Here is a 56,573-nt window from a genome sequence, read left to right on the forward strand (position 1 = left end):
ATCCCCCCAACGGCCGCTTTCTCTTCAACCGGAGAGAATCACGACTGGTCAGCACAGCACAGCCTTTTTCCGCGGCCTGCTAGAGTGAGGGGGACGCGGGGCGGGGATTCTCGAAAGGGCACGGCAGGCATAGCGCATCCGCCCGACGCGCTGTTGAGCGCGCTTCGGCCGATCTGCTAGAGACTCGAGGACCATGAAGAAAGCAGCGCCGAAGCGGCGCGGCGGGTCGCCGCGCATCACCCATCCCGACCAGTTCGATCTGCTCGACGTGCCCGAGCCGACGGCGGTCATGATCACCTATTCGGGGCGCACCGTCGATCTGGAGAACCCGGACTTCGGCCCCTTCGACATCGAGGACATCGCCCGCCCGCTGGCCTACCAGTGCCGGTTCGTCGGCAACACCCAGCGCTTCTTCAGCGTGGCCCAGCATTGCGTGCTGGCCAGCCGGCTGGCGCCGGACGGCTACGCCTACGACGCGCTGATGCATGACAGCGAAGAGGCCTTCACCGGCGACTGGCCGACGCCGTGGAAGGTGCGGATCGGCCGCGACGCCATCCGGCAGGCGGTGGAGCCGATCAAGAGCGCACTCGCCCTGCGCTTCGGCTTCCGCCACCCGGAGCCGAAAGCGGTCAAGCTGGCCGACCAGCGGGCGCTGGCGACCGAGCTGCGCGACCTCTGCGCGCCGCACCGCGTCAACTGGCGCGACCTGCCGGACCCCGACGAGGCCGCCATCGTGCCGCTCGGCCCGGAAGAGGCGCTGGCCGACTTCCTGGACCATTACCGGCGGCTGAAGCCGGCCTGAAAGCGTCCGGGCGGTTTCCGGCAAAAGGTCTCAGGCGTGGCCGCCCTGCTCGGCCCGGCGGCCACGGCCGCGCCTGGACGCCGACGCCCCGCTGGACGCCGTGCCGCCGGCAGATGCACCGGCGTCGGCCTGCTGCTCGGCGCAGCGCTCGGCCAGCTCGCGGATGGCGGCCCGGATCTGCGGATCGCGGATGCTCTGGAAATAGCGCGCCAGCATCAGCGCCTCGCGCGATTGCAGGGTGTTCTCCTGCTCCTCGCCGCCGCCGGTGGCATGCACCTCGCCGCCCTCCGCCGCCGCCTGTCGGTTCTCCAGCCCTTCGAAGAAGACGGAGACGGGGACACGGAAGAACTGCCCCAGCTTGAACAGTCGGCTGGAGGACACGCGGTTGAAACCGCGCTCGTACTTCTGCAATTGCTGGAAGGTCAGCCCCAGCGCCGAGGCGACGTCGCTCTGGCTGAGCCCTGCGAGCATGCGCAGTTCCCGCAGGCGCTGGCCGACGAACACATCGACCTCGTTCAGGCCTTCCTTCTTTTCGCGGCCACGCCGTTTCATAGCTCTTCCCCTTCGATCCTGTACTGGTCCCGGCAGCCGATTATTCCCGCTGCCGGCCGTGAGGCCGGTCAGCACCCGCCGGCCGCAAGGCCAGTCGGCACCTGCCGGCCCGAAGGCCGGTCAGCACCCGCCGCAAAGCACCGCCTCCGGCGGCCGAGCCTGGAAACACCTCGCCGGGAAGACGAATCGGCCGATTTCGGGCATGGAATGCAACTCAGCTATGATCGGGTTCTGCCGATGTCAACCTTGGCTGGACCAGATACCTCTTTTGGGCAGGCGTCTGTTCGCGAGAATCGCCCTGTTGGTCATAGGACCGCACTCTTATCGCGCATTGCGCGGTATGATTTTACCGAAAGTCGCGCAATCGGTGTCATGCCGCCCACGCCGCGGTTCGGCTGCGGCATTGTGACCCAGAGTTGCAGAAGACGCTGTGGCGGCGCGGTCGCAGGGCTGCAACATTTGCGGGGCACTAGGCATATTTTGCCGGGCGCCCGGCAAAAACTGCCGCCGATTAACCCTCTCTTCATCAAGACGCCGCAGCATGCCCCAACGTAGGCAAGCCCGGCGCGGAACTTGCACAAACCGTCTCGCAATCGCGAACGGAGACTGTGTGGAGACCATGCCGGAAAGACTTCCGATCGGGGACCGCGCGTGAACAACCTGCTGCAGACCTTGCGCAATCTCGGGCCCGCCCGCCTCGCGGCGATCGGCGGCGTCGGGCTCTTGCTGATCGGATTCTTCGTCTATCTGACCACCCGGCTCTCCACACCGGAGATGGAACTTCTCTATTCCGAACTCCAGCAGACGGAAGCGGCGGCCATCGCCAAGAAGCTGGACGAGGCGAAGGTCCCCTACACCGTCGACAAGTCCGGCACCAAGATCATGGTCCCGGCCGATCAGGTCGGGCCGATGCGCATGCGCATGGCGGCCCAGGGCCTGCCGTCCGGCGGTTCGGTCGGCTACGAGCTGTTCGACAAGGGCGAAGGCTTCGGCGCCACCAGCTTCATGCAGAACATCAACCACCTGCGCGCGCTGGAAGGCGAGATGGCGCGCACGGTGCAGACGCTGAACGGCGTGCAGCAGGCCCGCGTCCATCTGGTGCTGCCCAAGCGCGAGCTGTTCGCCCGCCAGCAGAACCCGGCGACCGCCAGCGTCTTCCTGAAGCTGCGCCCCGGCACCCAGCTGAGTCGTGAGAACATCCAGGCGATCCAGCAGCTGATTGCCGCCTCGGTGCCGAACCTCGACCCCGGCCGCATCTCCATCGTCGACGACAAGGGCAAGCTGCTGGCCCGCGGCACCGGCAACGACAGCGCCGAGGCGATGGCGGCCAACGCGGACGAGAAGAAGCAGGCCTATGAGGGCCGGCTGGCCCGCACCGTCGAGGATCTGCTGGGCCGCACGCTGGGCTACGGCAAGGTCCGGGCGGAGGTGTCCGCCGACCTCGACTTCGACCGCATCACCACCCAGTCGGAAATCTTCGATCCGGAAAGCCAGGTCGTCCGCTCCACCCAGACGGTGGCCGAGTCGAGCGAAAGCAGCGACCGCGACCCGCTGGCCCCGGTGACGGTGGACCAGAACCTGCCGACGGCGCAGGCGAGCAGCAGCGCCAGCCCGCTGTCCTCGAACAAGTCGAACCGCAACGAAGAGACGATCAACTACGAGATCACCAAGACCACCAAGTCGCATGTCCGCGAGGCCGGCCAGGTCCGCCGCCTGTCGGTGGCCGTGCTGGTGGACGGCACCTACCAGCTCTCCAAGGACGCGCCGCCGGCCTACCAGCCGCGCAGCGAGCAGGAGATCGAGAGCATCAAGGCGCTGGTGCGGTCCGCCGTCGGGCTGGACGCCGTGCGCGGCGACTCGCTGGAGGTGATCAACATGCGCTTCTGGTCGCCCGAGGACGACATCCAGAAGCCCGAAGAGCTGTTCATGGGCATGACCAAGGACGACCTGTTCCGCATCGCGGAGATGGTGGTCCTGGGCATCGTCGCCGTCCTCATCATCCTGCTGGTCATCCGCCCGCTGATCTCCCGCGCCTTCGAGAAGGCGGAGATGCAGGAGGAGGACGAGATGGACCGCCTGCTGACCGATCAGGCCGGCATGCCGGCCGCGCTCGCCGCCCCCACCGGCGCGCTGGCCCAGGATCTGGCGCTGGAGGCGGCGCAGGCCGACGAGGAGCTGGAGCAGATGATCGACATCAACCGGGTGGAGGGCCGCGTCCGCGCGTCCTCCCTGCGCAAGGTCGGCGAGATCGTCGACAAGCATCCGGAAGAAGCGGTCTCCATCCTGCGCAACTGGCTGTATCAGGAGAGCTGAGCGATGCCGGCCTCCAAACCCACACTGGCTGAAACCCAATTGTCCGAAGGGGGATCGCGGCGATGAGCGTGCGCAAATTCCTCTTCGACGAGTCCTTCGACGTGGACGCCGTCCCCCGCATGACCCATGTGGAGGATGACGACCTGCTGCCCGAGGACGAGCTGTCGGCCATGCCGGAGCCCGAGCCGGAACCGGAGCTGCCGCCGGCCCCGACTTTCGGCGAGGCGGAGCTGGCCGCCGCCCGCGCCCAGGGCTATGACGAGGGCATGGCCGCCGGCAAGTCCGAAGGGACCGCGGCGGGCTATGGCAAGGGCTTCACCGACGGCATGGCCGCCGGCCAGAACACCGGGTACGAGCGCGGCAAGACGGAGATCGAGGCGACGGTGAACGCCCGCATCGCCAACGCGCTCTCCCAGATCGCCGACGGGGTGGCCCATCTGCTGGCGGCGCACGAGGCGGGCAACGCCGCGCGCAGCGAACAGCCGGTCCATCTGGCGCTCGCCATCGTCCGCAAGCTGTTGCCCGAATGGGCGCGGCGCGGCGGCATGGTCGAGGTGGAGGGAATGGTCCGCGCCTGCCTGACCGACCTGATCGACGAGCCGCGGCTGGTCATCCGGGTGGCGGAGGACACGATGGGGCTGGTGCGCGACCATCTCGACGAGACGGTGGGATCGCGCGGCTTCGGGGCGAAGCTGATGGTGATCGGCGATCCGTCGGTCGCTCCCGGCGGCTGCCGCATCGAATGGGCCGAAGGCGGCGTGGAGCGGGACACCGCCCAGCTGCTGGACGAAATCGAACGCCGCGCGGCGCACATGCTGGAGGCTCCGGCCCCCGTCTAAGGGGTGACCGGAATGAAGGAGGTCCGAGACCGACATGCCGAGCGACAATTTCTCGCTGAACGATCTGCACGGCGGCGATGGCGACGACTACGCCAGCCCTGGAATCACCAAGGACCTGGAGGCGGTGTACGACATCCCCGTCCAGATCTCCGCAGTGCTGGGCAAGTCGACCATGCAGGTGGCGCAGCTGCTGAAGCTGGGCCGCGGCGCCGTGGTGGAGCTGGACCGCAAGGTCGGCGAGGCCATCGACATCTACGTCAACAACCGTCTGGTCGCCCGCGGCGAGGTGGTGGTGGTGGAAGACCGGCTGGGCGTGACCATGACGGAAATCATCAAGTCGGACCGCGGCTGATGGCGGTGTCGTCCGACACCGGCGGCGCCCGTGCCAAGGCGGCCCAAGGCGGCGGCACCCGTGCCGCGGCGCAGGGCGAGCCGGCGGCGGCAGGCAATCCCACCGGCGCGACAGCGCCGGGGCGGAGCGTGCGGCTGCGCGGCGGGCTGGACGTGGCGACGCTGGTCGGGCTGGCGGCGGCGGCCGGGGTGATCCTGATCGCCATCACCACCGGCGGGTCGGCGCGCGCCTTCCTCGACCCGCCGTCGCTGCTGATCGTGCTGGGCGGGACGCTGGCGGTCACCACCGCCTCCTTCTCGCTGGGCGACGTGGCGGTGGCGTGGAAGAACGCTGCGGCGGTGCTGGTCCACCAGACGCTTGACCCCAAGGGCGTGGCGCGACAGGTCCTGCTGCTGGCCGAGGCCGCCCGCCGGGCCGGGCCGGAAACCCTGCGCAACGTCCTGCCGGAACTGCGCGCCGAACCCTTCCTGCACCGCAGCGTCACCCTGATCACCGAGGGGCTGCCGCCCGACGCCATCGAGCGGATGCTGACCGGCGAGGTCGAGGCGACCGTCGGCGGCCACGGCAAGAGCGCCGGCGTGCTGCGCCGCGCCTCGGAAGTGGCGCCGGCCATGGGGCTGATCGGCACGCTGGTCGGGCTGGTGCAGATGCTGGGCAGCCTGAGCGACCCGTCGGCCATCGGGCCGGCGATGGCGCTGGCTCTGCTGACGACCTTCTACGGGGCCGTGCTCGGCAACGTCGTCCTGTCCCCGCTCGCCGCCAAGGTGGAGCGGGCGGCGGAGGAGGACGCGCTGGTCAAGACCCTCTATACAATCGGCGCCGTGTCCATCGCGCGCCAGGAGAATCCGCGGCGTCTGGAGATGCTCCTGAACGCCGTCCTGCCGCCTGGAAAGCGGATCCAGTATTTCGACCGGGAAGCCCCGAGAGTGGGAGCGTAAGGCTATGCGTCTGCTGATCGTTGGAACGTTGGAAGGCTACATCACCGCCGCCGGCAAGATCGCCATGAAGCGGGGGGCCAAGGTGTCGCACACCGACAGCATCGAAGGGGCGCTGACCGCCTTGCGTGCCGCCGCCGGTGCCGATCTGGTGATGATCGACGTCAAGCTGGACATCGCGACCTTCATCGACAGCCTGAAGTCGGAGCGCATCACCATACCGGTGGTCGCCTGCGGCATCGGCACCGATGCGGCCGCCGCCGTGCGCGCCATCCGCGCCGGCGCCAAGGAGTATCTGCCGCTGCCGCCCAATGCCGAGCTGATCGCCGCGGTGCTGGAGGCGGTGGCCGAGGAAAGCCACTCCATCGTGTGCAGCGACCCGGCGATGCTGGCGACGCTGCGCCTTGCCGAGCAGGTGGCGCCCAGCGACGCCTCGGTGATGATCACCGGCGAGAGCGGCACCGGCAAGGAGCTGATGGCCCGCTTCATCCACCGCAAGAGCCGGCGCTCCGGCGAGCCGTTCGTCGCGGTGAACTGCGCCGCCATCCCGGAGAATTTGCTGGAATCGGAGCTGTTCGGCCACGAGAAGGGCGCCTTCACCGGCGCCGTCGCCCGGCGGCTCGGCAAGTTCGAGGAAGCGAACAACGGCACCCTGCTGCTGGACGAGCTGTCGGAGATGCACCCCAGGCTCCAGGCCAAGCTGCTGCGCGCCATCCAGGAGAAGGAGATCGACCGCATCGGCTCCAGCCAGCCGGTGAGGGTCAATGTCCGCCTGATCGCCACCTCCAACCGCAACCTGGAGGCGGAGGTCCGCTCCGGCAACTTCCGCGAGGATCTGTATTTCCGCCTGAACGTGTTCAGCGTGGCGATCCCCAGCTTGCGCGAGCGCCCGGCCGACATCCCGATGATCGCCGAGCATTTCCTGAAAAAATATGCGGAGGCCAACGGTCTGGGCGACAAGCGCCTGACCGAGGACGCCATGCTGATGCTGAAGACGCATCACTGGCGCGGCAACGTGCGCGAGCTGGAAAACACCATGCACCGCGCCGTCCTGCTGTCGCGCGGCGAAGAGGTCGGGCCGGAAGCGATCATGCTGACCAGCAAGATGCTGGCCCCGGAAGGCAGCGCCCAGGCCTCCATCCCGTCGGATTCGCCGGTCGCCAACCCGTTCGCCGGTCCCGGCGGCACGGTTCCGGCCGCCGCCAGCCAGCCGGCCGTGCCGCCGCAGGGTGCCGTTCCAAACAGCAGCTATGGGGCGACCGGCTACGGCCCGCCCAAGGGCGGCAAGCCCGGCCCCTACGGCATGGCCGCCAACAGCAGCGCCGCGGCTGCCGCCAACGCGGGCACCAGCGGCGCCGGTCTGGCCGCGCTGATCGGCCGCACGGTGGCCGACGTCGAGCGCGACCTGATCCTGGAGACGCTGACCCACTGCCTGGGCAACCGCACCCACGCCGCCAACATCCTGGGCATCTCGATCCGCACGCTGCGCAACAAACTGAAGCAGTATGGCGACGAGGGCCGCAGCGTGCCGACCCCGGGCAACGACGAACGGGCGACGGCCTGATCCCCCGTCCGGGACCGGGACCTTGAGCGGCGGGAGCATCCATGGCGCTGACGGAGCATAATGGCGGCGGCGGGGGCGGCGGTCCCGGCAACATGGCCGCCTTCGGCGAGATGTGGGCGGTCACCAAGGCGTCGCTGAAGCGCGGCGACGTGGCGATGGCCATCGGCATCCTGATCGTCGTGGTCGGGCTGATCATGCCGCTGCCCGCCGTCATGCTCGACATGATGCTGGGGCTGAACGTCACCATCTCCATCCTGATCCTGATGGTGGTGCTGTTCATCGAGAAGCCGCTCCAGCTGTCGTCCTACCCGACGATCCTGCTGATCACCACGCTGCTGCGCCTGTCGCTGAACATGGCCTCGACGCGCCTGATCCTGACGCAGGGGCATGAGGGGACGTCGGCCGCCGGCCATGTGATCGAGGCCTTCGCCAGCCTCGTCATGGGCGGCGATTTCGTCATCGGCGTGATCATCTACGCCATCCTGACCATCGTGAACTTCAAGGTCATCACCGCCGGTTCGGGCCGCATCGCCGAAGTGGCGGCGCGCTTCACCCTCGACGCCATGCCCGGCAAGCAGATGGCCATCGACGCCGACCTGTCGGCCGGCATGATCGAGGAAAGCACGGCCCGCGCCCGCCGCAAGGAGCTGGAGGACGAAAGCGCCTTCTTCGGCTCGATGGACGGTGCGTCGAAGTTCGTGAAGGGCGACGCGGTCGCCGGCCTGATGATCATGTTCATCAACATCATCGGCGGCGTGACCATCGCGGTGCTGCGCCACGACATGCCGGTGATGACGGCGCTGGACACCTTCACCAAGCTGACCATCGGCGACGGCCTGGTGTCGCAGATCCCGGCGCTGGTGATCTCGATCTCCGCCGGCTTCCTGGTGTCGAAGGCCGGCATGGGCGGCTCCACCGACAAGGCGGTGGTGGGCCAGCTGACCGGGCACAGCCAGGCGCTGGCGCTGTCGGCCGGCGCCGTCGGCGTGCTGGCCCTGCTGCCGGGCATGCCGATCCTGACGCTGGCCCCGGTCATCGGCATCGTGGGCTTCGCCGCCTGGTACATGCCGCGCCTGCGCGCCAAGAAGGAGGCGGAAGAGGCCGCGGCGGCGGAGGAAGCGGCGGCGGCCGGGGCGGGCCCCGGCGGCATGCCGGGGGCCGGGCCGGCGCCGGACGAACCGATCGCCACCGCGCTCGCCATCGACCTGATCCGGCTGGAGCTGGGCTACGGCCTGCTGTCGCTGATCAACCAGCCCCAGGCGGGCAGCCACCGGCTGACCGACCAGATCAAGGGGCTGCGCCGGCAGATCGCCGGCGAGGTCGGCTTCGTCATGCCGGCGGTGCGCATCCAGGACAACCTCCAGCTTCCGCCCAACACCTACATCATCCGCATCAAGGAGATCGAGGCCGGGCGCGGCGACATCCGGCCCAACATGCTGTTGGTGATGGACCCGCGCGGCGACGCCATGAGCCTGCCCGGCGAGCAGACGGTGGAGCCGACCTTCGGCCTGCCCGCCATCTGGATCGAGCCGGGATACCGCGAGGAGGCTCTGTTCAAGGGCTACACCGTGGTCGATCCGTCGACCGTGGTCACCACCCACCTGACCGAGCTGATCAAGGACAACATGCCGGAGCTGCTGTCCTTCACCGAGACGCAGAAGCTGCTGGACGAGACCGACAAGGAACACCAGAAGCTGATCGCCGACGTGGTGCCCGGACAGATCACTGTGGGCGGCCTGCAACGGGTGTTGCAGAATCTCCTTGCCGAACGGGTTTCGATCCGGGATCTTCCCACGATATTGGAAGGGGTATCCGAAGCGACCAGCCAGACCCGCAGCATCACCCAGATCACCGAGCATGTGCGGTCCCGCCTTGCCCGGCAGATCTGCGACGCGAACACCAACGAGATGGGCTTCATCCCGCTCGTCACCCTGTCGCCCGAATGGGAGCAGGGCTTCGCGGAATCGCTGGTGGGCGACGGCGACGACCGGCAGCTGACGATGGCCCCGTCCCGCCTGCAGCAGTTCATCACCTCCGTCCGCCAAACCTTCGAGCGACATGCCATGATGGGCGAGAGCCCCGTTCTATTGACCAGCCCGCTGATCCGTCCGTTCGTCCGCTCGATCGTCGAGCGGTTCCGGCCGGCGACCGTGGTCATGTCGCAGAACGAGATCCACCCGAAGGCCCGCATCAAGACGCTGGGGCAGATCTGATGGTGCGCGGCGTTCCCATCCCCTTAGCTGACGGAAGGCGCTGCCGATGCGGCTAAAGTCCTTCCACGCCAAGACCATGTCCGACGCCATGCGGATGGTGCGCCAGTCGCTGGGCGACGACGCCATCATCGTCGCCACGCGCGAGGAGGAAGGCGGCGGCGTGCGCGTGACGGCGGCGGTGGAAGAGGACGACCTGCCGCCGGCCCCGGCATCCGGTTCCGCGCGCGGCGGCCGCGGCAGGGCGCCGGCCAGGCCGGTCGAACCCGAGATCGACGTGGGCGAGGTGGTGGCCGACGCCCTGCAACGCCACGGCGTGCCGGCGTCGCTGGCCGAACAGCTGATCGACGCGGCCTCCGGGCTGGACACCGAGGATCCGCGGCTGGCCCTGGGCTCGGCGCTCGATTCCTATTTCACCTTCAACCCGCTGCCCGACGGCCGGTCGCCGGTGAAGCCGCTGGCGCTGGTCGGCCCGCCGGGGTCCGGCAAGACGCTGGTCGCGGCCAAGCTGGCGGCGCGGGCCGTCTTCCGGAAATGCTCGGTCGGCGTCATCACCACCGACACGGTGCGGGCCGGCGGCGTCGACCAGCTGGCCGCCTTCACCCGGCTGATGAAGCTGAAGCTGGCGACGGTGGAGGATCCCGACGCGCTGGCCGGCGCCTTCGAGGTGCATCGCCGGACCGATCTGGTCCTGGTCGATACCGCCGGGCGCAACCCGTTCGATGCCGAGGACATGCAGGATCTGCGCGCCATGCTGTCCGCCGGCGAGGTGGAGCCGATCCTGGTCCTGCCCGCCGGGCTCGACGCGCTGGAGGCCGCCGACATGGCGATGGCCTTCAAGGCGGTCGGCGTGCGGCGCATGCTGGTCACCCGGCTGGACATTGCGCGCCGGCTGGGCAGCGTCCTTGCCATCGCCGCGCGGGCCCGGCTGTCCTTCTGCGACGCCAGCATCTCGTCCAAGGTGGCGGAGGGGCTGACCGCGCTGAACCCGCTGGCGCTCGCCCGCATGATGATCCCGGCCGAGGAGAAGGCGCCCGCCGTCAAGGAATCGGCGCCGCGCCGCTCCGCCCGGAGCACAGGCTGGGACGAGGACGACGACGAGGGCCATCAGGACCACGAGCCGGACCGCACCCCCGAGCGCAAGCCGAGCTTCGGGCGGGGGTATGAGGCTGAGGATCTGGAGGATGGGGAACCGGAGATCGAGCCGGCACCGCCGCCGCCACCACCGCGCAGGGCCGCCGCGGCGGCCAAGCCAACGAAACCCGCAACCGCAAAACCCGCAACCAAGGCTAAAGCCGCCAGTTCCCCCTCGTCGAGGACCCTGCCATGACCGATCCGGTGTTCCCGGCCGCCCTAAAGAACGTTCGCCCGCTGCGCGGCGCCAACGTCATCGCCGTGGCCAGTGGAAAGGGCGGCGTCGGCAAGACGTGGTTCTCGATCACGCTCAGCCACGCCCTGACCAAGGCGGGCATGAACACCCTGCTGTTCGACGGCGATCTCGGGCTCGCCAACGTCGACATCCAGCTGGGATTCTCGCCCAAGAACGATCTGGGCGCCGTCATCAACGGCGAGGTGACGCTGGCCAAAGCGGCGCAGCGCTTCACCGACACCGGCTTCGACATCATCGCCGGCCGTTCGGGCTCGGGCACGCTGGCGCAGCTGCCGAGCCAGCGCCTGTCGTCCTTGCGCAACGACCTGCTGGAGCTGGCGCGGAGCTATGACCGGGTGGTGATGGACATGGGCGCCGGCGTCGACCGCACGGTGCGCACCCTGTCGGGTCCGGCCGGCATCACGCTGGTGGTGACGACGGACGAGCCGACCTCGCTGACCGACGCCTATGCCTTCATCAAGCTGACCCATGCCACCAACCCGTCGGCCGACCTGCGGATCGTGGTGAACATGGCGCAGAGCGTGAAGGACGGCGAGCGGACCTACGGCACCATCCTGAAGGCCTGCCAGAACTTCCTGAAATACAAGCCGGCGCTGGCGGGCATCATCCGCCGCGACCTGAAGGTGCGCGACGCCATCCGCAACCAGACCCCGCTGCTGACCCGCTCGCCCGCCAGCGACGCGGCCCGCGACGTCGAGGCCATCGTGCAGCGGCTGCTCGCCAGCGCCCGGTAACCGGCCGGGACGGGCGGGCATGGGCGGGGCGATCCCACCGTCGGTCACGCCGGCCGCCGCCACCGCCGCGGCAGCCCCCGCCGCGCCCGCCCCCGTCACGGCCGAGGCCACGGTCGTCCAGCTTCCCGAACGGCTGCCGGAGGTCACCCGCCCGGTGGTGCTGACCGGCACCGTCGCCGGCCAGACGCCGGAGGGGTTGACCCGCGTGCGCACCGCGGCGGGCGAACTGCTGCTCGACAGCGCGGTGGAGCTGCCGCCGGACAAGCCGGTCACCGTGCAGCTGACCCCCGGCAGCGCGGCCCCGACGGGCGCCCCGGCCACGGCGCTGCCGGGCAAGCCGACGGCGCTGATCCTGCTGCAATCGCTGGCGAGCCCGGCCACGCCGCAAAACGCCGGGCAGGCTGGCGGAGCGGCACCGACCCCGGCGGCGGGCAGCGGCGCCACGCCCGCCGTGCTGCTGCCCACCCCGACGCCGACCATCGTCCCGACCACCCTGCCGCCGCTGCTGCCGGGCACCGTCGTGCCGGCGCTGGTGCTGGCCGGCGGGTCGGGCGCCAAGCTGCCGACCGCCGCCGCGCCCCCGGCGCAGCCGGCACCCACGGCACCGGCCCCCGCCGCCCCAGCCGGGACCGCGAAGCCGGAGGCTCCGGCCGCCGGGACGCCCGCCGCGGCGACGGCCGGACCCTCCACGCCCGCCCCGACCATGGGCGGCGGCAGCGCCACCTTCGGCACGCCGGTCCAGTTGGGCGGCAACGCGGCCCATCCCGGCGCCGAGACGCCGACGGCACCCACTCCGCCCGGCTCCAACGCATCGGGCTCGACCCCACCGGGGGAAGCCGGCGGCAATCCCGAACCGCCCGACCTGCCGCGCGGCGCCACGGTGGCGCTGAAGATCCTGACGATCACCCCGCCGCCGCAACAGCCCCAACAGCCGGGTAATCCGGGGGCCGGCAATCCGGAGGCCAACGGGCGCAATCAGCAGGCGGGCAGCCAATCCGGCCAGCAGGCAGGCGGGCAGGCCGCCGCTCTGCCGACGCCGCAGGCCGACGAGCCGGCCCTGCCGCCCGACACCCCCATCCTGCGCGGCACGGTGGCCGGCAGCACGCCGCAGGGCCAGCCGATCCTGGCGACCAAACAGGGCATGCTGGCGCTGAACGTTCCGGCCAGCCTGCCGCAGGGGGCCACGGTGACGGCGGCGCTGGCCGACCTCGCCCGCGCCACCCAGGCAGCGGCCCCCACCCTGCCCGGCCCGCCGGGACCGCTAGACGGGCGCGACTGGCCGGCGATGCGGCAGCTGATGGCGACGCTGGCGGCGGCCGATCCGGCGGCGGCCAAGGGGATGCTGGCGACGATGCCGCAGCCGAACCGCAAGCTGACCGCGGCGCTGGGCTTCTTCCTGTCGGCGATGCGCGGCGGCGACGCGCAGGGCTGGCTGGGCGACGATGCCGCCTCCGCCCTCGACAAGGCGGGGCGGCGCGACCTGCTGGAGCGGCTGGAGAAGGATTTCGACGGGCTGCGCCGCGAGGCGGCGGAACCGCTGCCGGGCGACTGGCGCAGCTACACCATCCCGCTGATGGACGCGAACGGGCCGAAGCCGATCAGGCTGCATGTCCACCCGTTGCAGGAGGACGAGGAAAGCGGCGGCGGCGAGCGGTCGAAGCCCGGCAGCCGCTTCGTCATCGACCTCGACCTCAGCCGGTTCGGGCCGATGCAGCTGGACGGTCTGGTGCGGCCCAACCATTTCGACCTGATCCTGCGCAGCCATGCCGCCCTGCCTCCGGAGCTGCGGGTGGAGCTGATCCAGATTTTCGCCGACAGCGTGCGCGCCGTCGGCTACACCGGCGGCCTGTCCTTCCAGTCGGGCGCGCGTAGCTGGGTGAAGCTGACCCGCGCCGGCCAAGCCGGGCTGGGGGTGTCGGCATGAGGCGGGAGCGGCTGTCCACCCGCCCTTCCCCCGACGCCCGCCACGATTTCCTGGTGGAGCTGCGCGGCGAACCGCTGCCGGGGGTGCGGCTGACCCTGCGGCTGGTGCCCGACCTGCTGGTGCCCGATCCGGCGTCGGTCGTGGCCTATCTGGCGGAGTTCGCCGGCTTTGGCGACGGGCTGGAGGCGCTGGCCGTCGCCATTCTGGACGACATCAACAACGAGCTGGTGCCGCGCTGGGTCGAGGTGACGGTGGAGGGCGACGCCCCCCTGCCCCACCGCGTGGTGATCGAGGACCGGCAGCCGACCTGGGACAACCCGTCGCTGCTGGGGCGGCTGCGCCGGCTCTGACAAGGGGGGCATACTATCGAGCGTAAAGCCTGACACATCAGGCTTTACGCTCCCCCTCAATCGGCGGGCGCGACCATCCGGCCGCTTGCCTTCGCAGGCATGGGCCTGCGGGGCCGCGGTCGCGGCCCTTACCGCCGAGCATAAGTCAGGACTTATGCTCGGCGGTATCAGTCGTCCTCATAGAGCCCCTGCGCCGCGGTGCGGTGGCAGGCCTCGCAGTTGCTTTTGGCGGCGACCGTCCTGCGGCTCCAGATCGACGGGTCGAAATCGTGCTTGCGCAGCCACCAGCGCTGTTCGGTGATGCGGATCAGACGGCCGTCGCCGCTTCCGGCAGTCTGCGTCAGATAGCTGCGGATGGCCGCGGCGGTGTCGGCCGGCAGGCTGGCATTCTCGCCGAAATGGTTTTGAAGGCCGTCCATGATGCGGTTCCAGGACGCCGCCGGCAGCAGGCCGGGCTGAAAGGCCATGTGGCACTCGCCGCATTCCTTCCGGGTGGCGGCATCGGTGACGGGGGGCACCCGCTCGAACTCGCCGGCCGTTGCCGGTCCGGCGGTCAGGGCCAGCAGGGTGAGGGCGGCGAAGGCGGCGAGCTTGCGGGATTTTGGGTCGGAACGCATCGGCTGCTCCCTATCGGTTCGACAGAAAGGTAATGAAGTCGCCCTTCTCCCGCGCGGTGCAGGCGCGGCCGAGGACGTTGATGCAGTCGCGCCCGAACCGCTTCTCGACCTCGGCGGGGTCGGTGAAGCGCTTGGGATTGGCGGACACCGCCATCGGCAGGATGTCGCGGCCGGTCTTGTAATGGCGGCCGGTCCCGGCGGGGTCGCGGGTGTGGCAACTGGCACAGGCGGGGGTGTCGGCCACCGTGCCGCCGGCATGCGGGCCGAGATACAGCGCCTGCCCGCGCTCCGCCGAGAAGCCGGTGAAGTCGGGCGCCTTGGCCTGGGCGGCGTAGCCGTCGAGGATGCGGGCACGTTCCGGATTTTGGGCCGGATTTTGGGCCGGATCGCCCGACGCCGCCAGCGCGACGCCGGTGCCGAACGCCACAGTGGCGGCGAGAAGAAGGATCGTCTTCATGGGATCATCCGGTTGGTCGGGGTTGAACGCCACGCCGTCCAGCGCGATGCAAGGCCGGGCGGCAACCGCTTCAGGCCATGCAGCGCGAACACCAGGGCGATGTGCGCCAGGATCAGCGGGAGGGAGGCCTCGCCGATCTCCTTGTGCAGATGCTCGACCGTGACGAAGAAATCGGCGACGGCACCGCTCGCCGCCGCCAGCCCGACCCCGGCCAGAAGGGCGGCGGCCATCCAGGCGGTCAGCGGGCTGCGTTCCGTCCGGGCCTTCGCGTCACCGGCGAACAGCCGCCCGAGCCATGCCGTCACCGCCCTGGCGGAAGGCCGGGGCAGGCGCAGCGGGCTTCCCGCCGGAGCCAGCAGGCCGGCCCCGACGCGCAGGAGGATGGCGGCGAGGACGGCATAGCCGGCGAAGACATGCATGCCGTAGCTGTCCTCGTCGCCGGTCAGGTAGGCGACGATGAAGGCGCCCGAGACGGTGGCGTGGAAGGCCAGCAGCGCGGTCATCTCGGCGGCACTTGGCTTGCGGGCGGACATGGCGGTCTCCGTTCTCGTATGAGGTCAGTCGCCGTTGCCGGTGGTCAGCAGGGCGACGATGCCCGCGGCGCCGTCCGCCCTGGCCTGATAAGCGGCGGCGAGAGCGCCGATGACCAGGGCGGTGAGCAGGGTGTGGAGGATCATCCTCTTCAGCATGGCGACCCCCGCTCAGTCGTCGTCGCGGTCGCCGTGCCGGCGCTGTCCATGGCCCTTCTCATCGCCGTGGCGGCGGCCTTCCTGCATCCGCAGGGCGTCGCGGCCGAAGGCGGTGCCGTCCTGGCGGATGATCTGACCGGCCTGGATCGCGCCCTGGCTGACGCCGCCAACCACGGTGATCTGGTCGCCGGACTGGATGCCGTCGGGAAGGAAGCCGCGGCTGGCGACATCGATGCGGTCGCGGCCGTCGGTCAGGACGAACCAGTTCGCCGCGACCTTCTCGACCGTGCCGGCGACGGTGCCGCCGCCGGCCTTCGTCACCTCGGCGATGGATTGCGGGCTGGCGGGCTGGACCGCGGCGGCGCGGCGGTGGTCGTCGTCGGCACGGGCGGCACTGGCGCCAAGCGTGGCGGCGAGGAGGGTGGTGAGGAGGGCGGTTTTCAGCATGGCATCACCTGGGGTGTGGGAGGAGCGCCGAAGCGCCCGATGGACCACACCCTGCGCCACCCGGCCTGACCCGAGCCTGAACGGGCCGTTCATCCGCCGTTCAGGCTGGAGACGGCAGAAAGCGCGCATTCAGCGCCGGTTCAGGGATGCGACGATATGCTGGTTCGAACGCGCGTCCCCGATGCGCGATGCTGTCCCCGGCAGAGAGGTCGATCATGAGGACCGGTCCCGCATTGCTCCTTGTTGCCCTGCTCCTTGCGGCAGGACCGGCGGCACAGGCCGGCGACGACCATGAACGCGCCCGCGCCGCCCTGCGCGAGGGCCGCATCCTGCCGCTGGAGCGCATTGTCGAAAGCGCCAGACAGCGGTTCGGCGGCGAGGTGCTCGACGTCGATCTTGAGGACGAGGAGGACGGCTTCCAGTACGAGCTGAAGCTGATCGCGCCGGACGGCCGGATCATGAAGCTCGACTATGACGCCGCCACCGGGGAGCTGCTGCGAAGCAGGGGCCGCCACCAGTCCCACGGCGGGAGGAGATAACAGCATGCGCGTGCTGGTCGTCGAGGACACCGCCGAACTGGCCCGGCAGCTGAAACAGCGGCTGGAAGGCGAAGGCTATGCGGTGGACACCGCCGCCGATGGCGAGGAGGGCCGCTTCCTGGGCGAGACCGAGCCCTATGACGCGGCGATCCTCGATCTTGGCCTGCCGAAGATCGACGGGCTGACGGTGCTGCGCTCGTGGCGGCGGGCGGGGGTGGCCGTGCCGGTGCTGATCCTGACCGCGCGCGATGCCTGGAACGAGAAGGTGCAGGGCATCGATGCCGGCGCCGACGATTACCTGGCGAAGCCCTTCAGCATGGAGGAGCTGCTGGCCCGCATCCGCGCGCTGATCCGCCGCGCCAAGGGCCATGCCAGCGCCGAGATCGCCTGCGGCCCCGTGGTGCTCGACACCCGGACCGGGCGGGTCACGGTGGATGGCCAGCCGGTCGAGCTGACCGCCTTCGAATACCGGGTGCTGTCCTACCTGATGCACCGCAAGGGGCAGACGGTGTCGCGCACCGAGCTGACCGAACATGTCTACGCCCAGGATTTCGACCGAGATTCCAACACCATCGAGGTCTTCGTCGGCCGCCTGCGCCGCAAGCTGGGGGTGGACGTGATCCGGACGGTGCGCGGGCTGGGCTATCGCGCGGACGAGCCCTGAGGGAAAGGCTGGGGAGCAGGTCATGGGATGGATGGAGTCGCTGCGCTTCCGCCTGCTGGCCGGTGCCGCCGTGTGGGTGGCGCTGGCGCTGATGCTGGCGGGATGGATCATCGCCGACCTGTTCCAGACCCATGTCCGCCAGCGCTTCGATGCCGAACTGGCCAACCATCTGGAACAGCTGGCCGCGGTGCTGGAGATCGATGCCGACGGCAAGCCGGCGCTGCGCCAGCCGCTCAGCGATCCGCGCTTCCGCCGGCCGCTGTCGGGGCTCTACTGGCAGGTGGGGGAGAGTGAAGCGGCGCCGCTGCGCTCGCGCTCGCTGTGGGACAGCGTCTTGGACCTGCCCGATGACCGGGTGGAGAGCGGCGGGCTGCACCGGCACGACGCCGCCGGTCCGGCCAACCAGTCGCTGATCGTGCTGGAGCGCTTCGTCCTGCTGCCCGAGCGGACGGAGCCGGTCCGCATCGCCGTCGCCGCCGACCGGGCCGAGCTTGCCGGCGTCACCCGCGCCTTCAACGCCACGCTGGCCCTGTCGCTGGCGGTGCTGGCCGCCGCCCTGATCGCCGCGGCGCTGATCCAGGTGCAGATCGGGCTGCGCCCGCTGTCCCGCCTGCGCGGCGAGCTGACCGAGGTGCGCGGAGGCCGCAAGAAGCGCTTCGACGGGACGATGCCGACGGAAATCCGGCCGCTGGTGGAGGATCTGAACGCGCTGCTGGCCCACGCCGAGGAGGTCGTCGGCCGCGGGCGCCTGCAGGCCGGCAATCTGGCCCATGCGCTGAAGACCAACCTCGCCGTGCTGGCGAACGAGGCCGGCGCGCTGGACGAGCGCAACGCGCGCGCGGTGGGGCCGGCGATGGTCCGGCAGGTGGAGCTGATGCGCCGCCACCTCGACCATCATATGGCCCGCGCCCGCGCCGCCGCCGCCCGCGGCGTGCCGGGCGCCGGCACGCCGGTGGCGGACTGCGTCGCGGCGCTGGCGCGGGTGATGCGCAAGCTGCATGCGGCGTCGGCCCCGGAGATCCGCATCGATGTCCCCGCCGGCCTGCTGTTCGCCGGCGAGCGCGAGGATCTGGACGAGATGCTGGGCAACCTGCTGGACAATGCCTGCAAATGGGCGCGCGGCCGGATCGAGGTGACCTGCCGGGCCGAGACCGGCGACATGCTGAGCGTCACGCTCGACGACGACGGCCCCGGCCTGCCCGGCGACAGCAGCGACGCGGCGCTGGAGCCGGGGGTGCGGCTGGACGAAAGCATGCCGGGAACGGGGCTCGGCCTTGCGGTGGTGCGGGATGTGGCCCGGCTCTATGGCGGCGACGTCAGGCTGGACGCCTCGCCGCTGGGCGGGCTGAGGGCAGTGTTGCGTCTGCCGGCGGCTGCGGGATGAGAAGGGGCCGCGGCTGTTGTGATAGGGTGCGGGCACAAAAAATCGCTTTTGAAAGCGGACAGGCCAGATGACCGATGATCTTCGCGCGGTTCGTGACGCTGTGGCGGCGGACGGCTTCTCCTTCGTCGCGGCGGACGCCATGCAGGGAGTGCTCGACGCCGCCGGGCTGCGGGATTGGGAGGGGTTCAGCGCCAGCTGGAACGACCTTGGGCTCGACACCTACATGGCGGACGGCGGGCGCTACCGGCGCCGGCGCCACGCCGCCTTCGCGGTGTCGTCCGGGGACATCCGGCGCAAGCCGCACCAGCCCCATTACCAGAGCCGCGACTACAACCCGCTGAATGGCGGCCTGGAACGCTGGTTCGAGCCGATCACCGAGGCGGTCGCAACCCACCCTGCCCTGGACGCGATCCTGAAGACCTGCTTCGCGCTGTTCGACCCGCTCACCCCCGCCGGCACCAAGCCGGAGGTCTGGCACACCGAGGTCCATCAGTTCCGCATCGAAGCCCGTGCCGGCGAAGCCGGGCGGCCCACCCCGGAAGGCATGCACCGCGACGGCGTGGACTGGGTGCTGGTGATGCTGGTCCGGCGCGAGAACGTCTCCAGCGGCACGACCAGCATCCATGACCTTGCCGGCCGGCCACTCGGCAGCTTCACCCTGCGCCATCCGCTGGAATCGGCGGTGGTGGACGACGCCCAGGTGTTCCACGGCGTGACGCCGGTCGAGCCGACCGATCCGGCGCGCCCGGCTTTCCGGGACGTGCTGGTGGTGACGATGCGGCACGCCTGATGCCGCACACCCGATTGGCCGCGCCGTCACGGCCTTAACCGGAATCCTGCGGCATACTGTCCACAACCGCGTCGGGCACCGGATCCGGTTTGCTTCCAGCGCTAATATATTAGTATAATAATCCCATGAGTTATCCGGTGAGGCCGAGCCATGACCGCGGATCCCTTGGAGACGGCGCTGCTCCTGCGCGTGGTGGTGATCCTGGGGCTGCTGCTTCTCGGTTTCTGCTAACCTCTTCCACAGGGATGCCTGACCATGGCGACCGACCTCAAGCGAGAGACTTACTCCGCCACCATCGACGGCAAGCCGGTGGACCTGTTCACCCTGCGCAACGGGCGCGGCATGGTGGTGCGCATCACCAATTACGGCGCCAAGATCGAGCAGATCCTGGTCCCCGACCGCGACGGCGTGCCGGGCGACGTGGTCCAGGGCTATGACGGGATCGAGGGCGCGATGGGCGGGCAGGCGTCGATGGGCTCCTTCATCGGACGCTATTGCGGGCGCATCCCCGACGGGCGCTTCACCCTGGACGGCGTCGCCCATCAGGCGGCGGTCAACAGCCCGCCCAACACCCTGCATGGCGGCCAGCGCGGCTCGCGCTTCCGCGTCTTCGACGCCCGGCAGCTCGACGAGGCCAGCCTGGAGCTGAGCTATGTCTTCGCGGATGGCGAGGAGGGCTTTCCCGGCACCCTGCCGCTGCGGCTGGTCTATACGGTCGGCGACGACAACGCCCTGACCATCGCCTGGACCGCGGTGGCGACCGACAAGACCACCATCGCCAACTTCACAGACCACACCTTCTTCAACCTGTCGGGCGATCTGGGATCGTCGATCCTCGACCATGTCGCCACCATCCAGGCCGGCCGCTATCTGGCGCTCGGCGATACCGGGGTGCCGACCGGCGAGATGGTGGAGGTCGCCGGCACGCCGCACGACTTCCGCACCCCGGCGGCGCTGGGCGCCCGCATCGACGCCGACGACCGCATGCTGGCGCTCGGCAAGGGCTACGACCTGCATTACGTGACCGACAGGCCGGCGAACGGCGCGGCGCCTGTCCTTCAAGCGCGCTTCCTGCACCCGGCCAGCGGCCGGACGCTGGAGGTGCTGTCCACCGAACCCGGCCTGCAACTCTACACCGGCAATTTCCTGGAGGGCAAAACCCCGCGGGACGTCGGCAAGGGCGGCACGCTCTACACCAAACACAGCGCCTTCTGCGCCGAACCGTCGAAATTCCCCAACGCCGTCAACCTCCCCTCCCTTTGGCCTTCCTTCCCCTCGACCGTGCTGCGTCCCGGCCAATGGACCGCCGGGTCCATCGTCTACCGGTTCGGGGTCGCCTGAGGCGGCGCCGCGCCGCCCGCCCCCAAAGCCCTTCACGGCAAGCGCCCCGCACGGCCGCCCCTTTTCTCCCTCGGAGTCCGTTACGCCATGAGCACCGCCAAGCCGATCCGCCGTTACCGGCAGACGAAAGTCGTCGCCACGCTGGGTCCGTCCTCCTCCTCGCCCGAGATGATCCGCCGCCTGTTCGAGGCCGGCGTCGATGTCTTCCGCCTGAATTTCAGCCATGGCAGCCACCAGGACCATGGTGAGCGCGTCCGCGCCATCCGCGCGCTGGAGGAGGAGACCAGCCGTCCCATCGCCATCATGGCCGACCTCCAGGGGCCGAAGCTGCGGCTGGGCCGCTTCGCCGACGGGCCGGTGACGCTGACCGCCGGCCAGCCCTTCTGCCTCGACCTGCTGGCCGAGCCAGGTGACGCCCGCCGCGTCGGCATGCCCCATCCGGAGATCTTCGCCGCGCTGGTGCCGGATGCCGAGCTGCTGCTCGACGACGGCAAGGTGCGGCTGCGGGTGACCGCCTGCGGCGCCGATTTCGCCGAGACGGTGGTGGTGTCGGGCACGAAGCTGTCGGACCGCAAGGGCGTCAACGTGCCGGGCGTGGTGCTGCCGCTGTCGCCGCTGACGCCCAAGGACCGCGCCGACCTGGACTTCGCCCTCGACCAGGGGGTGGATTGGGTGGCGCTGAGCTTCGTGCAGCGGCCGGAGGATGTGGCGGAGGCGCGCAAGCTGATCGCCGGCCGGGCCGCGCTGCTGTCGAAGCTGGAGAAGCCGCAGGCGATCCAGCATCTCGACCGCATCGTCGAGATGTCGGACGGCGTCATGGTGGCGCGCGGCGACCTAGGCGTGGAGATGCCGCCGGAAGACGTGCCGTCGATCCAGAAGCGGATCATCCGTGCCGCCCGTTCGGCCGGTAAGCCGGTGATCGTCGCCACGCAGATGCTGGAATCGATGATCTCCGCTCCCGCCCCGACCCGCGCCGAGGCGTCCGACGTCGCCACCGCGGTGTTCGACGGCGCCGATGCCGTCATGCTGTCGGCCGAAACCGCGTCCGGCGACTATCCGGTCGAAGCGGTGTCGATCATGGACCGCATCGCCCGGCGGGTGGAGGACGACCCGCTCTACCGCGGCCTGATGGATGCCCAGCATGCCGACCCGGAACAGACGGAAGCGGACGCCATCACCGCCGCCGCCCGTCAGGTCGCCCACACGGTGAAGGCGGCGGCCATCGCCACCTACACCACCAGCGGCTCCACCACCCTGCGGGCGGCGCGCGAGCGGCCGGAGGTGCCGATCCTCTGCCTGACCGAGAGCGCCGCCATCGCCCGCCGGATGGTGCTGGCCTATGGCGTCCACGCCGTGCTGACGGAGGATGTCCAGAGCTTCTCCGACATGGTGCACAAGGCGGCGCGGCTGGCCTATGTGCATGGGCTGGCCGAGGAGGGGCAGCGGCTGGTCATCACCGCTGGCGTGCCGTTCGGCATGCCGGGATCGACCAATATCCTACGAATCGCCTGGGTCGAGGCGCCGAGCCGCCCGGAGCGTGAACGCGAAGCCCGTGCCCGCCAGCCGATGGCCTTCGCCGACGCCTGACCGCATCTTACCTTCCGCCAAACGCCAAGCTTCCGTTTCGTATAAACGGAGGCTTGGCAGAGTACCAAATGCACAGTGTTTCGGCCTGACGCTCTATCGACTCCTATGCTCTTGACACCGGTCAAATAAAGATAGCTTTTTAGCTAACTGCCGGGCATTGACCGGCGCCGCTCGATTCCCGACTGTCGGAGTCGGGGTTTCCCGCTTCTTGAAGCCCAACCGGTGGGATGGGTTATAACGAAGATCGGCGGCGCGAGGGTCGGCGGCGGTCGGGTGTTTTCAGGAGTGTGGTGGATGTCGATCCAACTGGCCGGACTGTGCTTCACGACGGCGTCCGGCCTGCCGTTCTCCCACGACCATTGGCTGGTGGCCCTGTCCTATGCCGTCGCCGCCTTCGCCTCCTACTCCGCGCTGGACATGGCGGAGCGGATGCACCGGACGGACGGCGCCGCCCGCATGATGTGGCAGGGCTGCGCCGCGGCGGCGCTGGGCGGCGGCATCTGGGCCATGCATTTCATCGGCATGCTGGCGCTGACCATCGATACGCCGATCGCCTACGACCCGGTGAAGACCCTGCTGTCGCTGGTGACCTCGGTCGCCTTCGTCGCCGTCGGCTTCCGCATCATCCAGCGCCGCCGCTCCCCCGCCACCATCGCCCTGGCCGGCGTCATCGTCGGGCTTGGCGTGGCGACGATGCATTATCTCGGCATGGCGGCGATGGTGCTGCCGGCCCGCATCGCCTACGAGCCCACCCTGTGGAGCCTGTCGGTCGCCATCGCTGCCGCCGCGGCCGCCGCGGGGCTGTGGCTGGCGACCCGCATCCACCGCCTGCTGGAACGCACGCTGGCCGCCCTGGTGATGGCGGTGGCCGTCTGCGGCATGCATTACACCGGCATGGCCGCCCTGGTGGTGCAGGTCGATCCCACGCTGATGGCGGCGGACGGCAACCTGGGGGACGGGGTGTCGAGCGGCCCCCTGGCCGCGGTGGTGGCGGTGGCGGCCTTTGGCCTGCTGCTGCTGGCGCTGGTCTCGGCCATGGCCGACCGCAAGGTCTCCGCCGCGTCGGCGCGCGAGGCTGCCGCCCTGCGCATCGCCAACCTGGAGCTGGAGGCGGCCCGCCTGCAATTGGAGGCGAACCAGCGCGAGATCATCCGCCGCCTGTGCAGCGCCGGTGAATTCCGCGACAACGAGACCGGCCAGCATGTCGCGCGCATGGCACAGATCTCCCATCAGCTGGCACTCGCCGCCGGCTGCACCGCCAACTATGCCGCGCAGGTGCTGGAGGCGGCCCCCCTGCACGACATCGGCAAGATCGGCGTCCCCGACCAGGTGCTGCTGAAGGCCGGCCGGCTTGAGCCTGAGGAATGGGTGATCATGCGCCGGCACGCCAGCATCGGGCAGCGGCTGCTGGCCGGCAGCGGGCTGCCCCTGCTCGACCTCGCCGCCGAGATCGCCGGGACGCATCACGAGAAATGGGACGGCACCGGCTATCCCGCCGGCCTGCGCGGCACCGAGATCCCGCTGTCCGGCCGCATCGTCGCCATCGCCGACGTGTTCGACGCCCTGCTGTCCGCCCGCCCCTACAAGGAGGCCTGGCCGCTGGAGAAAGTCGTCAGCTTCATGCGGGAGCAGGCCGGCCACCACTTCGATCCCGAACTGGTGACGGTGTTCCTCGACAAGCTCGACCTCATGGTGGCGATCCGCGGGCGCTTCGTCGACGAGGAGCACAGCGCGCCGCTGCTGGCGGAAGCCGGCGCGGCCGAATAAGGCGCCGTCGCGGTATCGGCCGGGGACACAATGCCGTCGGCTTCCTGCTGCCGTCACCGATCGGCAATGTGCCGGGCAGCGTCGGGCTGGTGGCGCTCATCAACCACGCCCAGGTGCCCACGTCCAGTTGCGGGAGTACCGGTGAGGGAAGAAGATGAGGCACAAACGAAAAGGGCCTAGCCGCTGGCGCGACTAAGCCCTTGAATTCATGGCGGACCCGACGAGATTCGAACTCATGACCTCTGCCTTCGGAGGGCAGCGCTCTATCCAGCTGAGCTACGGGTCCATCGCTGGTGGAGGCGCAACATAGCCCAAGCCATTCGGGGACGCAAACACAAAAATCACAGTTTTTTCGACGGCTTGCAGACATCCCCATCCGCCCCTCGACCGCTGCCTTCGGAGGGCAGCGCTCCTGCCGATCCGGAGCGATGGAAACGTTTCCATTCTTCACGAAACCGTTTTCACGGCGTCATGCGATTGCAACACACCGCCGCCACTCTGCACCCGCGCCGGATCGGCCGGCGCCGGAAACAGCAGCCTGGAACATGGGTGGCGGATGGTGCGGGGCGGGATGCGGGCAAGCGATGGACGGATGGCGGACGGACGCGCGATGGACCGCGTGGCGACGATCCGCGACGTGGCGGCGCGCGCCGGGGTGTCCATCGCCACCGTGTCGCGCGTCCTCAACGGCAGCGGCAACGCCACGCCGGAAACCATGGAGAAGGTCCGCGCCGCCGCCTCCGACCTGTCCTTCCGCCCCAGCACCATCGGCCGCAACCTGAAGGCGGCGCGCACCCGCACCGTCGGCGTGCTGGTGCCGTCGCTGACCAATCCCGTCTTCGCCGAAAGCGTCGCCGGCATCCAGGACGCGGCGGCGGAAGCCGGCTACAGCGTGCTGATCGCCTCCACCGACTACGATCCGGGGCGGGAGGTGCGCGCCATCGAGGGGCTGCTGTCCAACCGGGTCGAGGGGTTGGTGCTGACCGTCGCCGATGCCGACCGCAGCGGGTCGCTCGACACGCTGGACGAGGTGCGGCTGCCCTATGTGCTGGCCTACAACCAGCCGGAACGGGTGCCGCGCGCCCATGTGTCGGTCGACAATGTCGCGGCCGCCCGCGCGGTGGTGGAGCGGATGGCGGCACTCGGCCACCGGCGCATCGGCATGATCGCCGGGCGCTTCCGCCAGTCAGACCGCTCGCGCCGGCGCCATGCCGGCTGGCTGGCGGCGCTCGACGATGCCGGGCTGCCGCCGGGGCCGGTGGTTGAGGTCGATTTCAACGAGCTGCGGCTGGCCCACCGGCTGGCCCCCTTTCTGGAAGGACCGGAGCGGCCGACGGCCTTCTTCGCTTCCAACGACATGCTGGCCCTCGCCACCATCCGGGCGCTGCGCGACCTCGGCCTGTCGGTGCCGGACGACGTGTCGGTCTGCGGCTTCGACGGCATCGAGGTCGGACGGCTGATGGCCCCCAGCCTCGCCACCCTGGTGCAGCCGGCCCGCGCCATGGGCGCCACCGCCTTCGAATGCCTGCGCACCGGCTTTTCCGGCGAATTGCAGGGCCGCGCCGTGATGCTGCCCTTCACCCTGCGGCCGGGCGAATCGCTCGGGCCGGCGCCATCGAAAACGACTTAAGCGCTTTCCGAACGGAGACACACGCAATCATGATGAAGCCGCTCCTTCTCGGCGCTGCCGCGCTGGCCGCCGCCCTGACCACCGTGGTGACGCCCGCAGCAGCGGCGGAGCCGACCGCCATCTGCTACAACTGCCCGCCGGAATGGGCGGACTGGGCGTCGCAGCTGAAGGCGATCAAGGCCGATCTCGGCATCGCCGTGCCGTTCGACAACAAGAACTCAGGTCAGGCGATGGCCGCCATGCTGGCGGAAAAGGACAAGCCGGTGGCCGACGTCGCCTATCTCGGCGGGCCGGTCGGCATCCAGGCCAAGGCCGCCGGGGTCGTCACCCCCTACAAGCCGGCGGGCTGGACCGACATCCCCGACGGGATGAAGGACGCCGACGGCAACTGGTTCGCCATCCACAGCGGCACGCTGGGCTTCTTCGTCAACAGCGAGGCGCTGGGCGGCAAGCCGGTGCCGCAGAGTTGGGCCGACCTGCTGAAGCCCGATTATTCCGGCATGGTCGGCTATCTCGACCCGACCAGCGCCGCCGTCGGCTATGTCGGCGCGGTGGCGGTCAATCTGGCGCTGGGCGGCGATTACGGCAGCTTCGACAAGGCGGTCGGCTGGTTCAAGGACTTGCAGAAGAACCAGCCCATCGTGCCGAAGCAGACCTCCTACGCCCGCGTGCTGTCGGGCGAGATTCCGATCCTGATCGACTACGATTTCAACGCCTACCGCGCCAAATACACCGACAAGGCGCCGGTCGCCTTCGTCATCCCGACGGAAGGCACGGTGTCGGTCCCCTATGTGATGGCGCTGGTCAAGAACGGCCCGAACCCGGAGAACGGGAAGAAGGTGCTGGACTATGTGCTGTCCGACAAGGGCCAGACCCTGTGGGCCAACGCCTTCATGCGCCCGGTGCGGGCGGAAGCCATGTCCGCGGAAACCGCGGCCAAGTTCCTGCCGGCCGCCGACTATGCCCGCGCCCGTCCGGTCGATCTGGTGCGCATGGCCGAGGCGCAGAAGGGCTTCATGGACCGCTATCAGGCGGAGGTGAAGTGAGCGCCTGCGTGCAGGACGCCCCCCTTCCCCACCGGCCGGCGGCCCGTCCGCCGGTCCGGTCGGGGTGGGCGGGGGAGCCGCTGCGGTTGGCGGCCCTGCTGGCGCCGGCGGCGGCGGTGTTCGCCGCCTTCTTCCTGCTGCCGCTGGTCCGGCTGATCCTGATCGGCGCCGGCGGGGCGGCGGGATGGTCGGCCTATCTGACCACGCTGGCCGATCCCGGCCATCTCGACAGCCTGGTCTCCACGCTGGCGCTGTCGGCCGGGGTGACTTTGGTCACGCTGGCGGTCTCGACCGTCGCCGGGCTGTTCCTGGTGCGCAACCGCTTTCCCGGCCATGCCCTGCTGGTGGCGCTGATGACCTTTCCGTTGGCCTTTCCCGGCGTGGTCATCGGCTTCATGGTCATCATGCTGGCCGGGAGGCAGGGGCTGATCGGCACCGTCACCCAGGCGCTGGGGGCGGGCAAGCTGGTCTTCGCCTATTCGATGGCCGGCCTGTTCCTCGGCTACGTCTATTTCTCGATCCCGCGCGTCATCCTGACGGTGATGGCGGCGGCGGAGAAGCTCGACCCGCGGCTGGAGGAGGCGGCGCGCTCGCTGGGCGCATCCTCCTGGCGCGTGGTGGCCGACGTGATCCTGCCAGCGCTGAAACCGGCGCTGATCTCGGCCGGCGCGCTGTGCTTCGCCACCTCGATGGGCGCGTTCGGCACCGCCTTCACGCTTGCCACACGGATCAATGTGCTGCCGATGACGATCTACACCGAATTCACGCTCCAGGCGAACATCGCCGCGGCGGCGGCGCTCAGCGTCCTGCTCGGCCTCATCACCTGGGCGGCGCTGGCGGTGGCGCGCAGCGTCGCCGGCACCTCCGTCGCGGCGGCGGGGTGAGGGCGATGCACAGTCTTTCCAACCGCCGCGGCTGGGGGTTCTGGCTGCAACTGGGCTTCACCCTGCTGGTCTGCGCCCTGCTGACCGTGCCGATGGCGATGTCGATGCTGGCCGGGCTGACCGCCAACTACTTCGTCGGCCTGAAGAGCGGCCTGACCCTGCGCTGGGTGGACGAGGTTCTGCGGGTCTATTCCGGCACGATCCTGCTGTCCTTGCAGATCGCCTTCGCCTGTCTGGCCTGCACGCTGGTCCTGGGCGTTCCGGCGGCCTATGCGCTGGCACGGCGCCCCGGCCGGATCGCCCGGCTGGTGGAGGAGATGCTGATGATGCCGGTCGCCATCCCCGGCCTCGCCACCGCGCTGGCGCTGATCGTCACCTATGGCGGCGTGGGCGACCTGCGCAGCAGTTGGCTGTTCATCCTGATCGGCCATGTGCTGTTCACCCTGCCCTTCATGGTGCGCGCCGTGCTGGCGGTGATGGGCTCCATCGACCTGACGACGCTGGAGGAGGGGGCGGCCAGCCTGGGCGCCGGCTTCCTGCGCCGCTTCGCCACGGTGGTGCTGCCCAACTGCCGCTCCGGCATCCTGGCCGGGTCGCTGATGGTGCTGACCCTGTCGGTCGGCGAGTTCAACCTGACCTGGCTGCTGCACACGCCGCTGACCAAGACGCTGCCGGTCGGGCTGGCCGACAGCTATGCCTCGCTGCGGATCGAGATCGGCAGCGCCTACACCCTCGTCTTCTTCCTGATGATTGTGCCGAGCCTGATCCTGATGCAGGGTCTGTCCAGGCGCGGCCGTCCGTCCGTTTGAGGTCTTTTCCAATATGCCAGACAGCGTGATGCAGAACAGCTTCCACCTCGACGCCGTGCCGATCCGCCTGGAGCGCTGCGGCAAGACCTTCGCCGGCGGCGCCCGCGCGCTGGAGCCGCTGGACCTGACCATCCGCGGCGGCGAGACCGTCGTCTTCCTGGGTCCGAGCGGCTGCGGCAAGACCACGACGCTGCGCATCATCGCCGGGCTGGAGAGCCCCGATCCGGGGGGCCGCGTGCTGTTCGGCGAGGAGGACGTGACCGCGCTCCCCATCGAGCGGCGCAATGTCGGCATGGTGTTCCAGAGCTACGCCCTGTTCCCCAACATGACGGTGGCGGAGAATGTCGCCTACGGTCTGAAGGTGCGCAAAGTTGCCCGCGCAGACCGCGGGCGCCGGGTCGAGGAGATGCTGGAGCTGATGCATCTTGGCGAGTTCGCCGGGCGGCGGATCGACCAGCTGTCGGGCGGGCAGCGCCAGCGGGTGGCGCTGGCCCGCGCCCTGGTGGTGCGGCCGCGCGTGCTGCTGCTGGACGAGCCGCTGACGGCGCTCGATGCCAAGCTGCGCGACAGTCTGCGGCTGGAGATCGACCGGCTGCTGCGCGGGCTGGGCATCACCGCCGTCTATGTCACCCACGACCAGGGCGAGGCGATGGCGCTGGGCGACCGCATCGTCGTGATGGCCAAGGGACGGGTGGCGCAGGTGGGCACGCCGCGCGAGATCTATTACCAGCCGGCGGACGGCTTCGTCGCCGACTTCATCGGCACGATGAACCGGCTGGGCGGCATGTCACGCGGCGGCACGCTGTCCATCGGGTCGGCGACGCTGCCCTGGAGCGGGCCGGAGGGCGCGGTGGAACTGCTGGTCCGGCCGGAGGATCTGGCGCTGGCCGGCGAGGCCGACGGGCATCTGGGCGGCACCGTCGCCGCCGCGGTGTTCCTGGGCGACCGCACCCGGCTGGTGGTGGAGCCGGCGGACGGGCCGGCGCTGACGGTGGACGCCGCCGGGCGCAGCGAGCTGGGCCGCGGCGACCGGGTCTGGCTGCGCGTCGATCCGGCGCGGGTGCTGGCGGTTCCGTAACGCCCCCGAACGAACACTCAAGCCCCCCAAGAGGCTCCCCATGATCATCGTCCAGATCACCGACACCCACATCAAGCCGCCCGGCCGCCTCGCCTACCGGCGCGTCGACACAGCCCCGTTCCTGGAGCGCGCCGTCGCCGCCGTCCTTGCGCTGACGCCGCGCCCCGACGTCATCCTCGCCACCGGCGACCTCGTCGATGCCGGCGATGCCGAGGAGTATGAGCGGCTGCTCGGCCTGCTGCGGCCGCTCGACATCCCGCTGTTCGCGGTGCCCGGCAACCATGACGAGCGTGCCGGTCTCGCCAAAGCCTTCCCCGATCTGGCGGCGCGGGTGGGCGGCAGCCCGTTCTTCCACTACACGGTGGAGGAGTGGCCGGTGCGCCTGATCGCCATGGACACCGTCCTGCCGGGATCCGGCGCCGGCGAGGTCTGCGCCGAGCGGCTCGGCTGGCTCGACGCGCGGCTGGCCGAACAGCCGGACCGGCCGACCATAATCTTCCAGCACCACCCGCCCTTCGACACCGGCATCGGCCATATGGACCGGCTGGGGCTGAGCGGGGCGGCGGACATGGCCGCGGTGGTCCGCCGCCATCCGCAGGTTGAGCGGGTGCTGTGCGGCCATCTGCACCGGCCGATCCAGGTGCGCTGGGCCGGCACCATCGCCTCGACCGCCCCCTCCACCGCGCATCAGGTGGCGCTCGACCTGCGCGACAACGCGCCGTCGGCCTTCGTGATGGAGCCGCCGGGCTATCAGATCCACATGTGGCGCGCCGACACCGGGGTGGTCAGCCACACCGCAATGATCGGCGACTATGACGGCCCCTATCCCTTCTTCAAGGACGGAAAGCTGATCGACTAGCCCCTATTGCCAGCCCCTATTGATTGATTTGGGCCTTTCCGTCCATTGTCACGCGCCTGTCATCGGTATCGCGTAAGACAAGGCTCCCGATCCAACGGAGACGACAGAGATGAAGGCGTTTCTCGCCACCTTCGCCACGGTCCTGACGCTGGCGCTCGGTCATGGCGCCCTGGCTGAAAGTGCCACCGGCAAGCTGGTGCTCTACACCTCGCAGCTGGAGCCGGACGCCCGTCAGACGGTGGAGGCCTTCAAGGCGAAGAACCCCGGCGTCGAGGTGGAGTGGATCCGCAACGGCACCACCGAGCTGATGAACAAGCTGCGTGCCGAGTTCACCGCCGGAGCGCCGCAGCCGGACCTGCTGCTGATCGCCGATGCGGTGACGATGGAATCGCTGAAGGCGGAGAAGCGGCTGCAACCCTACCAGGGCGCTCCGGTCGCCGGCTTCCGCCCCGGCACGCACGATGCGCAGGGCTATTGGTTCGGCACCAAGCTGATCACCACCGGCATCGTCTACAACACCGCCGCAGCGATGAAGCCGACCTCCTGGCAGGATCTGCTGAAGCCGGAGGCCAAGGGCACCACGGTGATGCCGAGCCCGCTCTATTCCGGTGCCGCCGCCATCCACATGGCGTCGATCAAGGCGCAGCCGGCGCTGGGCATGGCCTATTACGAGGCGTTGCAGCGCAATGCCGTCACCGCGGCCAAGGGCAATGGCGGCATCCTGAAGGACGTGGCCGGCGGGGCGAAGCTCTACGGCATGATCGTCGATTACCTGCCGATCCGCGAGCATCTGAAGGGCGCACCCGTCGCCTTCGTCTTCCCCAAGGAGGGCGTCAGCGCGGTCAGCGAGCCGGTGGCGATCCTCAGCACCGCAAAGAATCCGGCGGCGGCGAAGGCCTTCATCGACTTCCTGCTGAGCCGCGAAGGGCAGGAGCTGGCCTCCGCCCAGGGCTTCCTGCCGGCGCTGCCGGGGGTGAACCCGCCGCCGGGCTTCCCCGACCCGGCCGGCATCACCCTGCTGCCCTACGACCCCGCCAAGGCACTGGCCGAGGACGAGGCCAACAAGCGCGCCTTCGCCGACCTGTTCGGCGGGTGAGTGGGTTGATGAGAAATATCCCTCTCCCGCCCCGGGAGAGGGAAGGGGCCCATGCGCAGCATGGGAAGGGTGAGGGGGAGCGCAAGAAACCCTGCGCTTCCGATTCCTTGGATCACCCCTCACCCTCCCCACGCCTTTGGCGCGGGTCCCCTCCCTCTCCCGGGGCGGGAGAGGGCTTTTTCCTGCTCGTCGGGCTGCTGGTGCTGCTGCCGGTGCTGCGCCTGCTGTGGGAGGCCGGCGACGCCACAGTGCTGGGCCGCGCGCTAAACTCTCCCATGACATGGCGGGCCACCACCAACAGCATCGCCATCGCGGCCGGCGCCACGCTGGCCGCGGCGCTGATCGGCGGCCCCTTCGCCCTGCTGATTGGGCTGACCAACCTGCGCGCCCGCACGGCGATGAGCTTCGCCCTGATCCTGCCGCTGATGATCCCGCCGCAGATCGTGGCGATGGCCTGGACCCATCTTGCCGGCTCCGGCAGCCCGATCCTGAAGCCGCTGGGGCTGGCTCCCCCGGTCGGCACGGCGAATCCGGTGCAGTCGTCCGCCGGCATGATGCTGGTGATGGGGATCGAGCATGCGCCGCTGGTCTTCCTCGCCCTGCGCGCGGCCCTGCGCGCCATCCCCGGCGACGTGCTGGAGGCGGCGCGGGCATCGGGCGCCGGGCCGTGGCGGGCGGTGCGCGGCGTGGTGCTGCCGCTCTGCCTGCCGGGGCTGGTCGCCGGGCTCGCCATGGCCTTCGTCGCGGCGCTGGGGAATTTCGGGGTTCCGGCGCTGCTCGGCGTGCCGGCCGGCATACCGATGCTGCCGACGCTGATCTACCGCCGGCTGGCCGGCTTCGGGCCGTCGGCGCTGCCGGAGGTGGCGGTGCTGGCGGCGTTGATCGGCCTCGTCGCCTGCCTGGGCATCGCCCTCCAGACCATCCTCCAGGCGCGCATCGCCAGCCGCCTGCCCGGCGGCGCCCGGCCGCTGGCCGATCTGCCGCTCGGGGCGGCCCGCGCGCCGGTGGAGTGGCTCGCCTGGGGCGTTCTGGCGCTGCTCGTCGCCGCACCGCTGACGGCGCTGCTGGCGACCAGCCTCGTCAGCGTCTATGGCCTGCCCATCGGCCTCGATACGCTGACGCTGGCCCATTACCGCGAGGTGCTGGCGCTCGATCAGGTCGGGCGGGCCTTCGCCAATTCGCTGTTGCTGTCGGGATCGGCGGCGGCGCTGCTGGCATTGCTGGCGGTGCCGCTGGCCCATGCGATGGCGCTGTCCGGCGGCGGCGGGCGGATCGCGCGGGCGGTCGGCGTGCTGGTGGAGCTGCCGCATGCCGTGCCGGGGGTGGTGCTGGGCATCGGCTGCATCCTGCTGTTCCTGAAACCGCTGCCGGGGCTGGGCGTCAGCCTGTACGGCACGCTGTGGATCATCCTGGCGGCCTATCTGGTCCGCTTCCTGCCGCTGGCGCTGCGGCCGGTGCAGGCGGCCTGCGCCGCACTCGACCCGACGGTGGAGGAAGCCGCCCGCGCGCTGGGCGCCGGGCCGCTGCGGCGGCTGGTGACGGTGGTGGCGCCGCTGGTCGCCCCGGCGGCGGCGGCCGGCGGCCTGCTGGTCTTCCTGACCGCCTTCAACGAGCTGACCGTCTCCATCCTGCTGTGGTCGCAGGGGCGCGAGACGCTGGGCGTCGTCGTCTATGCGCTGGAGGAAGGCGGCAGCCCGACGCTGGGCGCCGCGCTGGGCGTCATCGCCATCCTGGTGGTGCTGGCCGCGATGCTCGCCGCCGGCAGGTTCGGCCGCCGCCTGCCGCCGGGCGTGGTGCCCTGGCGGAGTTGAGGGGGCGGAGTTAGGGCCGGAGTTGGAGATCCATCAGGCCGGCAGTCCCGCCGCCTTGCGCACCGCCTCCAGCACGCTCAGCACGTCGCGCGCCTGCTCGGCGGCCACCGGCGGCGGAGCGCCGTCGAGGATGGCGGCGGCCACGCCACGATAGAAGGCAGGGTAGTCGCCGCGCAGCGTCTCCACCCGGCGTTCCGTCCCGTCGGCCCGGACCAGCAGGGCGTGATTCTCGGGATCGTCCAGGCCCCAGCCGGCTTCGGTCGGCAGACGGCCGGCGCGGAGCGCCGCCTCCTGCCCGTCGATGCCGTGCTTGAGGAAGCTGCCGCCGTCGCCATGCAGCTGGAAGCGCGGCCCCGGCCGGCAGACCACCGTTCCGCAATGCAGGATCGCCCGCATCGGCCCATAGCCCAGCACGATGTGGAACCAGTCGTCGACCTCAGCGTCCGGCCGCTGGGCGCCGACATCGGCGAGGATGCGGTCGGGCATGCCGAACAGGGTCACCGCCTGATCGATCAGGTGGGCGCCGAGGTCGAACAGCACGCCCGAGCCGGGCAGCATCCGTTCGCGCCAGCCCTGCTTGATCTGCGGGCGGAAGCGGTCGTAATGCGCCTCGTAGTGATAGGGGCGGCCGACCTCGCCCGCCTCCAGGCAGGCGCGCAGGGTCAGGAAGTCGTTGTCCCAGCGCCGGTTGTGGAAGACGGTCAGCAGCCGGCCTTGCCGCCTGGCAAGGTCGATCAGTTCGCCAGCCTCCGCCGCGGTGGTCGCCATCGGCTTGTCGATCACCACATGCTTGCCGGCCAGCAGCGCCTCGCGGGCCAGGGGAGCATGGCTGGTGTTGGGGGTGGCGATCACCACGAGGTCGATGGCGGGATCGGCGATCACCGCCTCGGCCGTCGTCACCTGCGCCCCGGGCACGGAGCGGCGGATGTCGTCGGTGCGCGAGCTGGCGACCGCCGTCAGGCGCAGGCGCGGTTCGCTCTGGATCAGCGGGGCGTGGAACACCGACCCGGCAAGGCCGAAGCCGAGCAGACCGACCGACAGGCTCTTCATCGTCTCAAGATCCTCTTTTGCTCTATCGCCCGGCATGTCACCGCCCCGATGACGCGGCGAGGCGCCATGGGCGGGGCGCGCGCTCCAGACCTTCCCGAAACCGGTTCAGCCTTGCCTCAAGCTGGCCAGCACGGCAGCAAGGTTATTGATACCCCAATGCTCCGCATAGCGGCCATCCTCCAACCGCACGATGTCGATCACGTCGATGCTGACCTGCCTCCCCGTCGCTTCGACGCCGAGAAGCGGGCCGACATGGGTCCCCGAGATTGTCTTCCGCGTCGTAACCTTGTCGCCTTCTCCGACCTGATCGTGGATCGTGACTGTCAGCCCCGCCAGCGCCGGGCGGAGGACGTTCTGGAAGGTGTTCCACATGTTCTCGGCGCCTGCGGGAGCGCCGGCGGGCGCAGACCTATTGACGAAGCCCGGAGCCATCAACTTCTCGAAAACAGCCCGGTCACCGCCCGCGATGACTTCCTCGTTGAAGCGCCGAACCACCGTTTTCGCATCCTGGATCGACATACTGCCTCCCTTCATCCGGAGCCTGATATATGGCTATCCCGTCCAATCCGCCAGGAGCAAGGAAAGCCGTGTTTTAAACAGGAAAATCGGCCCTCCGGAGGAGATTCGCGCGCCCGCTCCAGCCTCGGTCTGTAACAGCCACGTAACAACGCAGGCACCGGGAAAGCGCCGCGTTACCAAATTGTCCGCCCCGCCCATCATCGGCAGCGTACAGTGACCGCCAAGCGAACGACCGTCTTGCAACGGTCCAACAGCACCGCGTCACGGGAGGGAACCGACATGCGCGACCTGCATCCGTGTGCGAGGCCGGCCCGAAAGCCGGCCCAAAAGCCGATGAGGCTCGCACCATGACCTTGCAGACCCCATCCTACCGGCCGGCAGCCGGAGAAGAGGCCGCCCCCGGCAGCGCCACCCCGCCCCAGGCGGGCGGGCTGCGCGCGCTGGCGCAGCGGCATCTGTCGAAGCTGGTGGTCGCCCCGTCCTTCGCGGCGATCCTGCTGTTCGTCTACGGCTTCATCGTCTGGACGGTCTATATCAGCTTCACCAACTCCAAGATGCTGCCGTCCTACGAGTTGGTCGGCGCCGACGCCTTCTCCAAGCTGTGGCGGATCGAGCGCTGGTACGTCGCCATCGAGAATCTGCTGATCTTCGGCGGGCTGTTCATCGGCGTCAGCCTGATCGTCGGCATCCTGCTGGCGGTGCTGCTCGACCAGCGCATCCGCGGCGAAGGGGCACTGCGCACCATCTATCTCTACCCGATGGCGCTCAGCTTCATCGTCACCGGCACCGCCTGGAAATGGATCCTCAACCCCGGCATCGGCATCCAGCAGTTCGTCCGCGACCTGGGCTTTCCCGGCTTCACCTTCGACTGGATCGTCCAGCAGGACACCGCTGTCTACACGCTGGTGATCGCCGCGGTCTGGCAAAGCTCCGGCTTCGTCATGGCGCTGTTCCTGGCGGCGCTGCGCGGCGTCGATCAGGAGATCATCAAGGCCGCCTATCTCGACGGCGCCAGCCTGCCGCGCATCTATTGGGGCATCGTCCTGCCGTCGGTCCGGCCGGTGTTCATGAGCGCCTTCGTCATCCTCGCCCACCTCGCGGTCAAGAGCTACGACCTCGTGGTGGCGTTGACCGGCGGCGGTCCGGGCTATGCGTCCGACCTGCCGGCGACCTTCATGTACGAGATGACCTTTCGCCGCAACCAGATCGCCATCGGGTCGGCCAGCGCGCTGATGATGCTGGCGACCGTGGTGGCGATCATCGTGCCCTACCTCTATTCCGAACTGAAGGGAGGCAAGCGTGTCTAGCCTGACCTCCGCCCTGCCGCCGGCGCAGGGCACCGGCGCCCGCATCGCCCGCTGGGGCCTGTACCTGATCCTCCTGCTGTTCGCGGCCTATTACCTGCTGCCGCTGCTGCTGATGATCGCCACCTCCTTCAAGAGCCCGGAGGAAATCCGCACCGGCTCGCTCCTGTCGCTGCCGCGCGACTTCAGCCTGGATGCCTGGAGCTATGCCTGGAACCGCGCCTGCATTGGCGCCGACTGCCGCGGCATGGCGCCCTATTTCCTCAACTCCCTGGTCATCGTCGGGCCGGCGGTGATCATCTCGACCCTGTTCGGGGCGCTGAACGGCTATGCCCTGACCAAGTGGCGGTTCCGCGGCGCCAACGTCGTCTTCGGCATGATCCTGTTCGGCAGCTTCCTGCCGTCGCAGGTGATCCTGCTGCCGATGGCGCAGACGCTGGGCTTCCTCGGGCTGGCCGGCAGCGCCGGCGGGCTGATCCTGGTCCATGTGGTGTACGGCCTCGCCTTCACCACCCTGTTCTTCCGCAATTACTACGTCAGCATCCCCGACGATCTGGTGAAGGCCGCGACCATCGACGGCGCCGGCTTCTTCCAGATCTTCACCAAGATCATGCTGCCGCTGTCGCTGCCGATCCTGGTGGTGACGATCATCTGGCAGTTCACCCAGATCTGGAACGACTTCCTGTTCGGGGCGTCCTTCGCGGCGGGCGGCGCACAGCCGGTGACGGTCGCGCTGAACAACCTCGTCAACACCACCACCGGCGTGAAGCAGTACAACGTCGACATGGCGGCGGCGATGATCGCCGGCCTGCCCACCCTCGTCGTCTATGTGCTCGCCGGGAAATACTTCATCCGCGGTCTGACCGCCGGCTCCGTCAAGGGGTGATCTTCCGATGGCGACTCTCAGCATCAACAACGTCCGCAAGCAGTATGGCAGCGTCGAGGTCCTGAAGGGCATCGACCTGGACCTGACGGACGGCGAATTCCTCGTCCTGCTCGGTCCGTCCGGCTGCGGGAAATCCACCCTGCTCAACATGATCGCCGGTCTGGAGACGATCAGCGCCGGCGAGATCCGCATCGACCAGCGTGTGGTCAACGAGGTCCATCCCAAGGACCGCGACATCGCCATGGTGTTCCAGTCCTACGCGCTCTACCCCAACATGACGGTGGCGCGGAACATCGGCTTCTCGCTGGAGATGCGCGGCCAGTCGAAGACTGAACGCGACGGCGCCGTCCGCCGCGTCGCCAAGCTGTTGCAGATCGAGCATCTGCTCGACCGCAAGCCGGCGCAGCTGTCGGGCGGCCAGCGCCAGCGCGTCGCCATGGGCCGCGCCCTGGTCCGCGACCCCAAGGTGTTCCTGTTCGACGAGCCGCTGTCCAACCTGGACGCCAAGCTGCGCGTCGACATGCGCACCGAGATCAAGAAGCTGCACCAGCGGCTCGGCACCACCGTGGTCTACGTCACCCACGACCAGATCGAGGCGATGACGCTGGCCAGCCGCATCGCCATCATGAAGGAGGGCGTCGTCCAGCAGTTCGCCCCGCCGCAGGAGGTCTATGAGCGGCCGGCCAACATGTATGTGGCGAGCTTCATCGGCTCCCCCACCATGAATTTCGTGCGCGGCACGCTGTCGGCCGAGGGCGACCGGCTGGGCGTCAGCATCGGGCGCGAGCGCAGCGGCTTCCTGCCGCTGTTCCAGGCGCCGGAGCAGGCCGGCCACTGGTTGGGCCAGGAGGTGATCCTGGGCATCCGTCCAGAGGCCATCACCTGCTACGACCCGGCGATCGCCGCCGGCAACCCGGCGCTGGTGAAGGTCGCCTGCGGCGTCAACGTGCTGGAGCCGACCGGGGCCGACACCATCACCTATGTCGAGCTGAACGGCCATGAGGTGGTCGCCCGCATCAAGCCGAGCGACCGGGTGGCGGAGGGCGAGACCGCCGACTTCATGATCGACATGGCGCGGGCGAACCTGTTCGACCCGAAAACCGAACAGCGGATCTGAGCGTCCGGAGCGCCGTCGATAATCCCCTCTCCCCCCTGGGGAGAGGGAGATTTTTCCCCACCCAGCGTGATTTCCAGCGTCGTTGCCGGTTAACAGGCCGGCTCGATCCGCCCGCAAGGCGGGGGGCCGGCCGTGGTCTGCCGTCGGGCAGGACCCGTTCCGACATGGGGAATGCGCTGATGAACTTCACCATCAATGGGCAAAGCGTCGAGGTCGAGGCGGACATCCGCAGCTCGCTGCTCGACCTCCTCCGCAACAGTCTGGGTTTCACCGGCACCAAGAAGGGATGCGACCAGGGCGCCTGCGGCGCCTGCACCGTGCTGGTCGACGGCGAACGCATCAATTCCTGTCTGGCGCTGGCGGTCCAGTATCAGGGCCGCAGCATCACCACCGTCGAAGGGCTGGGCAGCGACGGCGCGCTGCATCCGCTGCAGCAGGCTTTCGTCGAGCATGACGGCTTCCAGTGCGGCTACTGCACGCCCGGCCAGCTCTGTTCCGCCGTCGGCATGGCAAGCGAGATCGAGCGCAACATCCCGAGCGTCGTCACCGCCGACCTGTCGGCGGGCAGCGTCGCCATCGACGAGACCGAACTGCGCGAACGCATGAGCGGCAACCTCTGCCGCTGCGGCGCCTACAACGGCATCATCGAGGCCATCTCCGAAACGCTGGTCAAGACGCCGGCCTCCCAGACACAGGCCAAAACGCAGGAGGGGGCACGGGCATGAACCCCTTCACCTACGAACGGGCATCGGACGCGGCGGCGGCCATCGGACTGGCCAAGGGCAACGCCGCGGCACGCTATCTCGGCGGCGGCACCAATCTGGTCGATCTGATGCGCGAGACGGTCGAGCGGCCGGAGATGCTGGTCGACGTCACCGGTCTGCCGAATGGGATCGAGCCGCGCGCCGACGGCGGCCTGCTGATCGGGGCGGCGGCGACCAACACCGCGCTGGCCGCCGATGCGCATGTCCGCACGCAGTATCCGCTGCTGGCCCGCGCGATCCTGGCCGGGGCCAGCGCCCAGATCCGCAACATGGCGACGGTCGGCGGCAACATCCTGCAACGCACGCGCTGCCGCTATTTCTACGACAATGCTGCGGCCTGCAACAAACGCCAGCCGGGGGCCGGCTGCGACGCGCGCGACGGCTTCAACCGCTACCATGCCATCCTCGGCGCCTCGCCGGCCTGCGTCGCCACCCATCCGTCCGACATGTGCGTGGCGCTCGCCGCCCTCGACGCGACGGTGCATCTGGACGGCCCGGCGGGACCGCGCAGCATCGCGCTTACCGACCTGCACCGGCTGCCCGGCGACCGGCCGGACATCGAGACGGAGCTGACGCCGGGCGAGCTGATCGCCGCGGTGGAACTCCCGCCCCTGCCCTTCGCCCGCCGCTCGACCTACCGCAAGGTGCGCGACCGCGCCAGCTATGCCTTCGCGCTGGTCTCGGTCGCCGCTGCCCTCGATCTCGCCGAGGACGGGACGGTGCGCGAGTTGCGGCTGGCGCTCGGCGGCGTCGCCCACAAGCCGTGGCGGGCCTCGGCGGCCGAAGCGGCGCTGAAGGGCCGGCCGGCCACGCCGGAGAGCTTCCGCGCCGCCGCGGAGGCGGAACTCGCCGCCGCGACCGGGCTTCGCGACAACGCTTTCAAGATCGAGCTGGCGAAACGGACCATCGTCGCCGTCCTGGGCGACCTGACAGGAGACGAGGCATGAGCGCGCACTCCGACGCCGCCGCTTCCCGGCCCGGCCGCTGGCAGCCGGCGGTCACGCAGGATCCTCTGCTCCAGAAACACGGCGCGCTGGGCCAGCCGGTTTCGCGCATCGAAGGGCCGCTGAAGGCCCAGGGCAAGGCGCGGTTCGCCGCGGAGTTCCCCTATGAGGGGCTCTGCTACGCGTCGCTCGCCTTCAGCACCATCGCGCGCGGGCGGATCACGGCGCTCGACACCGCGGCGGCCGAGGCGGCCCCCGGCGTCGTGCTGGTGATGACCCACCGCAACGCGCCGCGGATGAAGGCGCCGTCGCTGATGATGTCGTCGCCGAGCGCCGCCGGGGCGAGCGACCTGCCGGTCATGCAGACCGACGAGATCCATTGGAACGGCCAGCCCATCGCCGTCGTGCTCGCCGAGACGCAGGAGCAGGCCGATCATGCCGCCTCGCTGGTGACGGCCGGCTATGCGCCGCTGCCGGCGGTGACCTCGTTCGACGAGGCCAGGAAGACACCGCGCCAGTTGGACAACATCCTGGGCCAGCCGCCGGTGGTCGAGATCGGCGATGCCGAGGCGGCGCTGAAAGGTGCGGCGGTGCAGGTCGACCAGATTTACCGGACGCCGCGCCACAACCACAACGCCATCGAACTGCACGCCGCCACCGTCGCCTGGAGCGGCGACGAGCTGCGCGTGCATGACGCCAGCCAGCTTCTCGACCTGACCGCCGGGCAGCTGGCCGACATCTTCGGGTTGGCGGCGGACAAGGTTCGCGTCTCCTCCCCCTATGTCGGCGGCGGCTTCGGCGGCAAATGCCTGTGGGACCACCAGATCCTCGCCTGCGCCGCCGCCAAGCTCGCCGGCCGGCCGGTGCGCATCATGCTGTCGCGCGAGGGGGTGTTCCGCATCGTCGGCGGCCGCACGCTGACGGAACAGCGGGTGGCGCTCGGCGCCGGCGCCGACGGCAGGCTCGACGCGCTGATCCACACCGGCATCGCGGCGATGACCGCGCACAATTCCTGCCCCGAACAGTTCACCTTCTCGGCCCGCCACCTCTATGCCGCCAAGTCGATCCGGCTGGCCCAGGAGGTCGCCGACATGGACATGCTGGCGAACACCTTCATGCGGGCGCCCGGCGAGTCCGTCGGCACCTTCGCGCTGGAATGCGCCATCGACGAACTGGCCGAAAAGCTCGGCCTCGACCCCATCGAGCTGCGCCGGCGCATCGAGCCGGATAAGGATCCGACCAGCGGCAAGCCCTTCTCCGCCCGCCACCTGATCGACGCCTACGACAAGGGAGCGGAACGGTTCGGCTGGGAGCGCCGCAGCCCGACGCCGCGCCAGCAACGGGACGGCGAGTGGCTGATCGGCATGGGATGCGCCACCGCGACCTACCCCTACCACCGCTTCCCCGGCGGCGCGGCGCGCATCAGGCTGACGGCCGGCGGTCAGGTCACCGTCTCGACCGCGGTGCATGACATGGGGATGGGCACGGCGACGGCGCAGGTCCAGCACATCGCCGCCCGGCTCGGCCTTCCGCTTGCCCAGGTCAGTTTCGAATATGGCGACACGACCCTGCCGCGCGGGGTGATCGCCGGCGGCTCGACCCAGACCGCCTCCATCGGCGGCGCCGTCATCGCCGCGACGGAGGTCTTCGTCGAGGAACTGCTGAAGCTCGCCGGCAACGATTCGCCGCTGGCCGGCCTGTCGCTGGCCGATGTGGAGACTCGGGACGGCGGCATCGGCCACCGCGACGACGCCGCGCGCTTCGAAAGCTATGAGTCGATCCTGCGCCGGTCGGGACGCGGCGAGCTGGTCTGCGAGGCCGAAGCCCCGCCGCCGGCGGAGATGGAAGCCTTCTCGATGCATTCCTACGGCGCACAGTTCTGCGAGGTCCGGGTCAGCGAGGTCACCGGCGAGGTCCGCGTCTCGCGCTTCCTCGGCTCCTTCGACGCCGGCCGCATCCTGAACGCCAAGACGGCGACCAGCCAGTTCAAGGGCGGCATCATCATGGGGATCGGGCTGGCGCTGACCGAGGAGACCAACTTCGACCCGCGCACCGGCCGCATCGTCAATGCCTCGCTCGCCGACTATCACGTGCCGGTGCAGATGGACGTTCCCGCCATCGAAATCCTCTACACCGACATCCCAGACCCGCAGGCGCCGATGGGTGCCCGCGGCATCGGCGAGATCGGCATCACCGGCGTCGGCGCCGCGGTCGCCAACGCCGTCTACAACGCCACCGGCAAGCGCATCCGCGACCTGCCGATCACGCTCGACAAGCTGATGTGACGCTCCGAAGCCTTTGATTTGGGAATTCGGTTCACAGGTGATTGGGCGGGAGAGGCGGTTTGCGGACAGCCTCTCCCGCCCTATGTCTCCATCCGAGACACGAGAAGGCGCCATTGCGCCGATCAGGAGAGAGAACAGGATGCAGACCGTGAAGGCGAATGGCGCCGAAATCCCAGCATTGGGCTTCGGCGTTTTCCGCATGTCGGACGAGGAGGTCGAGCGGGTGGTGCCGGCGGCGCTCGAAGCCGGTTTCCGCCATTTCGACACCGCGCAGATCTACCGCAACGAAGCCGCCCTCGGCCGTGCCCTGCAAGCCGCAGGCGCCCGCCGCGACGAGCTGTTCCTGACCACCAAGGTCTGGGTCGACAAATACAGCCCCGATCTGTTCGCCGCGTCGGTGGATGAAAGCCTGGAGAAGCTGAAGGTCGATAACATCGATCTGCTGCTGCTGCACTGGCCGGCCGATCAGGTCGCCATCGCCGAGCAGATCGAGATGCTGAACGCGGTGCAGGCCGCCGGCAAGACCCGCTTCATCGGCGTCAGCAATCAGAACATCGCCCAGCTGCGGGAATCGGTCGAGCGCAGCCAGGCCCCCATCGTCACCAACCAGATCGAGGTCCACCCCTATCTCGACCAGAGCGCGATGGCGGCGGCGGCGAGCGAACTGGGCGTGGCGATCACCGCCTACTACGCCATGGCCGACGGCAAGGTGCCGCGCGATCCGGAGTTGCAGCGGATCGGCGCCAAGCACGGCAAGACGGCGGCCCAGGTGACGCTGCGCTGGCTGATCCAGCTGGGCCACATCGTACTGTCGAAGACCGCCAAGCCGGAGCGGGTGCCGGAGAATTTCGCAGTGTTCGACTTCGCGCTGGACGACGGGGACATGGCCGCGATTGCGACGCTGGCGCAACCGAACGGGCGGATCGTCAGCCCGGCGGGGCTGGCGCCGGCTTGGGACAAGTGAGTTGGGGGTGGTCGGCGCGTAGTCCCCTCTCCCCCCTGGGGAGAGGGTTAGGGTGAGGGGGTCGCATGGCGGCCCTGTCCCAGAAATCCGGCATGTGCATCCCCCTCACCCCGACCCTCTCCCCGGGGGGAGAGGGGGATCTCTGGATGAACTCACAACATCCGCGGCAGTGTCACCCTGACCCGCAGCCCGCCGCTGGCGCGGTTGCTCAGCTCGATGCGGCCCTGGTGGGCCTCGACGATGGACTTCACGATGGACAGGCCGAGCCCGCTGCCGCCGGTCTTGCGGTTGCGGGAACCCTCCAGCCGGACAAAGGGCTTGAAGACGTTGGCGATTTCCGCCTCCGGGATGCCCGGTCCCTCGTCGCAGACATCCACCACGATCTCGACGGCGTCGGCATCGACGGAGACGGTGGCGCGCTCGCCGTACTTGATTGCGTTGTCGATCAGGTTGGCGAAGGCGCGGCGCAGGCTGGACGGGCGGCCGGCAAGGCGAAGCTGGCGGGCCTGCTCGAAACGGTCGCTGCGCTCCACCCCGCCACCGAAAATGGTGCGGACGGCGGCGAACTGGAGCGGCGGCGGCTCGTGATAGGTCACCGGCGAGCCGGTGTCGGCATAGTCGTCGCACAGGCTCTGCAGCAGGCTGGCGAAGGCGACCACCTCCACCTCCTCGCGCAGCACGTCGTCGCCGAGGAACTCCAGCGTCGCGGTGACCATCGCCGCCATCTCGTCGATGTCGGCCATCATCTTGGCGCGCAGCGCATCGTCATCGACATATTCGGCGCGCAGCCGCAGCCGGGTCGCCGGGGTGCGCAGATCGTGACTGATCGCCGCCAGCAGATGGGTGCGCCCCTCCATCAGGTCGCGGAGCGCGTTGCGCGCCTGATTGAAGGCGCGGGCGAGCGAGGCGACCTCCTCCGGCCCGTCCTCCGGCAGGGGACGGGGGTGCAGGCGGTCGTGCGGACGGGTCGCCTGCTCGGCCAGCGATTCCAGCGGGCGGACCAGCCGGCCGGGCAGCCAGAGCAGCAGTCCCAGCGCCAGACCGAAAGCCGCCAGACCGGCCAGCACCATCTCGAACGGCGTGGTCCGTGGCCGCCAGAAGCGCAGGCTGGCGAACTCCAGCCAGCCGCCGCCGGCAAGCTGGACATAGACGCGGGCGTCGCGCAGCTGGGCCGCCGTGTCCTCCGCCACCAGGGACAGGGATTCCGCCAGCGTCTGGGCGCGGGCGGAATGGACGGACAGCAGGGCGCGCTGGACGGCGACGAACACCGGGCGCGGCGCGTCGACCACCCCCTCCAGCACCCAGCCGGCGGGCACGGTCGGCGTGCCGGGCCCCTGCCAGGACACCGACAGGTCGGGCAGACCGCTCAGCGCCAGCACCGGCCCGGCAGCGATGCCGTCCAGCAGCGCGCGGTCGGCTGCCTCCACCGCCGCCGCCATCGCCGGTCCCAGCCGGTGGGCGGTCAACAGCTCCCGCGCGCGGTCGTCGACCAGCTGCATGCCGACCAGCGCCCCGCCATGGGTCAGCACCAGCAGCGCCACCATCGCCGCCAGGATGCGGTGGCGCAGCCGGGCGGCGCGCAGGCGTTCAAGCGCCACGGCTCAGTCCGGAAGAGGCGGCTTCGCCCTGGTCCACCACGGTCGCGGTGAACTGATAGCCGATGCCGCGCACCGTCTTGATCAGCCCGGAACCGCCCGGCCCTTCCTCCAGCTTGCGGCGCAGACGGCTGATCTGGATGTCGATGCTGCGGTCGAACGGGATCGAGGTGTCGCCGCGGTGCTTCTCCAGCAGTTCGGTGCGCTCCACCACCTGGGGGGCGCGCTCCAGCAGCGTGCCGAGCAGGGCGTATTCGCCCTGGCTGAGATGGACCACCACCCGGTCCGGCGTGCGCAGTTCCCGCCGCCCCTGGTCGAGCGACCAGCCGGCGAAGCCCAGCACGCGCGGCCGTTCGCGCACCGGCTCCGGCCCGCCGCAGCGGCGCAAAATCGCGCGGATGCGGGCCAGCAGTTCACGCGCGCTGAAGGGCTTGACCAGATAATCGTCGGCGCCGACCTCCAGCCCGACGATGCGGTCGACCTCGCTGCCCATGGCGGTCAGCATGATGACCGGGGTTTCGGACTTGGCGCGCAGCGAGCGGCACAGGCTGGTCCCGTCCTCCCCCGGCAGCATGACGTCGAGCACGATGAGATCGACCGGCCATTGCGCCAGCACCCGCGCCATCTCGCGCCCGTCGCCGGCGGTGGAGACGCGGAAGCCGCTCTTCACCAGGAAATCATGCAGCATGTCCCGGATCTCGGGATCGTCGTCCACGACCAGGAGATGGCGCGCGCGCTCCATGGCGTCCCTTCCCTCTTCCGTTCCCCACCCCGCGGAGGGGAGCTTTCTTGTTCGTTGGGCTCGAGTGTAGCCTTCCCCGCCGGTCCGGGTACAGTGCGCCGCGCGGGCCGCTTTGTAACGGTTGCGTAACAGCGGCGCGGCCGTGATAAGGCGTTGTTACCAAATAATCCGGGCGCCGAATTGCACGCGGGATAGAGTTCCTCCAGCGGCCGGACGGTGGACAGCCGGGGCCGGCAGGGAAACCGAACGAAGACAGGGAACAGGGGGAAATGTCCAAAATGCCGTCTCTCAGCAATTCCATCCTCGGCATGACCGCGACCAGCATGGTTGCCCTGGCGACCGTCATGGCCGGCGCCCTCATGGCCGCCCCCGCCCAGGCCGAACCGGCGGTGGAGGTCCTGCATTACTGGACCTCCGGCGGCGAATCGAAGGCTGCGGGCGCGCTGCGCCAGGATTTCGAGGCGGCGGGCGGCAAGTGGATCGATGCCCCGGTGGCGGGCGGCGGCGGCGACGCGGCCAGCACCGTGCTGCGCTCCCGCGTGCTGGCCGGCGACCCGCCGAACGCCGTGCAGCTGAAGGGTCCGAACATCAAGGACTGGGCGGCGCAGGGCAAGCTGGCGACGCTGGATGAGGTCGCCAAGGCGGAGAACTGGGACGCCATCCTGCCGCCGCAGATCCGCGACGTGGTGACCTACAAGGGCCATTACTACGCCGTGCCGGTGAACATCCACCGCGTCAACTGGATGTGGGTCAACCCGAAGGTCATGGAAAAGGCCGGCGTCGCCATCCCGAAGACCTGGGACGAGTTCAACGCCGCCGCCGACAAGCTGAAGGCCGCCGGCATCATCCCGCTGGCCCATGGCGGCCAGCCCTGGCAGGAAGGCGCCCTGTTCGAGGACGTCACCCTCGGCCTCGGCGGTCCCGACTTCTACCGCAAGGCGCTGGTGGAGCTGGACGCCAAGACGCTGACCAGCGACACGATGGTCAAGGTGTTCGACCAGATGCGCAAGCTGCGCGGCTATGTCGACGACGGCTTCCCCGGCCGCGAATGGAACCTCGCCGCCGGCCTGCTGATGAACGGCCAGGCCGCCATGCAGATCATGGGCGACTGGGAAAAGGGCGAGCTGACCGCCGCCGGCAAGGTGCCGGGCAAGGACTTCGTCTGCGCCCATGTGCCGGGCCAGTTCGGCTACATCGTCAATTCCGACAGCTTCGTCATGTTCAGCTCGGCCAACGCCGACCGCGCCGCCGGCCAGAAGCTGCTGGCCAAGCTGATCCTGGGCAAGAAGTTCCAGGAGACCTTCAACGTGCTTAAGGGCTCGATCCCCGCCCGCCAGGACATGGCGCGCGACAGCTTCGACGAATGCGCCGTCAAGTCGATGGACGATTTGAAGACCGCCATCGACACCAACAGCGCCGTGCCCTCGATGGCCCACGAGATGGCGGTCCCCGGTGCCGTCCGCGGCGCCTTCCTCGACGTGGTGACCGCCCATTTCAACTCCACCATGACCTCGCAGGAGGCGGTGAAGCGTCTGGCCGAAGCCGTCGATCTGGCGAAGTAAGCCTCTGTCTTCCTCGTTTGTCCTCTCTCCTTCTCTGGTGTTGCGCGTGACCTTGGAAAGCCCCTCTCCCGCATGGGAGGGGGGCTTCTTTTCATGTGCGCGTCGGGGCATGACTCAGGGCGTGATCGCCACCTTCAGCACGCCGTCGCGCTGGTGGCCGAACAGATCGTAGGCGTCCTCGATCCGCTCCAGCGGGAAGCGGTGGGTGACGAGCGGCTTGAGGTCGACACGGCCGGAGGCGACGACGCCCATCAGCCGGCGCATCCGCTCCTTGCCGCCGGGGCAGAGCGAGGTGACGATGGTGTGGTCGCCGAGACCGGCGGCGAACGGCCCCAGCGGCAGGCGCAAATCGCCGGAATAGACGCCGAGGCTGGACAGGGTGCCGCCCGGCCGCAGCACGCGCAGCGCCGCCTCGAAGGTCGCCTGGGTGCCCAGCGCCTCGATGGCGACATCGACGCCGCGGCCGTCGGTCAGCCGCATGATTTCCTCCACCGGATCGGTTTGGCGGAAATCCACCGCATGGTCGGCCCCCATCCGCCGCGCCATCTCCAGCCGCACCGGCACGGTGTCGACGGCGATGATGGTGGTGGCGCCCTTCAGCCTGGCGCCCGCGGTGGCGCACAGGCCGATGGGGCCTTGCGCGAAGACCGCAACCGTGTCGCCGATGCGGATGTTGCCGCGCTCCGCCCCGGCGAAGCCGGTGGACATGATGTCGGGGCACATCAGCACCTCCTCGTCCGTCAGCCCGTCGGGCACGGGAGCGAGGTTGACCATCGCGTCGGGGACCAGCAGGTATTCGGCCTGGGAGCCGTCGATGCTGTTGCCGAAGCGCCAGCCGCCCAGCGGCTTCCAGCCATGCCGGGTGCCGGCGCCGTCCTGGGAATGGCAGCCGCACAGGCAGGCATTGCTGTGGCCGCTGGGGGTGATGGCCCCGGCGATCACCCGCTGCCCCTCCCGGTAGCCGGTGACGGCGGAGCCCAGCTTCTCGACGATGCCGACCGGCTCATGGCCGATGGTCAGGCCGCGGGCAACCGGATATTCGCCCTTCAGGATGTGGATGTCGGTGCCGCAGATCGTCGTCGTGGTGATGCGGATCAGCGCGTCGAGCGGCCCGACGTCGGGGATCGGCTTGTCGTCCAGAACGATGCGGCCCGGTTCGACGAACACCGCCGCTTTCATCATGACCATGGCGTCCTCCCAGTTATGGTGGCGCCGGTCGGGAGGCTGTTTGGCGTGACTTTGGCAAACGGCCCGCGGCCGGCGCTGTGCTTCACGCCGGCCAGTCTGGCACGACTGGGGAGGAACCGCGTTGATGCAGATTAAACGGCCGCGGAAAATCGCCCTCCCCCATGCCGTCGCGGCCCGTTTTCAGGCGGCGGCGGGGCCGTCGCCGGGCAGTACCGCCCCTTGGCAGCAGGGAAAGCGCAGGATCGCCTTCACCCCGCGCTCCGGCCGCGGCTCGATGTCGAGGTTGCCGCGCAGTTGCAGGGCAAGCTGCTGGATGATCCGGCCGCCCAGCCCGGTCCCCTGCGGCCGGTCGGACAGGATGCCGACCCCGTCGTCGCAGACACACAGCACGCACCCGGTCGCCTCCTTGCGGAAGCTCAGGTCGATGCGGCCGGCCCGGCCGTCGGGGAAGGCGTATTTCAGCGCGTTGGTGACCAGTTCGTTGGCGATGGTGCCGACCGCCACCGCGACGCCCATGTCGAGATCGGCATCCTCCACCTCGGCGCTGACCACCACCGGCTGCACCCCGACGACGCCGAGCTGGATGTCCTCCACCAGACTTTCCAGGAACTCCTTCGAACTGACGATGTTGACGCCCTCCACCCGGCGCAGCCGGACATAGACGCGGGCCAGCACGCCGATCCGCTCGATGGTGCCGCTGACGATGTCCTGCCCCGCCCCCGCATTGTGAGCGGCGATCGTCAACTGGGCGCAGATCTGTTGCAGGTCGTTGCGGATCCGGTGGTGGATCTCGTGCAGCATCAGATCCTTTTCCACATTGGCGGCGGCCAGCCGGTCCGAATACTCGCGCAGCCGCTCGTTCGCCCGGCGCAGGGCATGGGCGCCGCCGGCGATGCCGAAACCAACGGCCATATAGATGAGGAAGGCCAGCCGGTCGCCCGGCTCTGCGACCCACAGCATGCCCTCCGGCTTCATGAAGAGCCAGGCCGAACACAGACCCGACAGCACAGCCGCCAGATAGCCCGACCCGCGGTCGAACAGCAGGGCGACGACGACGATGGTCGGGATGAAGAGCAGGAACGGGTATTTGAACAGCAGCGGATCGAGCGCATAGCGCACCAGCGCCGTCAGCCCGACCAGCAGCAGCGTGATCCCATACTGTGCCCAAGCGGCGCGTGGGAGGCTGGACGACAGCCGGCGAAAAAAGTCTTCCATACCCCGTGCCCTGCTCCGAACGCCGCAACGGAAGGGTAACAGCCTGAATACGAGATCGGATGACCCGGGTATGCACACAATCATGTGACGAATTGCATCCAGGCTCCGGTCGGCCATCCCGGCGGCGGAGTCTTTCGGGGCAGCCGGCCTTGGCCGCCGGCCGCGCACCCCCATCTGCAAGGCCAATCCCGAAAAACCGGAGGATCGCGATGCGCAGCACCCTGGCCCTGTCGGACACCGCTCCAATCGCCGCTCTCATTACCGCCCTCGCCATTCCGCTTGCCCCGGCGCAGGCACAACAGGGGCAAGGACAGGCGCAGCTGGGCAATGCCCATATGGTGAAGACCGTCCGCACCAGCGCCGGGCCGGTGGCGGTCAGCCGCGTCGCCGACGGGCTGGAGCGGCCCTGGGGCATAGATTTCCTCCCCGACGGCCGGGCGTTGGTGACGGAAAAGCCGGGGCGGCTGCGCATCATGGCGCGCGACGGCTCGCTGTCCTCCCCGCTGGCCGGGACGCCCAAGGTCTTCAACCAGGGCCAGGGCGGGCTGATGGACGTGGCCGTCGATCCCGACTTCGCCCGCAACCGCGTCATCTACCTCGCCTACGCCGAGCCAGGGGATGGCGGCACCGCCGGCACGGCGCTCGCGCGCGGCACGCTGGGCGAGCATGGCATCGAGGATTTCAAGGTCATCTTCCGCCAGTCGCCCAAGGTGGACGGCGGGAACCATTTCGGCACCCGCATCGCCTTCGCGCCCGACGGCCACATCTTCCTGACGCTGGGCGAGCGCTACAAGTTCGATCCGGCGCAGAGCCGCGACAACACGCTGGGCAAGGTTGTCCGGCTGAACCGCGACGGCTCGGCTCCGAAGGACAATCCGTTCGCCGGTGAGGGGGGCACCGCCGGGGCCATCTGGTCCTACGGCCACCGCAACATCGAGGCGGCGGCCATCGACCCGCGCAGCGGAGCGCTGTGGATCGCCGAGATGGGTCCGATGGGCGGCGACGAGCTGAACCGGCCGGAAGCCGGGAAGAATTACGGCTGGCCGCTGGTCAGTTGGGGCAAGCATTACGACGGCCGCGACATCCCCGACCCGCCGACCCGCAAGGAGTTCACCGACGCGGCGATCCACTGGACGCCGGTGATCTCGCCGTCGGGCATGGCCTTCTACACCGGGGGACTGTTCCGCGACTGGCAGGGCAGCGCCCTGATCGGCGGCCTCAGCGCCAAGGGGCTGGTGCGCGTCGCCATCGACGGCACGGGGGCGAGGGAGGTCGAGCGCATTCCGCTCGACGCGCGCATCCGCGATGTGGCACAGGGACCCGACGACGCCCTCTATGTCATCACCGATGCCGCGGACGGCGCGGTCTTGCGGCTGGCGCCGGCGAAATGACCGCCTGGAAATGGGCCGAAAGATGGGACAGATGAGGATCAGGGATTACCGGCCGTCGGACGCCCCCGTCCTGGCGCAGCTTTACGCCCGCTCCGTCCGCGGCATCGGCCCGCGCTTCTACAGCGCCGAGCAGGTCGAGGCCTGGGCCGCCCGGGCGCCGACGGTGGAGCGTGTGCGGGAAGCCTATGGCGACGGCCGCGTCGCCCTGGTCGCGGTGGACGGGGACGACCGGCCGGTGGCCTTCAGCGACGTCGAGACCGACGGCCACATCAACTTCCTCTATTGCGCGCCGGAAGCCGCCGGCCGCGGCGTGATGTCGGCGCTGGTCGACGTGCTGGAGGCGCGCGCCCTGGCGCTCGGCCACCCCCGCCTGCATGTGGAGGCGAGCGAGGCCGCCCGCCCCTTCCTGTTGCGCCGCGGCTTCACCCTGCTGGCCCGCCGGGACCTCAAGATCGGCGATGTGCCGATCCACAATTACGCCATGGAAAAATGGCTGGTCCCGGCGGCGCGCCTCAATCGGGCGTGAGGACCAGGGCGCCGCTGGTGTCCCGCCCCTCCAGCGCGCGATGGGCCTCCGCCGCGGCATCGAGCGGCAGGCAGGTCACCGGACCGGCGCTGAGGCCGGCAGCGACACGGGCCAGCACCTCCCCGGCGGCGGCACGGTAGGTGGCTGGATCGGCCATGTAGGCGAACACGCTGGGCCGGGCGAGACAGAGCGAGCGGCGCGGTCCCAGTTCGGACAGCTCGACCGGGGCGACCGGCCCGCCGGCCTGACCAACGCTGGCCACGGTGCCGAACAGCCGCACCGCGTCGAAGGTCCGGCGCAGCGTGTCGCCGCCGATGCCGTCCACCGCGACGTCGGCGCCGCGCCCGCCGGTCAGGTCACGCACGGCGGCGACGAAATCCTCGTCCCGATACAGGATCGCATGGTCGAGCCCATGGGCACGGGCGGTTTCCGCCTTGGCGGCGCTGCCGACCGTGCCGATGACGGTGGCGCCCAGGCTCTTCGCCCATTGGGTGAGCAGGAGGCCAAGCCCGCCGGCGGCGGCATGCACCAGGATCGTGCTGCCCGGCCCGACCGGGCAGACCCGGTTGAGCAGCATGTGGACGGTGATGCCGCGCAGCAGCAGCGACGCGGCGGCCACCGGCTCGACGCCATCGGGCAGGCGCACCGCACGGTCGGCGGCCAGCAGGCGCGCCTCGGCATAACCGCCGGCCGGCAGCCCGGCCCAGGCGACGCGGTCGCCGACGGCAAGCCCCTCCACCCCCGGCCCGACCGCCTCCACCATGCCAGCGCCCTCGACCCCGAGCGTCGCGGGATAGGCCGGCAGCGGATAGAGGCCGGTGCGGTGGTAGATGTCGACGAAATTGACCCCGGCGGCGGCATGGCGCAGGCGGATCTCGCCCTCGCGCGGGGCCGGCAGGTCGATGAGGGTGGGCTGCATCACCTCGGCGCCGCCCGGCCCGGCCATCTGGATTGAGCGGATCATATCGGCTGTCTCCGTTGATCGTTGCGATGGAGCGGAGGCTAATCTGTGGCGCAGCGCGCTGAAATTCGGCAAAGTCGCCCAACTCCTGGGTATTTTTGCGCAGAGACAGGGTATCGGATGGAACGAGCCGATGAATTGGGATGACCTGCGCGTCTTCCTGGCGCTGGCGGACAGCGGCAGCCTGTCGGCGACGGCACGGAGGCTGGGGGTGGACCATTCCACCGTCGCCCGCCGGGTGGCGGCGCTGGAGGCCGACCTCGGCGTGCGCCTGTTCGACCGGCTGCCGCGCGGCTATGCCCCGACTGCGGAGGGGGAGGAGTTCGCGGTCCTGGCCCGCCGGGTGGAGGATGGGGTGCTGGCGGTGGAACGCCATGCCCGCGGCCAGCCGGGCGAGCCGGCCGGTGTGGTGCGCCTGTCGGCACCGCCGGCCTTCTCCAGCAGTTTCCTCGCCCCGCGGCTGGCCGGCCTGCGGCGGACGCTGCCCAAGCTGGTGGTGGAACTGGTCGGCGACGTCCGTGCGGTCAGCCTGACCCGGCGGGAGGCCGACCTCGCGCTGCGCCTGCAACGGCCGGAGGACGACGGGCTGGTCGCCCGCCGAATCGGCGCGATGGGATACGGGCTCTATGCGACGCGGGATTATCTCGACGGCCGCGACGAGGCCGATTGGGAGTTCATCGGCTATGACGACAGCATGGACCATGTGCCGCAGCAGCGCTGGCTGCGGCAGGTGGCCGGCCGGCGCCCCTTCGTCTTCCGCGCCAACGATCTGATGAGCCTGCGCGCCGCGGCCGCGGCCGGCATCGGCATCGCCGCGATTCCGCATTTCCTCGGTCGGGAGGAAGCGGTTCCGGTCCCGGCCTTGGTTCCGGCGCTCCCGGCCGTGGGCCTTCCGCCGGCGCAGCCGCGCGAACTGTGGCTGCTGGTGCACAACGATCTCCGGCGGTCGGCACGGGTGCGGGCGGTGATGGACGCCCTGGTGTCGATCATCGCTGCAGAGCGGTCGCTGCTGGAGGATTGAAGGCTTTTTCGCCGTCGCTGCGATGCAATCACGGTCGATGCCATCGGCGGTACCGACAAAATTTTTTCGCGAAGCGCGGCCTCGGCGGGAGAAACGAGGGAACAGATCGGCAAGTGACTCCGTTAATTCAGCAGCATCGAAGAGCAGTGCTCTTGCAGCCTGACCATCTGAATATGGAGGAAACGCATGCCTATCCTGCTTTGGCTTCTGGGCGTTCCCGGAATTATCGTGATCCTGCTCTGGATGACGGGCATCATCGGCTTCTGACCTTCCATCCGAACAAGCTCTTTACACCAAGGCCTCCGCCGGCATCGCTGCGGGGGCCTTTGGTTTTTCCGGCAGGCGACATCGGGCGGCAGGCCTTGGCAGCTTATTTCGATATCCATCGAAATGATGTTGACAGCCGAGGCGCAGGCTGTCATTTCGATGATTGTGGAATCATCGAATTTATGGGTAGCCTCATGGAAAAGAAGGATGTCCTGACCGGGCTGGCGGCGCTGGCACAGGAGACGCGGCTGGACATCTTCCGCCTGCTGGTGGAAGCCGGACCGGAGGGCCGCGCCGCCGGATCGATTGCGGAGGCGCTGGCGGTCGCGCCGGCCACCCTGTCCTTCCACCTGTCGGCGCTGACCAATGCCGGGCTGATCCTGCAGCGGCGGGAGAGCCGGTCGCTGATCTATTCGGCAGATTTCGAGCGGATGAGCGGCATCCTCGGCTTCCTGTCGGAGAACTGCTGCGGCCGGTCGGCCAATGCCGGCGCCTGCATCCCGGTCTGCGCGCCGACGCCGGAAGCGGCCAACGGCGAGAAGACCGCGGCGCCGCGCTGCGGCTGCCGAGACCCGAAAACGGAGCGAAAAATGGCCGAGAACCGCGTCTACAACGTGCTGTTCCTCTGCACGCACAACAGCGCCCGCAGCGTCATGGCGGAATGCCTGCTGAACCGGGAGGGCAAGGGCCGCTTCCGCGGTTTCAGCGCCGGCAGCCAGCCGTCCGGGCGCATCAACCCCTATGTCCGCGACCTGCTGGAGCGGCTGGGCTTTCCGACGGCAGACCTTCGGTCGAAGACCTGGGACGAGTTCGCCGCGCCCGGCGCCCCCCATATGGATTTCATCGTCACCGTCTGCGACAACGCCGCGGGTGAGGTCTGTCCGGTGTGGCCGGGGCAGCCGATCGGCGCACATTGGGGCTTTCCCGACCCGTCCGGCGCCGAAGGAAGCGACGCCGAGAAAGCCGCCTTCACCGCCACCGTGTTCGGGCAGATCGAACGCCGCATCCGGTCCTTCGCCAGCATGCCCATCGCATCGCTCGACCGCATGGCGCTGAAGCGCCGGATGGACGACATGGCACGGGCAAAGCCGTAAGACGGGGATGAAATCCATGACCGTTGACATCCAGTACGCCCCGGCGGCGCGTCCCGCCATGGGGACTTTCGAGCGCTATCTCAGCCTCTGGGTGGCGCTGTGCATCGTCGCCGGCATTGCGCTCGGCCATCTGGTGCCCGGCCTGTTCCAGGCGATTGCCGCGGCCGAGGTCGCCCAGGTCAATCTGCCGGTCGCCGTGCTGATCTGGCTGATGATCGTGCCGATGCTGCTGAAGATCGACCTCGGCGCGCTGGGGCAGGTCAAGGAACATTGGCGCGGCATCGGCGTGACGCTGTTCATCAACTGGGCGGTCAAGCCCTTCTCGATGGCGCTGCTCGGCACGCTGTTCATCGGCCATCTGTTCGCGCCGCTGCTGCCGCAGGAGCAGATCTCCTCCTACATCGCCGGGCTGATCCTGCTGGCCGCCGCCCCCTGCACCGCCATGGTGTTCGTGTGGTCCAACCTGTGCGACGGCGAACCGCACTACACGCTGAGCCAGGTGGCGCTGAACGACCTGATCATGGTGTTCGCCTTCGCGCCGCTGGTCGGGCTGCTGCTGGGCGTGGCGTCGATCACCGTGCCGTGGGGCACGCTGCTGCTGTCGGTGCTGCTCTACATCGTCATCCCGGTGGTGGCCGCCCAGCTCTGGCGGCGCAGCCTGCTGGCGACCGGCGGCGAGCCGGCGCTGACGCGCGTGCTCGGCCGCATCCAGCCGGTGTCGCTGCTGGCGCTGCTGACCACGCTGGTTCTGCTGTTCGGCTTCCAGGGCGAGCAGATCCTGGCGCAGCCGCTGGTGATCCTGCTGCTGGCGGTGCCGATCCTGATCCAGGTCTATTTCAATGCCGGCTTCGCCTATTGGCTGTCGCGCCGCTTTGGGGTGCCGTGGTGCGTGGCGGCGCCGGCCGCGCTGATCGGCGCCTCCAACTTCTTCGAACTGGCGGTGGCGGCGGCCATCAGCCTGTTCGGGCTCGGCTCCGGAGCGGCGCTCGCCACCGTGGTCGGGGTGCTGGTCGAGGTCCCGGTGATGCTGTCGGTGGTGCACATCGTCAAGGCAACCAAGCCCTGGTACGAAGGACAGGCGGGGGCATGACCTCCGCCTTTTCATGGGCTTTTGCTGCGCATGATTGAGACGGGTCCGGCGCACGCCCATCATGTAGTGAAACTACATTTCGGTTAGGACGTATTTATACCGGCATATGCGGGAAAATATGCATGTCGCCTGCCAAAAAACTCCCGCATCCGCTTGAAACGACATGATCCAGATCAATTCTCGCGACAAGTGGTATGACCACTCTTGCGTCGCCATCGGGCGAGATGTAGGTTTCCTACATACCGCATGGAACCGAGAGATTCGGGGGTTCCGGGCCGGGGAACCGGCCCTTTGGCGACACCCGACGGGAGACGCCCGATCATGGTCACGACCGTTAAAACCCTTTCCGACCTGAACGCCCTGATCGCGCGGGTGAAGGCGGCGCAGGCGCGCTTCGCCGACTACCCGCAGGAGAAGGTCGACCTGATCTTCCGCAGCGCGGCGCTGGCCGCCGCCAACGCCCGCATCCCGCTCGCCAAGATGGCGGTGGCGGAGACCGGCATGGGCGTCATGGAAGACAAGGTCATCAAGAACCACTTCGCCGCCGAATACATCTACAACAAGTACAAGGACGACAAGACCTGCGGCGTCCTATCCGAAGACAACGACGCCGGCATCCTCACCATCG

53 protein-coding genes, 1 tRNA gene and 1 pseudogene (1 of these 55 running past the window's edge) are annotated in these 56,573 nt (G+C 69.4%); 41 read left to right on the plus strand and 14 right to left on the minus strand.

The features are described 5' to 3' along the window. Positions 1-193: 193 nt before the first annotated feature. The gene (locus VH569_RS18170) at positions 194-802 is read left to right on the plus strand and encodes a transcriptional regulator (protein WP_376960020.1); all 609 of its coding nucleotides are present in this window, start codon (positions 194-196) and stop codon (positions 800-802) included. 30 nt (positions 803-832) lie between these two features. Here the strand turns inward: VH569_RS18170 and VH569_RS18175 are convergent, their stop codons facing one another. Further along, positions 833-1,354 carry a helix-turn-helix domain-containing protein gene (locus tag VH569_RS18175; protein WP_423316762.1) on the minus strand — a complete coding sequence of 174 codons (522 nt, stop codon included), beginning with the start codon at positions 1,352-1,354 and terminating at the stop codon, positions 833-835. A gap of 651 nt (positions 1,355-2,005) precedes the next feature. Here VH569_RS18175 and fliF point away from each other — a divergent pair. The 10 genes from fliF to VH569_RS18225 all read left to right on the plus strand — a co-directional run bounded on the left by fliF (position 2,006) and on the right by VH569_RS18225 (position 13,965). Then, the gene (gene fliF / locus VH569_RS18180) at positions 2,006-3,667 is read left to right on the plus strand and encodes a flagellar basal-body MS-ring/collar protein FliF (protein ID WP_423316764.1); all 1,662 of its coding nucleotides are present in this window, start codon (positions 2,006-2,008) and stop codon (positions 3,665-3,667) included. Positions 3,668-3,729: 62 nt separating this feature from the next. Next, entirely contained in the window at positions 3,730-4,506 is a 777-nt protein-coding gene (locus tag VH569_RS18185) for a FliH/SctL family protein (RefSeq protein WP_423316766.1), read from the plus strand. Positions 4,507-4,540: 34 nt separating this feature from the next. Then, positions 4,541-4,858 carry a flagellar motor switch protein FliN gene (fliN, locus tag VH569_RS18190; protein ID WP_098737805.1) on the plus strand — a complete coding sequence of 106 codons (318 nt, stop codon included), beginning with the start codon at positions 4,541-4,543 and terminating at the stop codon, positions 4,856-4,858. Continuing rightward, positions 4,858-5,796 carry a motility protein A gene (locus VH569_RS18195; RefSeq protein WP_423316768.1) on the plus strand — a complete coding sequence of 313 codons (939 nt, stop codon included), beginning with the start codon at positions 4,858-4,860 and terminating at the stop codon, positions 5,794-5,796. The genes fliN and VH569_RS18195 overlap by 1 nt, the downstream gene beginning before the upstream one ends. A gap of 4 nt (positions 5,797-5,800) precedes the next feature. Continuing rightward, positions 5,801-7,357, plus strand: coding sequence for a sigma-54-dependent transcriptional regulator (locus VH569_RS18200; RefSeq protein ID WP_423316770.1), 1,557 nt, complete (start codon positions 5,801-5,803; stop codon positions 7,355-7,357). Between the two features lie 41 nt (positions 7,358-7,398). After that, the gene (gene flhA / locus VH569_RS18205; protein WP_423316772.1) at positions 7,399-9,570 is read left to right on the plus strand and encodes a flagellar biosynthesis protein FlhA; all 2,172 of its coding nucleotides are present in this window, start codon (positions 7,399-7,401) and stop codon (positions 9,568-9,570) included. A 46-nt stretch (positions 9,571-9,616) separates the two neighbouring features. Then, a complete protein-coding gene (locus VH569_RS18210) occupies positions 9,617-10,897 on the plus strand; it encodes a GTPase (protein ID WP_423316774.1) in 1,281 nt (426 codons plus the stop codon). Further along, a complete protein-coding gene (locus VH569_RS18215; protein WP_423316776.1) occupies positions 10,894-11,691 on the plus strand; it encodes a MinD/ParA family protein in 798 nt (265 codons plus the stop codon). Before VH569_RS18210 ends, VH569_RS18215 begins: the two co-directional genes overlap by 4 nt. Positions 11,692-11,710: 19 nt before the next feature. Then, positions 11,711-13,615, plus strand: a complete 1,905-nt coding sequence (locus tag VH569_RS18220) for a hypothetical protein (protein WP_423316777.1) — start codon at positions 11,711-11,713, stop codon at positions 13,613-13,615. Continuing rightward, the gene (locus tag VH569_RS18225; RefSeq protein WP_423316778.1) at positions 13,612-13,965 is read left to right on the plus strand and encodes a hypothetical protein; all 354 of its coding nucleotides are present in this window, start codon (positions 13,612-13,614) and stop codon (positions 13,963-13,965) included. The genes VH569_RS18220 and VH569_RS18225 overlap by 4 nt, the downstream gene beginning before the upstream one ends. Before the next feature lie 167 nt (positions 13,966-14,132). Here the strand turns inward: VH569_RS18225 and VH569_RS18230 are convergent, their stop codons facing one another. The 5 genes from VH569_RS18230 to VH569_RS18250 are packed head-to-tail and all read right to left on the minus strand — an operon-like array spanning position 14,133 to position 16,175. Beyond that, complete coding sequence (locus VH569_RS18230) at positions 14,133-14,582, minus strand: cytochrome C (protein WP_423316780.1); 450 nt, start codon at positions 14,580-14,582, stop codon at positions 14,133-14,135. Between the two features lie 10 nt (positions 14,583-14,592). Then, positions 14,593-15,039, minus strand: coding sequence for a DUF1924 domain-containing protein (locus tag VH569_RS18235; protein ID WP_423316782.1), 447 nt, complete (start codon positions 15,037-15,039; stop codon positions 14,593-14,595). Beyond that, positions 15,036-15,572, minus strand: coding sequence for a hypothetical protein (locus VH569_RS18240; protein ID WP_423316783.1), 537 nt, complete (start codon positions 15,570-15,572; stop codon positions 15,036-15,038). The genes VH569_RS18235 and VH569_RS18240 overlap by 4 nt, the downstream gene beginning before the upstream one ends. A gap of 24 nt (positions 15,573-15,596) precedes the next feature. Further along, complete coding sequence (locus tag VH569_RS18245) at positions 15,597-15,728, minus strand: hypothetical protein (protein WP_423316785.1); 132 nt, start codon at positions 15,726-15,728, stop codon at positions 15,597-15,599. Between the two features lie 12 nt (positions 15,729-15,740). Beyond that, positions 15,741-16,175, minus strand: coding sequence for a cytochrome c maturation protein CcmE (locus VH569_RS18250; protein ID WP_423316787.1), 435 nt, complete (start codon positions 16,173-16,175; stop codon positions 15,741-15,743). Positions 16,176-16,390: 215 nt separating this feature from the next. Between VH569_RS18250 and VH569_RS18255 the strand changes: the two genes are divergently transcribed. The 7 genes from VH569_RS18255 (at position 16,391) to VH569_RS18285 (ending at position 24,247) form a co-directional block, all read left to right on the plus strand. Continuing rightward, on the plus strand, positions 16,391-16,714 hold the full coding sequence (locus VH569_RS18255; protein WP_423316789.1) for a PepSY domain-containing protein: 324 nt from the start codon (positions 16,391-16,393) through the stop codon (positions 16,712-16,714). A 4-nt stretch (positions 16,715-16,718) separates the two neighbouring features. Continuing rightward, positions 16,719-17,378: a response regulator gene (locus tag VH569_RS18260; RefSeq protein ID WP_423316791.1), complete on the plus strand. Its 660-nt coding sequence runs from the start codon at positions 16,719-16,721 to the stop codon at positions 17,376-17,378. Positions 17,379-17,400: 22 nt separating this feature from the next. Next, entirely contained in the window at positions 17,401-18,762 is a 1,362-nt protein-coding gene (locus VH569_RS18265) for an ATP-binding protein (protein ID WP_423316793.1), read from the plus strand. Positions 18,763-18,829: 67 nt separating this feature from the next. Next, a complete protein-coding gene (locus VH569_RS18270; RefSeq protein WP_423316795.1) occupies positions 18,830-19,552 on the plus strand; it encodes a 2OG-Fe dioxygenase family protein in 723 nt (240 codons plus the stop codon). A gap of 255 nt (positions 19,553-19,807) precedes the next feature. Continuing rightward, complete coding sequence (locus tag VH569_RS18275) at positions 19,808-20,893, plus strand: aldose epimerase family protein (protein ID WP_423316797.1); 1,086 nt, start codon at positions 19,808-19,810, stop codon at positions 20,891-20,893. Positions 20,894-20,980: 87 nt separating this feature from the next. Beyond that, positions 20,981-22,480: a pyruvate kinase gene (pyk, locus tag VH569_RS18280; RefSeq protein ID WP_423316798.1), complete on the plus strand. Its 1,500-nt coding sequence runs from the start codon at positions 20,981-20,983 to the stop codon at positions 22,478-22,480. A gap of 294 nt (positions 22,481-22,774) precedes the next feature. Continuing rightward, positions 22,775-24,247 carry an MHYT domain-containing protein gene (locus tag VH569_RS18285; protein ID WP_423316800.1) on the plus strand — a complete coding sequence of 491 codons (1,473 nt, stop codon included), beginning with the start codon at positions 22,775-22,777 and terminating at the stop codon, positions 24,245-24,247. Between the two features lie 209 nt (positions 24,248-24,456). Here VH569_RS18285 and VH569_RS18290 read toward each other — a convergent pair. Beyond that, positions 24,457-24,533 (minus strand) — tRNA-Arg (locus tag VH569_RS18290). Positions 24,534-24,839: 306 nt separating this feature from the next. Between VH569_RS18290 and VH569_RS18295 the strand changes: the two genes are divergently transcribed. The 8 genes from VH569_RS18295 to VH569_RS18330 all read left to right on the plus strand — a co-directional run bounded on the left by VH569_RS18295 (position 24,840) and on the right by VH569_RS18330 (position 33,460). Continuing rightward, on the plus strand, positions 24,840-25,877 hold the full coding sequence (locus VH569_RS18295) for a LacI family DNA-binding transcriptional regulator (RefSeq protein ID WP_423316802.1): 1,038 nt from the start codon (positions 24,840-24,842) through the stop codon (positions 25,875-25,877). A gap of 29 nt (positions 25,878-25,906) precedes the next feature. Further along, positions 25,907-26,923, plus strand: coding sequence for an ABC transporter substrate-binding protein (locus VH569_RS18300; RefSeq protein WP_423316804.1), 1,017 nt, complete (start codon positions 25,907-25,909; stop codon positions 26,921-26,923). Beyond that, complete coding sequence (locus tag VH569_RS18305; protein WP_423316805.1) at positions 26,920-27,807, plus strand: ABC transporter permease; 888 nt, start codon at positions 26,920-26,922, stop codon at positions 27,805-27,807. The genes VH569_RS18300 and VH569_RS18305 overlap by 4 nt, the downstream gene beginning before the upstream one ends. Before the next feature lie 5 nt (positions 27,808-27,812). Further along, positions 27,813-28,616: an ABC transporter permease gene (locus tag VH569_RS18310; protein WP_109491145.1), complete on the plus strand. Its 804-nt coding sequence runs from the start codon at positions 27,813-27,815 to the stop codon at positions 28,614-28,616. Between the two features lie 28 nt (positions 28,617-28,644). Further along, positions 28,645-29,694 carry an ABC transporter ATP-binding protein gene (locus VH569_RS18315; RefSeq protein ID WP_423317016.1) on the plus strand — a complete coding sequence of 350 codons (1,050 nt, stop codon included), beginning with the start codon at positions 28,645-28,647 and terminating at the stop codon, positions 29,692-29,694. 40 nt (positions 29,695-29,734) lie between these two features. Then, positions 29,735-30,553, plus strand: coding sequence for a phosphodiesterase (locus VH569_RS18320; protein ID WP_423316806.1), 819 nt, complete (start codon positions 29,735-29,737; stop codon positions 30,551-30,553). 109 nt (positions 30,554-30,662) lie between these two features. Continuing rightward, a complete protein-coding gene (locus VH569_RS18325) occupies positions 30,663-31,649 on the plus strand; it encodes an ABC transporter substrate-binding protein (protein ID WP_423316808.1) in 987 nt (328 codons plus the stop codon). 200 nt (positions 31,650-31,849) lie between these two features. Continuing rightward, positions 31,850-33,460, plus strand: coding sequence for an ABC transporter permease (locus VH569_RS18330; RefSeq protein WP_423316810.1), 1,611 nt, complete (start codon positions 31,850-31,852; stop codon positions 33,458-33,460). A gap of 33 nt (positions 33,461-33,493) precedes the next feature. On the opposite strand, the gene VH569_RS18335 is transcribed toward VH569_RS18330, so the two are convergent. After that, complete coding sequence (locus VH569_RS18335; RefSeq protein WP_423316812.1) at positions 33,494-34,510, minus strand: oxidoreductase; 1,017 nt, start codon at positions 34,508-34,510, stop codon at positions 33,494-33,496. Positions 34,511-34,615: 105 nt separating this feature from the next. Next, complete coding sequence (locus tag VH569_RS18340) at positions 34,616-35,029, minus strand: ester cyclase (RefSeq protein WP_423316814.1); 414 nt, start codon at positions 35,027-35,029, stop codon at positions 34,616-34,618. 347 nt (positions 35,030-35,376) lie between these two features. Here VH569_RS18340 and VH569_RS18345 point away from each other — a divergent pair, with 347 nt between their 5' ends. The 7 genes from VH569_RS18345 (at position 35,377) to VH569_RS18375 (ending at position 43,293) form a co-directional block, all read left to right on the plus strand. Beyond that, a complete protein-coding gene (locus tag VH569_RS18345) occupies positions 35,377-36,336 on the plus strand; it encodes a carbohydrate ABC transporter permease (protein ID WP_423316816.1) in 960 nt (319 codons plus the stop codon). Beyond that, complete coding sequence (locus tag VH569_RS18350; protein WP_395455169.1) at positions 36,329-37,219, plus strand: carbohydrate ABC transporter permease; 891 nt, start codon at positions 36,329-36,331, stop codon at positions 37,217-37,219. Before VH569_RS18345 ends, VH569_RS18350 begins: the two co-directional genes overlap by 8 nt. A 7-nt stretch (positions 37,220-37,226) precedes the next feature. Beyond that, a complete protein-coding gene (locus VH569_RS18355; protein WP_423316818.1) occupies positions 37,227-38,336 on the plus strand; it encodes an ABC transporter ATP-binding protein in 1,110 nt (369 codons plus the stop codon). Between the two features lie 179 nt (positions 38,337-38,515). After that, positions 38,516-39,061 (plus strand): 2Fe-2S iron-sulfur cluster-binding protein, encoded by a 546-nt coding sequence (locus VH569_RS18360; protein WP_423316820.1) that lies wholly within the window; start codon positions 38,516-38,518, stop codon positions 39,059-39,061. Then, positions 39,058-40,047, plus strand: coding sequence for an FAD binding domain-containing protein (locus VH569_RS18365; protein WP_423316822.1), 990 nt, complete (start codon positions 39,058-39,060; stop codon positions 40,045-40,047). The genes VH569_RS18360 and VH569_RS18365 overlap by 4 nt, the downstream gene beginning before the upstream one ends. Continuing rightward, a complete protein-coding gene (locus VH569_RS18370) occupies positions 40,044-42,329 on the plus strand; it encodes a xanthine dehydrogenase family protein molybdopterin-binding subunit (RefSeq protein WP_423316823.1) in 2,286 nt (761 codons plus the stop codon). The genes VH569_RS18365 and VH569_RS18370 overlap by 4 nt, the downstream gene beginning before the upstream one ends. A gap of 139 nt (positions 42,330-42,468) precedes the next feature. Beyond that, positions 42,469-43,293 carry an aldo/keto reductase gene (locus tag VH569_RS18375; RefSeq protein WP_423316825.1) on the plus strand — a complete coding sequence of 275 codons (825 nt, stop codon included), beginning with the start codon at positions 42,469-42,471 and terminating at the stop codon, positions 43,291-43,293. Between the two features lie 152 nt (positions 43,294-43,445). On the opposite strand, the gene VH569_RS18380 is transcribed toward VH569_RS18375, so the two are convergent. Further along, positions 43,446-44,891: an ATP-binding protein gene (locus tag VH569_RS18380; RefSeq protein WP_423316826.1), complete on the minus strand. Its 1,446-nt coding sequence runs from the start codon at positions 44,889-44,891 to the stop codon at positions 43,446-43,448. Beyond that, a complete protein-coding gene (locus VH569_RS18385; RefSeq protein ID WP_098737837.1) occupies positions 44,881-45,630 on the minus strand; it encodes a response regulator in 750 nt (249 codons plus the stop codon). The genes VH569_RS18380 and VH569_RS18385 overlap by 11 nt, the downstream gene beginning before the upstream one ends. 278 nt (positions 45,631-45,908) lie before the next feature. Here VH569_RS18385 and VH569_RS18390 point away from each other — a divergent pair, with 278 nt between their 5' ends. Beyond that, complete coding sequence (locus VH569_RS18390) at positions 45,909-47,192, plus strand: ABC transporter substrate-binding protein (RefSeq protein ID WP_423316829.1); 1,284 nt, start codon at positions 45,909-45,911, stop codon at positions 47,190-47,192. Between the two features lie 114 nt (positions 47,193-47,306). Here VH569_RS18390 and VH569_RS18395 read toward each other — a convergent pair whose 3' ends face one another. Continuing rightward, positions 47,307-48,380: an NAD(P)-dependent alcohol dehydrogenase gene (locus VH569_RS18395; RefSeq protein ID WP_423316831.1), complete on the minus strand. Its 1,074-nt coding sequence runs from the start codon at positions 48,378-48,380 to the stop codon at positions 47,307-47,309. Between the two features lie 180 nt (positions 48,381-48,560). Next, complete coding sequence (locus VH569_RS18400) at positions 48,561-49,595, minus strand: sensor histidine kinase (RefSeq protein ID WP_423316833.1); 1,035 nt, start codon at positions 49,593-49,595, stop codon at positions 48,561-48,563. 209 nt (positions 49,596-49,804) lie between these two features. On the opposite strand from VH569_RS18400, the gene VH569_RS18405 reads away from it, so the two are divergent. Next, a complete protein-coding gene (locus VH569_RS18405; protein ID WP_423316835.1) occupies positions 49,805-50,986 on the plus strand; it encodes a PQQ-dependent sugar dehydrogenase in 1,182 nt (393 codons plus the stop codon). A 31-nt stretch (positions 50,987-51,017) separates the two neighbouring features. Beyond that, positions 51,018-51,512, plus strand: coding sequence for a GNAT family N-acetyltransferase (locus VH569_RS18410; RefSeq protein ID WP_423316837.1), 495 nt, complete (start codon positions 51,018-51,020; stop codon positions 51,510-51,512). On the opposite strand, the gene VH569_RS18415 is transcribed toward VH569_RS18410, so the two are convergent. Next, on the minus strand, positions 51,499-52,476 hold the full coding sequence (locus VH569_RS18415) for a quinone oxidoreductase family protein (RefSeq protein WP_423316839.1): 978 nt from the start codon (positions 52,474-52,476) through the stop codon (positions 51,499-51,501). The two genes, VH569_RS18410 and VH569_RS18415, sit on opposite strands and share 14 nt — an antisense overlap. A gap of 130 nt (positions 52,477-52,606) precedes the next feature. Between VH569_RS18415 and VH569_RS18420 the strand changes: the two genes are divergently transcribed. The 5 genes and pseudogenes from VH569_RS18420 to adhE form a co-directional block, all read left to right on the plus strand. Then, positions 52,607-53,494, plus strand: coding sequence for a LysR family transcriptional regulator (locus VH569_RS18420; protein WP_423316841.1), 888 nt, complete (start codon positions 52,607-52,609; stop codon positions 53,492-53,494). Positions 53,495-53,955: 461 nt separating this feature from the next. After that, positions 53,956-54,135, plus strand: a pseudogene (locus VH569_RS18425) (ArsR/SmtB family transcription factor); the annotation flags it as partial. 216 nt (positions 54,136-54,351) lie between these two features. Beyond that, complete coding sequence (locus tag VH569_RS18430) at positions 54,352-54,855, plus strand: arsenate reductase ArsC (RefSeq protein ID WP_423317018.1); 504 nt, start codon at positions 54,352-54,354, stop codon at positions 54,853-54,855. Between the two features lie 16 nt (positions 54,856-54,871). Next, positions 54,872-55,945, plus strand: coding sequence for an ACR3 family arsenite efflux transporter (arsB, locus tag VH569_RS18435; RefSeq protein ID WP_423316843.1), 1,074 nt, complete (start codon positions 54,872-54,874; stop codon positions 55,943-55,945). 291 nt (positions 55,946-56,236) lie between these two features. Further along, positions 56,237-56,573, plus strand: the 5' portion of a protein-coding gene (adhE, locus tag VH569_RS18440) for a bifunctional acetaldehyde-CoA/alcohol dehydrogenase (protein ID WP_423316845.1). The gene runs 2,357 nt beyond the window's last position; 337 of the gene's 2,694 nt are visible here — the first part of the coding sequence; it begins with the start codon at positions 56,237-56,239; the stop codon falls past the right edge of the window.

Origin of the sequence: Azospirillum sp. 11R-A (assembly GCF_049472615.1) — a bacterium.
Taxonomy (GTDB): domain Bacteria; phylum Pseudomonadota; class Alphaproteobacteria; order Azospirillales; family Azospirillaceae; genus Azospirillum; species Azospirillum palustre.

Coding starts and splice junctions, on each gene's coding strand:
- VH569_RS18230 (WP_423316780.1), bottom strand. CDS start 14,582: ATGCGTTCCGACCCAAAATCCCGCAAGCTCGCCGCCTTCGCCGCCCTC.
- arsB (WP_423316843.1), top strand. CDS start 54,872: ATGACCGTTGACATCCAGTACGCCCCGGCGGCGCGTCCCGCCATGGGG.
- VH569_RS18255 (WP_423316789.1), top strand. CDS start 16,391: ATGAGGACCGGTCCCGCATTGCTCCTTGTTGCCCTGCTCCTTGCGGCA.
- VH569_RS18355 (WP_423316818.1), top strand. CDS start 37,227: ATGGCGACTCTCAGCATCAACAACGTCCGCAAGCAGTATGGCAGCGTC.
- VH569_RS18395 (WP_423316831.1), bottom strand. CDS start 48,380: ATGGTCATGATGAAAGCGGCGGTGTTCGTCGAACCGGGCCGCATCGTT.
- fliN (WP_098737805.1), top strand. CDS start 4,541: ATGCCGAGCGACAATTTCTCGCTGAACGATCTGCACGGCGGCGATGGC.
- VH569_RS18215 (WP_423316776.1), top strand. CDS start 10,894: ATGACCGATCCGGTGTTCCCGGCCGCCCTAAAGAACGTTCGCCCGCTG.
- VH569_RS18260 (WP_423316791.1), top strand. CDS start 16,719: ATGCGCGTGCTGGTCGTCGAGGACACCGCCGAACTGGCCCGGCAGCTG.
- VH569_RS18295 (WP_423316802.1), top strand. CDS start 24,840: ATGGCGGACGGACGCGCGATGGACCGCGTGGCGACGATCCGCGACGTG.
- VH569_RS18390 (WP_423316829.1), top strand. CDS start 45,909: ATGCCGTCTCTCAGCAATTCCATCCTCGGCATGACCGCGACCAGCATG.
- VH569_RS18300 (WP_423316804.1), top strand. CDS start 25,907: ATGATGAAGCCGCTCCTTCTCGGCGCTGCCGCGCTGGCCGCCGCCCTG.
- VH569_RS18340 (WP_423316814.1), bottom strand. CDS start 35,029: ATGTCGATCCAGGATGCGAAAACGGTGGTTCGGCGCTTCAACGAGGAA.
- VH569_RS18250 (WP_423316787.1), bottom strand. CDS start 16,175: ATGCTGAAAACCGCCCTCCTCACCACCCTCCTCGCCGCCACGCTTGGC.
- VH569_RS18335 (WP_423316812.1), bottom strand. CDS start 34,510: ATGAAGAGCCTGTCGGTCGGTCTGCTCGGCTTCGGCCTTGCCGGGTCG.
- VH569_RS18415 (WP_423316839.1), bottom strand. CDS start 52,476: ATGATCCGCTCAATCCAGATGGCCGGGCCGGGCGGCGCCGAGGTGATG.
- VH569_RS18285 (WP_423316800.1), top strand. CDS start 22,775: ATGTCGATCCAACTGGCCGGACTGTGCTTCACGACGGCGTCCGGCCTG.
- VH569_RS18385 (WP_098737837.1), bottom strand. CDS start 45,630: ATGGAGCGCGCGCGCCATCTCCTGGTCGTGGACGACGATCCCGAGATC.
- pyk (WP_423316798.1), top strand. CDS start 20,981: ATGAGCACCGCCAAGCCGATCCGCCGTTACCGGCAGACGAAAGTCGTC.
- VH569_RS18365 (WP_423316822.1), top strand. CDS start 39,058: ATGAACCCCTTCACCTACGAACGGGCATCGGACGCGGCGGCGGCCATC.
- VH569_RS18245 (WP_423316785.1), bottom strand. CDS start 15,728: ATGCTGAAGAGGATGATCCTCCACACCCTGCTCACCGCCCTGGTCATC.
- VH569_RS18370 (WP_423316823.1), top strand. CDS start 40,044: ATGAGCGCGCACTCCGACGCCGCCGCTTCCCGGCCCGGCCGCTGGCAG.
- VH569_RS18265 (WP_423316793.1), top strand. CDS start 17,401: ATGGGATGGATGGAGTCGCTGCGCTTCCGCCTGCTGGCCGGTGCCGCC.
- VH569_RS18310 (WP_109491145.1), top strand. CDS start 27,813: ATGCACAGTCTTTCCAACCGCCGCGGCTGGGGGTTCTGGCTGCAACTG.
- VH569_RS18405 (WP_423316835.1), top strand. CDS start 49,805: ATGCGCAGCACCCTGGCCCTGTCGGACACCGCTCCAATCGCCGCTCTC.
- VH569_RS18320 (WP_423316806.1), top strand. CDS start 29,735: ATGATCATCGTCCAGATCACCGACACCCACATCAAGCCGCCCGGCCGC.
- VH569_RS18315 (WP_423317016.1), top strand. CDS start 28,645: ATGCAGAACAGCTTCCACCTCGACGCCGTGCCGATCCGCCTGGAGCGC.
- VH569_RS18225 (WP_423316778.1), top strand. CDS start 13,612: ATGAGGCGGGAGCGGCTGTCCACCCGCCCTTCCCCCGACGCCCGCCAC.
- VH569_RS18195 (WP_423316768.1), top strand. CDS start 4,858: ATGGCGGTGTCGTCCGACACCGGCGGCGCCCGTGCCAAGGCGGCCCAA.
- VH569_RS18420 (WP_423316841.1), top strand. CDS start 52,607: ATGAATTGGGATGACCTGCGCGTCTTCCTGGCGCTGGCGGACAGCGGC.
- VH569_RS18185 (WP_423316766.1), top strand. CDS start 3,730: ATGAGCGTGCGCAAATTCCTCTTCGACGAGTCCTTCGACGTGGACGCC.
- VH569_RS18400 (WP_423316833.1), bottom strand. CDS start 49,595: ATGGAAGACTTTTTTCGCCGGCTGTCGTCCAGCCTCCCACGCGCCGCT.
- VH569_RS18410 (WP_423316837.1), top strand. CDS start 51,018: ATGAGGATCAGGGATTACCGGCCGTCGGACGCCCCCGTCCTGGCGCAG.
- VH569_RS18345 (WP_423316816.1), top strand. CDS start 35,377: ATGACCTTGCAGACCCCATCCTACCGGCCGGCAGCCGGAGAAGAGGCC.
- VH569_RS18235 (WP_423316782.1), bottom strand. CDS start 15,039: ATGAAGACGATCCTTCTTCTCGCCGCCACTGTGGCGTTCGGCACCGGC.
- flhA (WP_423316772.1), top strand. CDS start 7,399: ATGGCGCTGACGGAGCATAATGGCGGCGGCGGGGGCGGCGGTCCCGGC.
- VH569_RS18270 (WP_423316795.1), top strand. CDS start 18,830: ATGACCGATGATCTTCGCGCGGTTCGTGACGCTGTGGCGGCGGACGGC.
- VH569_RS18210 (WP_423316774.1), top strand. CDS start 9,617: ATGCGGCTAAAGTCCTTCCACGCCAAGACCATGTCCGACGCCATGCGG.
- VH569_RS18200 (WP_423316770.1), top strand. CDS start 5,801: ATGCGTCTGCTGATCGTTGGAACGTTGGAAGGCTACATCACCGCCGCC.
- VH569_RS18240 (WP_423316783.1), bottom strand. CDS start 15,572: ATGTCCGCCCGCAAGCCAAGTGCCGCCGAGATGACCGCGCTGCTGGCC.
- VH569_RS18375 (WP_423316825.1), top strand. CDS start 42,469: ATGCAGACCGTGAAGGCGAATGGCGCCGAAATCCCAGCATTGGGCTTC.
- VH569_RS18430 (WP_423317018.1), top strand. CDS start 54,352: ATGGCCGAGAACCGCGTCTACAACGTGCTGTTCCTCTGCACGCACAAC.
- VH569_RS18275 (WP_423316797.1), top strand. CDS start 19,808: ATGGCGACCGACCTCAAGCGAGAGACTTACTCCGCCACCATCGACGGC.
- VH569_RS18325 (WP_423316808.1), top strand. CDS start 30,663: ATGAAGGCGTTTCTCGCCACCTTCGCCACGGTCCTGACGCTGGCGCTC.
- VH569_RS18220 (WP_423316777.1), top strand. CDS start 11,711: ATGGGCGGGGCGATCCCACCGTCGGTCACGCCGGCCGCCGCCACCGCC.
- VH569_RS18175 (WP_423316762.1), bottom strand. CDS start 1,354: ATGAAACGGCGTGGCCGCGAAAAGAAGGAAGGCCTGAACGAGGTCGAT.
- VH569_RS18170 (WP_376960020.1), top strand. CDS start 194: ATGAAGAAAGCAGCGCCGAAGCGGCGCGGCGGGTCGCCGCGCATCACC.
- VH569_RS18360 (WP_423316820.1), top strand. CDS start 38,516: ATGAACTTCACCATCAATGGGCAAAGCGTCGAGGTCGAGGCGGACATC.